This window comes from Bacillus sp. CECT 9360, assembly GCF_918741275.1.
In the GTDB taxonomy this organism is placed as follows: domain Bacteria; phylum Bacillota; class Bacilli; order Bacillales; family DSM-1321; genus Peribacillus.
This window is the reverse complement of sequence record NZ_CAKKNA010000014.1, coordinates 57672-106454: the sequence shown is the minus strand read 5'-3', so window position 1 is coordinate 106454 and position 48783 is coordinate 57672. Positions and strand designations below refer to the sequence as shown.

Genomic DNA, 48783 nt, shown 5'->3' with positions numbered 1-48783 from the left:
AATACAATAACTATCGTTATCAATGGACGCTAAATAAAATGACTCCGGTACAATACCGGAGCCATCTATTAACAGCGTAAATTACTAGGTGCTTTTTTACACTGTCCACTTTATAGGTCACAGTTCAACACAAAACGGAGGGCGTTTCTTCTACAAATTTCTTAAACTTTTTTAAGTTTAAATGGACTGACCATCAAGAATGATAATATAATCATTAAGGATAAGAAAAATACTGGGTGCCAGTACGGTATCGCCAAAAAGCTTAACGTGGTGAGGCAGCCGGCAGCTGTGATTGGCAGTCCCGTAAAGTAACCGTTATTCTCGGTGATATTGAATTTGGCGAGGCGGAATGCGCCGCAGCCAATGTAAAATACAGTGAAGAATGCTCCAGGTGCGCCGAATTCGCCAAGAATTCCCTGATAGATTAGTAGAGCAGGGGCGACGCCAAAAGAGATGATATCGCACATGGAATCAAGCTGTTTGCCAAGTTCTGATTCAATGTTAAACTTTCTCGCAACCATTCCATCGAAGCGGTCGGCAAGCGCCGCCAGGAAGATCAGCAATAAGCTTAGATTTAATTCGGCATTCATTACGGCAATTATAGCAAATCCCCCGAGGGATAGGTTAACGAGCGTAAGGATGTTAGCTGTTTGGGTTTTCAGCTTTTTAATCGTATTGTCCAGAACGTCTGATAATAGTAATTTCAATTTTTTCACTCCTCTCACAACTGGATAAGACAGCTTTTGGAGCAGCTGATCGACAGCAGAGGCAGTGCTGACGAAAGTTACAGTTTATTATATAATAATATTTTATTCCATGCATTATATGCAAGGGCCTTTTAAATTTATTTTATTTCATTACATGGTGGTGTTCACGTTTGCTTCAGCCTTTTTACCGCATATTGATTGAATTAACGAATGGGAAAATTTCCTCAGGCGCCTTGATGCGGTTCAGCCGCTCAAAGTGGAGCCGGCCTTTCATTTCAGGATATGCTAAAGTTTATAACATCAATAAAGAAGAAATAGATGGTGATATCGGGTCTTTTCCGACTCTTCATGATTTATTTACGCGAAGATTAAAGAGTGGGGCCAGGGGGATCAGCGACCTGGAATCGGTCGTTGTCAGTCCGGTGGACGGAGTTTTGGAGGATTACGGGAAGATTACGAGGGATAAGCAGATTACTGTAAAAGGCAAAGTTTATTCCGTCGGGGAAATGCTCGGCGATGGAACGACTGTAACGAAATACATCGATGGAAAGTATATCATTCTATATTTAAGCCCGAGCCATTACCACCGGATCCATGCCCCTGTTGAAGGGGAAGTCACGAACCGCTGGGTCATAGGGAAAAAGTCATTTCCGGTAAACCGGCTGGGTATGAAATACGGGCGGTCCCCGTTATCGAAGAATTATCGAAATATAACAGAAGTGAAGCATGGCAGCGGCCATGTTGCCGTTGTTAAGGTGGGGGCGATGTTCGTCAATTCGATTGTGATCACAGATGAGACGAGCTCTCTTTCAAGGGGCCAGGAATTCGCCTATTTTAGCTTTGGTTCTACGGTTGTTTTGCTTTTCGAAAAGGACACTTTTACAATAGCGGATGGCCTAACTGTCCCCACCGATGTTCGTGTCGGTGAAAGGATTGGCATATTAATGAAGAAAAATGATGGGAAATAAAAAGAGGCTGGTGAAGTAACCAGCCTCGCATATAGAAATTATAGGTTCGTTGTAATTTTGTGTGTCAGTGAACGTCGGTGAATTTCAGTCTCAATGAGACGAATAAAGTCGATGCTTAATTTTAGTTTGCAGGCTTTAGAATGCGACTCGATTAATAAATCATCAGATAGCTTATTCAAAACCGTCTCACCTCCATTATTTTTTTGAAAGGGTCTAATATGGTTTTTTGGAACATAGAATGTTAAGTTATCCTTGATGTATCCTCACTTTATCAGAAATTGGCTTACAGAACAATCGTTCTGTTATCCACATAGCGAAGTGGATAACTTGTGATTAACCTGTTTATAACGGCCAGGTATATACTTAGAACAGCGTGACTAATGTGCATAAACTTATCCACAGAATGGACTTTTAGTGATTTTGTCGAAAAGTTTATCATGAAAAGCGATTATACCAGCTTTTTAGACATATAATTACAGAAATTTGTTAGTGATATTGATTTTTTTGAAAGAAAGCCGGAAATTCGATATGATAGAGACGAAAAATTTGACGGAAAATATAGAGGTGTGGAACTTGATTAAAATATTCTTGCCGAGTGAACATGTGAAAAGCATATTTGATATAACGCCGGAAAGCCTGAAAGCTAAAGGGGTTAAAGGGATTATCACTGATCTGGATAATACGCTAGTGGAGTGGGACCGTCCTACTGCAACGCCAAAGCTGATACAATGGTTTGATAACATGCGAGAGCATGGGATTTTAGTGACGATTGTGTCAAATAATAACGAAAACAGGGTGAGATCTTTTTCCGATCCGCTTCAAATCCCTTTCATTTTCCAAGCTCGTAAACCGATGGGGAAAGCTTTTCGGAAAGCGATAAAAAATATGGGCTTAAAAAGAGAGGAAACCGTTGTGATCGGGGACCAGCTGTTAACGGATGTATTAGGCGGCAATCGCAACGGTTTTCATACGATTTTAGTCGTGCCTGTTGCCCGGACTGACGGGTTTATCACAAAGTTCAACAGAAATATTGAGAGAAGGATTTTAACGTTTTTTAAACGTAAAGGCATGTTGGAATGGGAGGATCCGAATGAGCGTAAATGATATCGTTTGTATCGGCTGCGGTGTAAAAGTCCAGACCGAGGACCCGAAAGAATTGGGCTATGCACCTAAATCAGCGCTTGAAAAGGAAAGCATCATTTGCCAAAGGTGTTTTAAACTGAAACATTATAATGAGGTAAAAGATGTATCCTTAACAGACGATGATTTCTTGAAAATATTACATGAAGTCGGACAGACCGATTCCCTGATTGTTAAAATCGTCGATATTTTCGATTTTAATGGAAGCTGGCTGCCGGGACTGCACCGCTTCGTTGGCAACAATGAAGTGCTGCTGATTGGAAATAAGGCCGATCTGCTGCCTAAGTCAATCAAACCTAATCGAGTTACCCATTGGATGAAAGAATCGGCAAAGGAATTGGGCCTAAAACCGATTGATGTCATGCTCGTCAGTGCGAATAAAGGCAACAATATCGCGGAAGCAGCCGCGGCCATCGACCGTTACCGAAAAGGGAAGGACGTATATGTTGTCGGCTGTACGAATGTCGGAAAGTCGACCTTCATCAACCGTCTGATCAAGGAAGTAACCGGTGAGGGTGATATCATCACGACGTCTCATTTTCCGGGGACAACACTTGATACGATAGAAATCCCGCTCGATGACGGCAAGGCTCTAATCGATACACCAGGGATTATTAATCATCATCAAATGGCGCATTTTGTGGACAAGCGTGATTTGAAGTTCATCACTCCCAAAAAAGAAATCAAACCGAAAGTGTACCAGTTGAATGAGCAGCAAACGCTGTTTTTTGGCGGTCTGGCCCGGTTTGACTATATTTCGGGCGGACGAAGGTCTTTCACATGCTATATTTCCAATGAATTAGACATTCACCGCACCAAGCTTGAAAACGCGGATGAACTGTATCGAAACCATGTTGGCGAGATGCTGACACCTCCGCGCACAGAACAAATGGATGAGTTTCCCGAGATGGTAAGAAGGGAATTTATGATAAAAGAAGAGAAAATCGATGTTGTTTTTTCCGGGCTAGGCTGGGTTACGATCAATGAACCGGGAGCAAAAATAGCGGCCCACGTTCCCAAAGGTGTGAATGTGATGATCCGTAAATCGTTAATCTAATGACAGGGTGATGAAATGAATCAAATATACGGAGTAATCGGTGATCCAATTGAACACTCCATGTCACCTGATATTCATAATGACGCGTTTAACACGCAAAATATAAAAGCGTACTATCACCATTTTCATGTGCGTTCAGATCAACTTCCCGATGCAATAAGAGGGATGAAAGCGATTGGGGTTTCCGGATTTAATGTCACGATTCCCCACAAGCAGGCAATCATCCCGCTGCTTGATGAAGTGGAAGAAGTGGCTCTTGCCATTGGCGCTGTAAATACAGTCGTGAATCAAAATGGGAAGTTCATCGGTTATAACACAGACGGTAAAGGCTTTTTACAAGCACTAACCGAACAATATGGCTCGCCACCCGCCGGGAAAAAGATTATGATTGTCGGTGCGGGTGGTGCGGCAAGGGGCATTTATTTTACCCTTGTTAAAGAAGGCATCCATACGGTTGATATCGCAAATCGGACTCCTGAAAAGGCGGAAAAGCTTGTGGCTGATTGCCCGTATGAGAAGGCTTCACGGGCCCTTTCAATCTCAGAAGCGGAACAGAAGCTGGGAGACTATGATATCATTATCCAGACAACGTCAGTCGGAATGAGTCCAAAGCTGGAAGAAACACCAATTAGGACAGCCAATATAAAAAAGGGAGCTTTCGTCAGCGACATTATTTACAATCCGCTGCAAACAAAGCTTCTAATAGCAGCAGAACAGCAAGGGGCTTCCATTCAAAACGGCCTCGGGATGTTTGCCTATCAGGCGGCATTTGCTTTTGAAATCTGGACAGGGGTTTTCCCCGATAGGGAAAGAATGAAGCAAATTGTCTTGAACAAACTAGGAGGTTAACAGATGTTAACGGGAAAACAGAAAAGATTTTTACGATCAAGTGCGCACCACCTTAATCCGATTTTTCAAGTCGGCAAAGGCGGTGTCAATGACAACCTCATCAAGCAGGTGGGTGAAGCATTGGAAGCGCGCGAGCTATTGAAGGTCAGCGTGCTGCAAAACTGCGAGGAAGACCGGGACACGGTGGCAGAGTCCCTCTCAAAGAGAGCGCGTGCCGAGCTGGTCCAGGTGATCGGAAATACGATTGTATTGTACAAGGAATCAAAGGAAAATAAACAAATCAAGCTCCCATAAGGTGGGGACCCAAACATGAAAAAAATCGGCATTCTTGGCGGCACATTCGATCCGCCTCATATCGGACATTTAGTTGTGGCGAATGAAGTATTGGACGCGTTACAACTTGATCAAATCAGATTTATGCCTAATCACGTTCCTCCCCATAAAGAAAAGACCCAAGACGTCACGGACGAGGCCCGGGTTGAGATGTTGAGCCTATCGATAGAAGGAAATGACTCTTTTTCGATTGAGAAGATAGAGATTGAACGTAAAGGAACCTCCTATACGTATGATACGATCGAGCAGATTCGGCAAAAAGAACCGGACCATGAATTTTATTTTATCATTGGTGCGGATATGATCGAGTACCTGCCTCATTGGCACAAGATTGATGAATTGATGAAGCTCGTCCGGTTCGTCGGCGTGAAGAGGCCCACTTACAGTGAGGTCACCGATTACCCGATTACGATGGTTAATATTCCCGAGATGTTGATCTCGTCCTCTCTTATCAGGGAGAAGATAAAAAAAGGCAAGACGGTGAAATACTTGCTTCCTGAGAAAGTGATCCGTTATATTGAGGAGAATGATTTATATGAATCGTGAGGAAGCACTGCGCCTCGTAAAAGAGCAGATAACCGAACAGCGTTATCAACACACATTAGGCGTTATGGAAACCTCCATTATCCTTGCGGAAAGATACGGAGGGGATCCAAAAAAAGCGGAAATGGCCGCGATTTTTCATGACTATGCGAAATTTAGGCCAAAGGATGAAATGAAGGAAATCATTCTCGCGCAAAAGATGGCCGCGGATTTGCTTATCTATAATTCCGAATTGTGGCATGCTCCGGTCGGCGCGTATCTCGTGGAAAAGGAAGCGGGAATAACCGACCTTGAGATCCTCGATGCGATCCGGTATCATACCTCTGGAAGAGTGAAGATGACACTTCTTGATAAAATTGTTTTTCTCGCGGATTATATCGAACCGGGACGGGCATTCCTCGGGGTGGATGAAGTCAGGGAAACGGCAAAGGAAGACCTTGATCTGGCCGTCATCGAAACGTTGCGGAATACGATCTTTTTTTTAATGAAAAGAAATCAGGCGGTTTATCCTGATACATTTCATACGTATAACGACCTCAGACTAAATTATAAGGAGAAGATGGAATGAATGAACGAGACCTATTAATTACCGCTGCAAAAGCGGCAGACGATAAAAGAGCGGAAGATATCATTGTTTTAAATATGAAAGGCATTTCGCTCGTTGCGGATTATTTCTTGATTTGCCACGGAAATTCAGATAAACAGGTCCAGGCAATTGCCCGTGAAATGAAGGCCAAAGCGCAAGAGCAAGGCTATGAAGTGGAACGTTTGGAAGGATTCGACGAAGCAAAATGGGTGCTGGTTGATCTTGGCGATGTTGTGGCTCACGTTTTCCACCGCGATGAAAGAAGCTACTATAACCTCGAACGTTTATGGGGAGACGCACCGACAGAAGACCTTCATAGTGAATTAAGTCAATGACCTATGAACGTTTTGCCTATGTTTACGATTACTTGATGAGAGATGCTCCTTATGAGCAATGGCTCGATATGCTCATTTCGAGAATGGACCAATACGGAATCGTTGGCAAGGACATTCTTGACCTTGCTTGCGGGACCGGGGAGTTCACCATCGAACTCGCAAAGCACGGTTTTGCCGTGTCTGGAGTAGATTTATCCGAGGAAATGCTTGCCGTGGCAAACGGTAAAGCGATGAATCAGCGATTGAATATCCCGTTCTACCAGCAAAATATGGCGGAGCTTGATGGTCTTGGCGAGTATGATTGTGTCACGATATTTTGTGATTCTCTTAATTATATCCGTGAGGAAAGCGACATTCCGCGCACCTTTAAGCAGGTGCACAGTCACTTAAAGACAGCTGGATTGTTTATGTTTGATGTGCATTCTGTTTTTAAAATGGAACATCTATTCAAAAACAAAACCTTCGCTGTAAATGACGAGGACGTTTCTTACATTTGGGATTGCTACCCTAGTGGAGAGCCGTACAGTGTTGAACATGATTTAAGCTTTTTTGTCTTAGACCATGAAAGCGGCCTTTATGACCGGTTTGAGGAATATCATTATCAACGCACCTATCCGATTGAGCAGTATAAAAAATGGCTTGAGGATGCCGGCTTTGAATTAATGGAGATTCTCTCTGATTTAGAAGAAGAGCCAGTCCATGACAAGACCGAAAGAATATTATTTGTCGCTCGGAAAAAATAACGAACCGTTTGAAAGTGCTAAGGCATCAAACGGTTCTTTTTTTTTGTTTTTTAGAAGGATACTCGCTCTTTACAGCGAATGTTAATAAGGAGTTCCATATTGCTCTTCGATTTTTTCGATTTCTTCCGCGAATTTCTCATGCGTTGCATGGAAAAGCTGCTGAAACATGTCTCCCACTCCAGCATCCAACGCCTTAATCCCTTCACCGGTAATGCCGCCTTTTACACAAACCTTTTCCTGCAGGGTTGGCAATGTGTAAAGTTCCTTTTTTAAAAGCTCTCCAAGACCTACAAGCATTTTCTCTGTTAAAAGTGTTGCCGTCTGTTCATCGATTTTCGTCGTTTTACATGCCCCATCAATGAAAGCCCTCGCCAGGTAACTGAAAAATGCAGGTCCGCAACTGACGATATCAGATGCAACCCTTGTGATGTCATTTTCAATCGTGACCGGTGTCGAGATGCGGGAAGCTAAGTCTATCAAAGCATCCATCCATTCGGAGGAACAGGCTTCACCGAAGCTTAATAGCGATACTCCTGACAAAGCGCGGTTTGTAATGCTTGGTATAAAGCGGGCGCAGCAGCAGTCAAGCTTTGATTCCAATTGCTTCACCGATATCGGACTTGTAATCGAAATGACGCACTGGCTGTTTCTGATATAGGGCTTGATGGCTGTAATGACATGATGAAATTCCAGCGGCTTCACACATATAAAGATAGCGTCAGATTCTTTGACCACTTTTTCGGAAGAATCAACGACTGTTATACCGGCGAACCTATCTTTCAGGGAAAATGATTTCGTGAGTGTCCGATTCGTTATTGTCAGATCTGTTGGTTCGAGCCCCTTTGCTTCAAGGAGCGCTTCAATAAGAATCGTCCCCATATTTCCTGTTCCAATCACACCGATTTTCATTTTCCTCCTCCTCTCTAAGCAGAACTTCTCCTAAAAAACTATGTCACTCAGGATAAACATATGACTGTATACCTTAGAAAATGAACATGGAGGTTTTCAAAGTATGAAAATAGTGCAGAAAAAGAAGCTCGGAATGATCTCGCTGATTATCATCGCCTGTTGTGCCGGTTATTTCTTTTACCAGCAATCGCTTGAGACCAGTAAAAATGAGGCAGATTCATTTTTTCAAGAAGAAAAGCAGCCGACTTTCGCTGCTGAGGAAGAGGGTCCCCAGGCACCTGCCGAAACGAAAACACCAACTGTCGTTAAAGTGGATGTAAAAGGAGCGGTGAAAAGTCCGGGTGTTTTTACGGCAAAATCTGGAGAACGGGTCATTGATTTAGTGGCGAAGGCGGGAAACTTTACGGAAAATGCTGATAAGAACAAGGTCAATCTCGCGCAGCTTGTGGAAGATCAGATGGTCATTTATGTGCCGGAGGTCGGTGAAGATGCCGTGAGTAGCGGTGTGCCGGCAGAGGGGAATGCAGTAGGTTCACAAGGAGCGGAAGGTGATAAAATCAATCTAAATACCGCCGCCGAGGCCGATTTAGATACATTGCCCGGTATCGGTCCCGCCAAGGCAACGGCCATCATTGAATACAGAGAGAAAAGCGGTCCGTTTCAGGCAATTGAGGATCTGAAAAATATTTCTGGAATCGGAGACAAAACATTTGAAAAATTACAGGACTCGATCACAGTTAAATAAGCAGGTCTACCCAAACCAAAAAGAAGAGGGTAAAATGAAGAAAGAAGTCGAATTATGTAAAAAGGGGAGCAACTATGGAACGGATTAGCTGGAATGAGTATTTTATGGCGCAAAGCCAATTGCTCGCGTTAAGGAGCACATGTACAAGGCTGACTGTCGGTGCGACCATTGTGCGCGATAAACGGATCATTGCCGGTGGCTACAATGGCTCGATAGCCGGGGGAGACCATTGTATCGATGATGGCTGTTATGTGATTGATAATCATTGTGTCAGGACGATACATGCCGAAATGAATGCGATTTTGCAATGTGCAAAGTTCGGCGTTCCGACCTCAGAAGCGGATCTATACGTGACGCATTTTCCATGCCTGCAATGCTGCAAGACGATCATCCAGGCAGGGATTAAGACCGTTTTTTACGCGGAAGATTATAAAAACCACCCTTACGCGATAGAACTGTTCAAACAGGCTGGCGTCAAAACGGAACAAGTAGAGATCCAGGAAATATTTGAAATTAAAAAATAGCAGACTGGAGGGTTTATGAATAATCTTCTTTTCTTAGCCGTTTCCGCAACCCTTGGGGTAACGGCTTTTTCTTTTTTTGGCTGGAAGGTCTCTTTTTGTATCATCTTTTTTTTGTCGTTTGTGTATTATAAAAACGGCTATCGCGCCGTCCTTCTTCAAGTGATAACAATCGTTCTCTTCCTTTCGGCAGCATCCGTTGCCGATCACCTTCGCTCCCCCTTCTATACAGGTACAGAAACCTCTTTTCAGATTATCTTTACAGAAATCCCAGACATTGATGGGAACATCCTTCGCGCTGAGGTCCGCTCCGATGCGGATGAAAAACTGCAGCTCAGGTATATCATTCCAACCTTAGATGAAAAACAGCTGCTTGAGCATCAGGCAGCGGTCGGTCTTTCCTGTCCTGTTAAAGGCAGTCTGGAAGAGCCGGAAACAGAGCGGAATGTAAACAGCTTTGATTACCGGAACTATTTAAAGCAGCAGGGAATTTACTGGATACTAAGCGTAGAGAGGTTTTCCTTTCACGATTGTTTCTTCGAAAAAGGAAATATCTTGCATAGCATTAAGAAAATAAGGAGTGCAGGGATCGTTTATGTCGAAAAACATTTTCCGAGAGAAACGAGCGGGTATGTCTCCGCCCTTCTTTTTGGTGAACAAAAGGAAATAAATGAGGATGAGCTTGCCATTTTTCAGCGGCTTGGTCTCGTTCATTTGCTCGCCATTTCCGGACTGCATGTCAGCTTTCTGGCAGGAATCATTTTCTATGCGGGAATCAGGCTTGGAGTCACGAGAGAAATGATGAGTTTATCGATGCTTACTTTTTTGCCTATTTATGTCATTCTTTCGGGAGCCAGCATATCCGTTTGGAGGGCTTGTTTGATGGCAATGATTTTTTTCTTACTGTTGTATCTCAAAAAACATATCCCGATTACAAAATCGATGATCATCGTTTATCTTTCGCTTCTTTTCATACAGCCATATATGCTGTTCAATATCGGCTTTCAGCTTTCATTTGCGGCGGCTTTTTCGATCATTTTGTCTTCGGCGATAGTTCCTCGCTATAAAAGCAGGGCGGTTCAGCTATTCATGGTCAGTTTTGTTTGCCAGATGAGCACGGTACCCATTCTCCTTTTTAATTTCTATGAAGTCACCATTTTGGGCGTATTCCTCAATATTTTGTTTGTGCCGCTTTATTCGATTCTTCTCCCCTTCAGCATACTAGCTTTCCTCATTCACATCGTATATCCTCCCGCAGGTGATTTTTTCATTTATTTTCTCGATTTGATTATTACGGCCAGCAATGAAGTGGCGGGATTTGTTTCAATCATGCCGCTTGCATCCGTCGCTTTTGGAAAGCCGTCATTTTTCCTGATGCTCATGCTCGTATTGGCCATTCTCGTGTTTTTTATAGGCTGGGATTTATCAGCTTTTAAGACCGTTAAATATTTATCGGCTGCGATTGCTCTGTTACTGGTTTTCCAATTATATATTGAAAAGCTCAATCCTTTTGGTGAGGTAATATTCATCGACATCGGGCAGGGCGATGCGATATTAATTAAGCTTCCCTTTGATAAAGGGAACTATTTAATCGATACAGGCGGGCGGCTGATGTTTAAGCAGGAAGCTTGGAAGCAGAGGAGAAGCAGTTTTAATACTGGAAAGGACATTATTGTACCTTTGCTTAAAAGCAAGGGGATCGGCAGGCTGGATAAGCTGATTTTGACCCATCCCGACGCTGACCATATTGGAGGCGTCAAGGAAGTAATCCAAGAAATCGACGTGGAAGAAATCGTCATCGGCAGAGGCTCAGAAAAGGATTATATTCGTGAGGAGTTCATCGATACGGCAAAAGCAAAGAAAATCACCTTTACGGCTGTTAAAAGGGGAGATCGTTGGAAAGCTGGAGAAGCCACGTTTTATATTTTGAACCCTTACCGGGAGGAAGAAGATAAAAATGAATCATCGATTGTGATGTATGCGGAATTTGGCGGTCAGCGCTGGATGTTTACCGGGGATTTAGGCATGGACGGAGAAAAAGAAATTCATAAGGTATTTCCGAATTTGCGGGCAGATGTCCTAAAAGCCGGTCACCATGGCAGCAAAACATCAACATCCGAATCGTTTTTGGATCGACTGCAGCCAAGGATCGCCATTATCTCTGCTGGGAAGGAGAATCGCTATGGCCATCCCCATCCTGAAGTTATGGAAGCTTTGAATGAAAGAAGAATCCATATTTACCGAACAGACAAAGATGGCGCGGTGTCCTACCGTTTCACAAAGCGGAGCGGAACCTTTTCAAGTGTTTTGCCATAGAATGGAGTAAATTAAGATTGGCTACCTGCAAAAAAGAAAAATTTTCTTTCGCAAATTGAAAAAAGACTGCTGTACGCAGCCTTGATACGGTCAACTATGTACCCGATCATTATTGTCCCACGTAATAAATTACGGTAGCGATAATGAACATAGTGGCGAAAAATCCAAAAGCTGCAATAAAGCCAACTGCGGAATCAATAGCGTCATTACGCTTGGATTGCACATTTTTTTCAAATTCGTTCATGTCTACCCCTCCTATTTCCTTTTTAGTATAAGCGATTACAAAAAAAAAATCTACAACTAGCTTATATTCGAAATGTCTCCTTCGCTTTTTCCTTTACTGACAAGAGTTGTCACAAATAGTTTACAACTGAAGGGTGAAAATAAAGATACAAAGCAGCACAGCTTATTTCATTCCTGCAGCTTTCCACTAATACCTACTTTCCATCCTATTACCGCTGGAAAAGGAAGTATCCCGGGCCTTCCTTTCCAGTGTTTATATAGATCGGGAGTTGGCCGGGCAACGGCCAATTCCCATTATATCTTGTCAAATTGTCAAACCACCTATACCATAAAGATAAGAATACATATAAATGAGGCGGTACAGTGGTATTAGATGTTTGGAAAGACCTGAAACGAAAGAAATTTGCACCTGTGTATTTAATTTATGGAACGGAAGCCTTTCTTATTAATGAAACGAAGCAATTATTATTGGAACATGCCCTTACGGAGGAAGAAATCGATTTTAACTTCGCGCAGTTCGATTTGGAGGAAACCCCAATAGAAATAGCGCTCGAAGACGTTGAAACCCTGCCGTTCATGGGGGAAAGACGTCTGGTTTTCATGCACAATCCTTCTTTTTTAACCGCGGAAAAACCAAAACAAAAAGTGGAACACGATATAAAAAAACTGGAGCGATACCTTGCCGATCCTGCATCCTATTCGATTCTCGTATTTACCGCGCCATATGAAAAACTGGATGACCGAAAAAAAATCACCAAGGAATTAAAGCGGAAAGCCGTAACGATCGAAGCGAAAAAGCTTGGGGATAATGAATTGAAAGTCTGGATCAGGGAGCGGGCAGCTGCAAGGACGGTACAAATCGATGAAGACGCCATCGAATTGTTGTTGGATCTTGCCGGGACCAACTTGATGCAACTTTCAAATGAAATAGAAAAAATGGCTTTATACATGGACGAGGAAAAAAGAATCGACGCGGCAACCGTAGAAAAATTGGTCGCAAAATCGCTCGAGCAAAACGTTTTTACCCTGGTTGATAAAGTCCTGCAGAAAAAGGTCGAGGAAGCCATCGCCATCTATCATGAGCTGCTCAGACAGAATGAAGAGCCAATCAAAATTCTCGGCGTTATGGCCAGCCAGGTCAGAATTATGTATCAAGTGAAAGAAATGGCGAAACAAGGATACAGCCAGCAAAAAATCGCCGGTGCGCTCCGGATCCATCCATACCGGGTCAAACTGGCCATGGAAAAAACGGGCCGATTTGACGAAAGAGAACTGCTTTCCATCATAAATGAGCTGGCCGAAGCCGACTACAAAATGAAAACAGGTCAAGCAGAAAAGGAAATCACGCTGGAACTGATGATTTTGAAAATAAGATAAAACCGCAAAACGGAAAATGGACCTTTAGTATTTTTTTGCTGTAAAGTTGGGTGAGCACTCATAAATTGGGGGGCGCTCGTAAATTTGGTTAGACGCTCGTAAATTCAAATCATCGAGCACAAATTCGGATCATCGAGCACAAATTCAAATTATCGAGCAGAAATCTGAATAATCGCTCATAAACATGGTTCCAGGCATGAATTTCGGCTTATAAAGTTTGTAAAGTTAAAAAGGTGAAGCAAAACCAACGGAGCCCCCGTTGCGAGGTGCAAACAATATATTTTAAAGGACAAAATCGTAAAGGTTTTGTCTCTTTTAATTAGGGAGAATTAGTACTTAGAAAAGGAAGATGTTTAATGTCATTATCTTTTAAAGGAGAACGTTATGAAGATAGAGGAATTCTTAAAAGAAATGCCCACTTTTGAAACTGACCATCTTTTATTGCGAAAGATAGAATTAGATGACCTATATAAGTTGAACTAAAGATTACGCATTAATAAATTTTTGGCTCATTTAAGCTCCAGCAGGATAGGCCGGGGAGAAAGCGAGCTTTCTCTCGGCCTATCCTGTTGGAGCAACCTTTCAGCTTTGCTGAAAGGCATGTGAAACTCTGGTTTCACATGAATGAGCCAAAATTAAATCATTAATTCAACTTATATAGATGATGTATTCAAGTTTTCTTCCGACTCAGAAGTGGCACATCATATGACTTGGGAAGTTAATAAATCTAAAGAGGAAACCCTCAATTTTTAGTTGAAGTCGATACTGTGGGTATGCTTGGTAGAAGAGACTCCTTCTAATGAATGCAGAAATCATTCCCAAACTGCGGATTTAAAGATATAATCAATCCAAATAGAATGAACCTGGGGGTAAAGAGTAATGAAATCGTTTTCGGCTGTTGCGAACTATCTAATAGATCATGCCGAACCATTGGCAATTAAAATCGTTGATGATATCATTCAAAGACTTGAAATTGAATTTTCAAAAGAAGAGCTAGAGTATTACTATAAAGTGTATGCTCAGTTTATAATTTTGTCAGCTGAGGGAATCACTTTAGATGGATATGAAGTACCGCAGGGGTTTATAGAAATGAGCAGAAAAAACGGGGAGCGACAAGCGGGAATACAGGGTAGAATCTCAGGTATCATAGGGCGCTATCCTCAAATTCGATTAGGTCTTATCGAACAAATCACTAAAGTATCCATAGAGCATGGACTTTCTACTGAGGAATCGGCCGCAGTAAATAAACGAGTCAACTATATGCTTGACACCACTGTTACTGAGACCATACTTGCCTTTGAACGGCACACAGATAGTGTCATTGATGAAAGAGAAAGAGAGATTAATGAAAAACAAAGAGCGATTAATGAATTATCGGCTCCTATCGTACCTATCCAAGATGGCATTGCTATTCTTCCATTGATCGGTACCTTTGATCCTGAAAGAGTTGAACATATTTTCGATAAGGTCATACCCAGTATTCCGCGCTTACAGGTTGAATGTCTAATTATTGATTTTTCTGGCATCCTGACTATTGATACATATGTTGCAAGTCAGTTATTTAATGTGTATGATGTTCTACGATTGTTGGGAATAAATGTGGTTTTTAGTGGCATTCGCCCTGATTTAGCTACAAAATCTATTAGCTCGGGAATTAATTTTTCAGCTATTAAAACTTATTCAAATGTTAGGCAAGCGATAGAGGACATTAAATAACTATTAAAATCTCATATGGTTATGTGAAAAGGAAGCGATATTTAAGAGATATCGCTTTTAATTTTTTTGTTCAATTTACATACCAATTAAGACAGTACTAGTTAATCAAAATTAATTTGATGTTTACGAACATACATTCTGTTAGTATGCTATACATATATAGAATATGCGGAGGATTTTTTATGAAGACATTAAATGAGGTAGAATTACACGTTTATAAATCTGAATATTCCGAACTCCTTAAGACGTTTAAATTACCGGAAGATCAAGAGCAATTTACTGCATTACCATTAACAATAGAGATGTTGGAAATAACTCACGTGCGGCATCCAATTGTAATATTGAGTGAAAATGTACCAGTGGGCTTTTTTGTATTACATTCAAGTGCGAGGGTAAAAGAGTATACGGATAATCCAAACGCTATGTTGTTAACTGCACTTTCCATAAATCACACCCAGCAAGGTAAAGGATATGCAAAGAAGGGGATGGAACTTCTTAAAAGCTTTGTAAATCAAGAATTTCCTGAATGTAATGAGATCGTTTTAGCTGTTAATAAAAGGAATATCCCGGCACAAAAGCTGTATGAAAGGGTCGGGTACGAGGACACTGGCAGAAGAAAGGTAGGGAAAATTGGAGAGCAATTGATTTTGAGTTTGTCTGTGTAAACAATTGTGGACTCATCAGGGAGGTTGACAAATGATACAGATCTCAATAGCTGAGGCACACGAGTCAGTTGGTATTTTGGAAATTGACAAAGAAGTATTTAGAAACGACAGTAGAAGAAAGTATCTAGAACAAGCGATAGGAGAAAAAAAGTGCTTGGTTGCCAAAAGAGATACTTCAATAACGGGATTCTTAATTTATCATACTGATTTCTTTGATTTCAGCTTTATATCACTTGTCATGGTTCATCCCTTAGAGCGAGGAAAGGGGTATGCCAAATCGATGATGACGTATTTTGAAAAGATCTCTCCCACTAAAAAAATATTTTCGTCAACAAACGAATCAAACGGTAAAATGCAAAAATTATTCTCTTCTATTGGATATATAAGAAGTGGATATATTGAAAACTTGGATGAAGGGGACCCCGAAATAATTTATTTCAAAAAACTGAATGACAACTTTTTATTCAATCCGCGTCAAGAATGTTAATAATAGAGCAGATGTGGAAAATATAATTAGAAAAGAGCTTCGGGAATATTCCCAAAGCTCTTTTCAGTGTTTAACGTTTGTCTACCTTATAACAGAACCCGTTAAAGGCCCATTTTTCCGCATAAAAAAACGATCCGATAGCGGATCGTTCAGCATTCATTATGCGTTTAATGAATTTAGTCTTTTCGTTAAACGAGATTTTTTACGGGCTGCCGCATTTTTGTGGATTAATCCTTTAGATGCAGCCTTGTCTAACTTTTTAGATGCTGTTAAAAGAGCTTCTTTAGCAGCTTCAACTTCATTGTTTGCTAATGCAACTTCAACGTTTTTCAATGAAGAACGCATTGTGGATTTCACAGTTGCGTTTTGAGCACGTGACTCATCGCTTGTTTTCACACGTTTAATAGCAGATTTAATGTTTGGCATTCCGTTCACCTCCTACACAAGAAATCGAGACTATATGAACTCGACTTTTCAAATCGATACTTAAATAGCACAAGTGATATTTTATCAGACTGTGCCTTTTATTGCAATATCGGAATTGAAAAGGAATGATTGTATTCAACAAAAATTTATCCCGGTAAGCGTTATTGTATCACAAAGGCGAATATTAAAAAAGAAAAACAGTCAGAATGATATAGAGGATTTTGGAAAATACTAGAATGAATATGATTGATTTGCAAATTAGGAGGCCGCAATGAAAAGTAACCTTGATTTAAGCAACTATTCTGTCCGTACCGATTTGGCTATAGAAGCCAGGGAAATGAGACTTAATCAAAAAGGCGTTGCCGATGAAAAAAATGTCTCTCAAATCCAGGGCGTTATTATAAAAGAAAAAGAAGTGGACGACTTAAAGATTTCCCTCGTTGAAGTTACCGCAGAAGGTGAAAAAGAGCTAGGGAAGAAACAGGGCAGCTACCTGACGATAGAAGTCCAGGGAATCCGGGAGTCTGATACAGAGCTGCAAAAGAGAGTAGAGAAGGTATTCGCCGATGAACTGGCTCTTTTTTTAAAGCGTATGAATATACCAAGGGACAGCAGCTGTCTCGTGGTGGGGCTCGGGAACTGGAATGTCACACCCGATGCAATCGGGCCAGCGGTAGTGGAAAACCTGGTCATTACGAGGCATTTATTTAAACTGCAGCCTGAATCAGTACAGGAGGGGTTTCGCCCGGTCAGCGGATTTGCGCCGGGGGTTATGGGCATAACCGGAATCGAGACCAGTGATGTCATCCTGGGTGTTATTGAAAAAAGCAAGCCGGATTTCGTGATTGCGATTGATGCACTAGCGGCTCGGTCGATTGAGAGAGTCAACTCTACTATTCAGGTTACTGATTCTGGAATTCATCCGGGCTCAGGGGTAGGAAATAAACGAAAAGAGCTGAGCAAAGAAACGCTTGGGATACCAGTGATTGCGGTCGGGGTTCCGACTGTGGTCGATGCGGTATCGATTACAAGTGACACGATTGATTTTATCCTGAAGCATTTCGGGAATGAATTACGGGAAGGTGACAAGCCTTCACGTTCGCTCGTCCCGGCCGGATTCAGCTTCGGAAAGAAGAAAAAACTGACGCAAGTAGACATGCCCGGCGAAGAACACCGCCAGACTTTTCTTGGAATAGTAGGAACGTTATCGGAGGAGGAAAAACGAGGCTTGATTTCGGAAGTTCTTTCGCCACTCGGGCATAACCTGATGGTGACACCAAAGGAAGTGGATGTGTTTATCGAAGATATGGCTAACTTGCTCGCAAACGGCTTGAACGCAGCGCTTCATCAGTCGATTAATCAGGATAACACAGGCTACTATACCCGGTAACCTATCCTGAAATTCCTGTTCTACTCTTTCTATCAAAGTCATACGTATTAGTAGACAAGCGTTTAGAAAGGGTGGAAGGATGAGGAGAAACCGCAACGCAGGAATAATCGCAGTAGTCAATGGTTCAGTGATTGTGAAGGGTTTTCTATCGATTCTCGCATCGCTACTTTTATTTTTTTCCTTGAGTGGAATATTAACGTCGCTGAGACCTGAATATAGAATTTCTTCTCAATCGGTTCATACGGTTACAAATCAGTTTTCGGGAAAGCTGTTATATACATTGCTCGCCAATGAAAACCATCATTTTTTTCAGGTGGTGCCTGAAGGGAAAACCTCCACCGGATTTACTCGGCAAATATTAAAGATGTCAGCCAATATATCATTAGACGACCCGCGAAGCCTTCTTGGCAGGGAGCTGCCGGGATTCTCGATTTTTGACAGTGAAATAATCGTCGCGGGCGAAGGCACGAATTATACGAATATGCCGATAGAATCAGCTCCACCCGATCATTTGTTACAAAAGGAGAAAGATGCGGCCTTGCAAAATGTTGAAAAGCTTGAAGAAGATGAGAAACAGGATAATGATTCTCCAGCGGTCTCAACAAATGGCAAGAAGGTCGTCCATATTTATCATTCGCATAACCGGGAGTCTTTTTTGCCGTATTTAAAGGGTGTGAAAAACCCTAATCATGCTCAGCATTCGAAAATTAACATTACCAAGCTTGGAGAACGAATGTCGCAGGATCTATTGGATAAGGGCATTGGCTCATCGGTTGATCAAAGTGATATCATGGCCAGATTAACTGAAAAAGGATTAAAATATCCGAGGTCATACCAGGAATCAAGAGGGTTAGTCGAAGCAGTTATGGCTTCGAATAAGGATCTTGAATACTTCATTGATATTCACCGGGATTCAAGACGAAAAAAAGATACGATCATTTCGATAAAAGGAAAGAGTTATGCAAAAATGGCTTTCGTCATTGGTGGCAAAAATCCTAATTCCGAAAAGAATCTCGCGCTTGCCAATAAACTGCACAAGACATTAGAAAAAAAATATCCGGGTCTGTCAAGGGGAATTATTCAACATAATAAATCCGGGTATAATAGCGTCTATAATCAGGATTTATCCGGAAATGCGATGTTGCTTGAGATAGGCGGAGTCGATAACACATTTGAAGAAATGTACTTGACCACTGCCGCTTTTGCAGATGTGTTTAGTGAGTTTTATTGGGATGCTGAGGAAGTCAGCAATTCAACGGGAAAATCAGAGGCTCAGTAAAAGATCGGGAAGGAGTACCCCATAATGGTTCGATTTTCACTTAAATGCTTAGGCATTGTACTGATTTTATTTTTCGGGATTTTGGTTGGGATGCAGCATGCAAATCAAGGTATGAAGAACATGAAAGGCTATGATGACCCAGCAATGAGCAGTGCCTTTGCCGTAAAGGAATCGAATCAGGGGGACATGGAAGCCGCGATTCTTGGCCAAAAGGTAACGAGCCATGATTTGGAGAAAAAGAAAGAGAAGCTTGAAGAAATGAAGGCCTTCAACTTTTTCTCCTCCATCGGCAAAAAGCTGTCAGAAGTTATTTCAGCGGGGTTTCAAGCATTAGTTCAGAAGCTTACTTCGTTGATATGATTGTTTTGCTGTGAATAGGATGTTTCCGATGTTTTGGAGATGTCACATCTATCGGTGAATTCCGAGATATGTTACTGAATTTTAGGTAGGCCTGAAATCTGAGAATACTTTGGGAAATTGAGATATGCTCGAAATCTGAGATATATGACCGGAATATTAGATATATGCCCTAAATCTGAGATATATGCCCGGAATCCGAGATATATGCCGAAATGTGAGATATGACCGAAACTTGAATATCACCGAAATTCGGGATATCACCGAAATCTGATATAAATCACCGGAATCCGAGATATCACCGAAATTCAAAATATATCACCGAAATCAGAGATATATCACCGAACCCAAAATATCACCGATACCTCCATTTTAAAAGCAAGCATCCAATGCTTGCTTTTACTTATGATTGAATCTTGCGTATCGTACTGCTATAATCAAAAATAGTGCATTGTAGGAGTGAACGGTATGAATAGAGAAGAAAAAATAAAGAGGCAATCAAGAATTCGTAACTTTTCCATTATCGCTCACATTGACCATGGGAAATCCACTCTGGCCGATCGTATTTTAGAAAAGACGAACGCCCTGGCTCAACGCGAAATGAAGAGCCAGTTGTTGGATTCTATGGATCTGGAGCGCGAACGTGGGATTACGATTAAATTAAATGCGGTTCAATTGAAATATAAAGCGAAGGATGGGGAAGAGTATACTTTCCATCTCATTGACACACCGGGACACGTGGATTTCACGTACGAGGTATCCCGAAGCTTGGCTGCCTGTGAAGGTGCGATTCTGGTCGTTGATGCGGCCCAGGGAATTGAAGCCCAAACGCTTGCAAACGTGTATCTTGCTCTCGATAATAATTTGGAGATCCTTCCAATCATTAACAAAATCGATTTACCGAGCGCGGATCCTGAGCGGGTTCGGGCTGAAATTGAAGATGTAATTGGTCTTGATGCATCCGAAGCCGTACTGGCATCCGCGAAAGCGGGGATCGGAATCGAAGAAATTCTCGAACAGATAGTCGAAAAAGTTCCACCTCCTGAAGGAGATCCGGAAGCACCTTTAAAAGCGCTGATTTTCGATTCTTTTTATGATGCCTACCGGGGAGTTGTCGCGTATATCCGTGTAATGGAAGGCTCCGTGAAGGCGGGCGATAAAATCAGGATGATGGCTACTGGCAAGGAATTTGAAGTCCTTGAAGTTGGCGTGCATACACCAAAGGAAATGAGCGTTGATGAACTCACTGTCGGGGATGTAGGATTTTTGACAGCTGCCATTAAAAACGTCGGAGATACACGCGTCGGTGATACGATCACAAACGCCAAGGGTGGGGCTGTAGAAGCGCTGCCGGGTTACCGAAAACTTAACCCAATGGTATACTGCGGTTTGTATCCAATCGATGCTTCCAAATTTAACGATTTGCGTGAAGCGCTCGAAAAGCTTGAACTCAATGACGCCGCGCTTCAATTTGAACCGGAATCATCCCAGGCGCTTGGTTTCGGTTTCCGCTGCGGTTTCCTTGGTCTTCTTCATATGGAAATTATTCAGGAACGTATCGAGCGGGAATTCAATATCGATTTGATTACGACTGCACCGAGCGTTATCTACGATGTCATCATGACTGATGGAACTCAGCTGAAGGTGGATAATCCGGCTAATATGCCGAATCAACAAAAAATAGATCGAGTTGAAGAGCCATACGTAAAGGCGACGATGATGGCGCCGAATGACTATGTCGGCTCAATCATGGAGCTTTGTCAGGATAAACGGGGAATCTTCATTGATATGCAGTATATGGATGAAACACGGGTTAGCATTGTTTATGAAATCCCGCTATCAGAAGTTGTCTATGATTTCTTCGACCAGTTGAAGTCCAATACAAAGGGATATGCCTCCTTTGACTATGAACTAATTGGCTACAAGCCTTCCAAGCTTGTTAAAATGGAAATCCTTTTAAATGCTGAAACAGTGGATGCTTTAAGCTTTATTGTTCATAATGACTTTGCTTATGAACGCGGAAAGATCATTGTTGAGAAGCTTAAGAAATTAATCCCAAAACAGCATTTCGAAGTGCCGATTCAGGCGGCAATTGGGCAAAAAATCGTCGCCCGTTCCACAATCAGCGCGATGCGTAAGAACGTGCTTGCTAAATGTTACGGTGGAGATATTTCCCGTAAACGAAAGCTTCTTGAAAAGCAAAAAGCAGGTAAAAAGCGCATGAAGCAAGTGGGTTCTGTAGAAGTGCCACAGGAAGCCTTCATGGCTGTTTTGAAAATGGACGATACAACACCGAAAAAATAAATGCGACAGGGAGGTTAGAATTATCGTTATCCGATAGCTAGCCTCTTTTTCTGTCTGCTAACTATAAGGTTGTGTGATAAATGATACAAAGTGCGTACATTCATATCCCGTTTTGTGAGCATATTTGCCACTATTGCGATTTTAATAAAGTATTTTTGCAAGGACAGCCCGTTGATCAGTATTTGACGATGATGAAAAAAGAAATGCAGCTATCCCTTGGAAAATATCCGCAGCAGGAGCTGAAAACGATTTTTGTCGGAGGCGGAACACCGACCTCATTGAATGAGCAACAGTTGGAATTTCTTTGTCAATCAATAAGCGATACCTTGCCATTTGGCGAGTCTACCGAATATACCTTTGAAGCGAATCCGGGAGATCTGTCAGAAGAGAAACTCTCGATACTGTACAACGCGGGAGTAAACCGATTGAGCTTCGGAGTCCAGAGTTTTAACGATGAGCTGTTGAAGAGAATCGGGAGAACCCACCGGGCAGCAGATGTATATGAAACCATTGAAAAAGCACAAAAAATCGGCTTTACGAACATTAGCATTGATTTGATCTACGGTCTGCCGGGCCAAACAATGGCTGATTTTACGGACACGCTTGACAAGGCGCTTGAACTGGATTTGCCGCATTTTTCGGGGTATTCCTTAATCGTCGAACCGAAAACCGTCTTTTATAATCTGATGCAAAAAGGGAAATTGCAATTGCCGCCACAGGAACTTGAAGCCAGCATGTACGAAACGTTAATGGAACGGATGGAGAGTGGCGGGTGGCATCAATATGAAATCTCAAATTTTGCGAAACCAGGCTTTGAAAGCCGCCATAACCTGACCTACTGGAACAATGAGGAATATTTCGGCTTTGGTGCCGGTGCTCATGGCTATGTTTCGGAAAGAAGAGTCGCCAATCATGGGCCGTTAAAAAAATATATGACACCTCTTATGGAAGGGGAGTTGCCTCTTCTTGAAGATCATCTGGTCCCGAAGGCAGAAAAAATGGAGGAAGAAATGTTCCTCGGGTTAAGGAAAACCGATGGGGTGTCTTTTTCTGGATTTAAAAAGAAGTTTTCTGTTGAAATGAACGAGATTTTTGCGAAAGCACTCGAAGAGCAATTAAAAAATGAATTAATTGAAATGACAAACGGTTCTGTACGCCTAACGAAGCGGGGCCGGTTGCTCGGAAACGAAGTGTTTCAATCCTTTTTAGGAATAATCTAAACCGTTGACATCACTATCGTCATTTGATAATTTATTAATAGTATTAGCACTCGCTTAAATAGAGTGCTAACAGAGGTGATGAAATATGTTGAGTGAACGACAGTTGTTAATACTTCAGGTCATTATCGATGAGTTTATAAAAGATGCCCAGCCTGTTGGATCAAGAAGTCTGTCGAAAAAGGATGAAATCACCTTTAGCTCGGCAACAATCCGCAATGAAATGTCAGATCTTGAAGAGCTTGGGTTCATTGTCAAGACCCATACATCTTCCGGTCGAGTTCCTTCAGAACAGGGATATAGATATTATGTGGACCATTTGCTGTCACCGCAACGATTAAAGTTTAATGATATGCAGATGTTAAAATCCGTTTTTGCGGAACGCATTTACGAGCTTGAGAAAATCGTCCAGAAATCAGCGAAAATTCTTTCTGAATTAACGAACTATACAGCGATTGCCCTGGGGCCAAAAGTTAATGACAACAAACTCAGGAAAATCCAAATCGTTCCGATAAGCAAGGAAGCAGCGATCGCGATCATTGTTACAGATAGCGGGCATGTTGAAAATAAAATGTTTTCACTACCGCCTTCTTTTGATGTGAATGAAATTGAAAAGATGGCGAATATTTTGAATGAACGCCTTGCCGGTGTACCGCTGGTGGAACTGAAGGACAAGATATATAAAGAAGTTATTGTGCTCCTGCGGCAGCATGTTCAAAACTATGACGCAATCATCGCTTCGTTTTCTGATACGTTGAATATTTCGATGCATGAGAAACTGTTCTTTGGCGGTAAGACGAATATGCTGAGCCAACCTGAATTCCATGATATTGATAAAGTGAAAACACTGTTATCGATGATTGAACAGGAAGATGGTATATATGATTTAATCAAGCACAATCCTGCCGGAATACATGTTAAAATTGGCCGTGAAAATAACAATACGGCCCTTGAAGACTGCAGTTTGATTACGGCAACATATTCCGTTGGTTCAGAGCAGGTTGGCACGATCGCGCTCCTTGGGCCTACCAGGATGGAGTATTCCCGGGTAATCAGCCTATTGGAATATTTTACAAACGATCTAACGGAGTTGCTTACAAGGCTGTATCAAAAACAGTAGCAAAGGCAATATTGTTATTATTTGATGAGCGCTTTTCTTTTAGGGAGGTGATAGTAGTGACTGAAGATAAGAAGACAGAAGACTTAGTTGAAAACGAAGCTGCCGAAGCGGAGGAGATTTTTGCTGAGGACGATGCAACTGAAGAAGAATCCTCAGAATCGAGAATTAAAGAACTTGAAGCAAAAATTGAAGAAATGGACAACCGTTACCTTCGATTACAGGCAGATTTTGATAATTCTAGACGCCGTTCCAATATGGAAATGGAGGCGGCGCGAAAATATAGATCTCAAAGCTTGGCGACAGACTTATTACAGGCTCTGGATAATTTCGAGAGAGCGATTCAAGTTGAGGCTGACAACGAGCAAACCAAATCGTTGCTTCAGGGAATGGATATGGTTTATAAAGGATTAGTAGATGCATTGAAAAAAGAAGGCATTGAAGCGATTGAAGCTGTTGGGAAAGAGTTCGATCCACATTTACACCAAGCAGTTATGCAGGTGAAGGACGAGAGTTTTGGTTCCAATATCGTCGTTGAAGAGTTCCAAAAAGGATACATGCTTCACGACCGTGTCATCCGTCCTGCCATGGTGAAAGTGAACGAATAATTTTCTACATAAAATATATTGGAGGTAAGGAATTAGATGAGTAAGATTATCGGTATTGACTTAGGTACAACTAACTCCTGTGTAGCTGTATTAGAAGGCGGAGAGCCAAAAGTAATTCCAAATCCGGAAGGAAACCGCACCACTCCTTCTGTCGTTGCATTCAAGAATGGCGAAAGACAAGTTGGGGAAGTTGCGAAGCGTCAGGCCATCACAAATCCAAATACGATCATTTCAATCAAACGTCATATGGGTACAAACCATAAAGAAACGATTGAAGGTAAAGATTATTCTCCACAAGAAGTCTCTGCCATCATTCTTCAGTATTTAAAATCGTATGCTGAGGAATACCTTGGCGAAGAAGTGACAAAAGCAGTTATCACTGTACCTGCATACTTTAATGATGCTGAACGTCAGGCAACTAAGGATGCTGGCCAAATTGCCGGTTTAGAAGTAGAGCGTATCATTAACGAACCGACGGCTGCAGCACTTGCGTATGGCTTGGATAAAACCGATGAAGACCAGACTATTCTTGTATTCGACCTTGGCGGCGGAACATTTGACGTTTCCATAATGGAGCTTGGCGACGGGGTATTCGAAGTAAAAGCTACAGCCGGTGATAACAAGCTTGGCGGTGACGATTTTGACCAGGTCATCATTGATTATCTGATTGCTGAATTTAAGAAAGAAAACGGCATTGATCTTGCAAAAGACAAAATGGCCTTGCAGCGTTTGAAAGATGCTGCTGAAAAAGCGAAAAAAGATCTTTCCGGTGTAGCTTCCACTCAGATTTCCTTACCGTTCATCACTGCTGGTGAAGCAGGTCCATTGCATATGGACATTACTTTATCAAGAGCGAAATTCGATGAAATTTCTGCAGGATTGGTAGAACGCACAATGGGGCCAACTCGCCAGGCGTTAAAAGATGCTGGCATTTCACCTTCCGAACTCGATAAAATTATCCTTGTCGGTGGTTCTACTCGTATTCCGGCCGTTCAGGAAGCGATCCGCAAAGAAACTGGAAAAGAGCCGCATAAAGGCGTAAACCCTGATGAAGTAGTTGCAATGGGTGCTTCCATCCAGGGCGGTGTGTTAACTGGAGACGTTAAAGATGTAGTCCTTCTTGACGTCACACCTCTGTCACTCGGAATTGAAACAATGGGTCAGGTTTTCACAAAGCTGATCGATCGCAATACAACAATACCTACAAGCAAATCACAGGTATTCTCTACCGCGGCTGATAACCAGACAGCAGTTGATATCCATGTGCTTCAAGGGGAACGCCCGATGGCAACGGATAACAAAACACTTGGCCGCTTCCAGTTGAGCGACATTCCGCCAGCTCCGCGCGGTGTCCCACAAGTTGAAGTAACCTTTGATATCGACAAAAACGGTATCGTAAATGTTCGTGCTAAAGATCTTGGCACAAACAAAGAGCAGACAATCACCATCAAATCTTCATCAGGCCTTTCGGATGACGAGATCGACCGCATGGTTCGTGAAGCGGAAGAAAATGCTGAAGCAGATAAGTCGCGTAAAGAAGAAGTGGAACTCCGCAACGAAGCAGATCAGCTAGTCTTTACAACTGAAAAGACTTTGAAGGATCTTGAAGGCAAAGTGGATGAAGCCGAAGTAACGAAAGCAAACGAAGCGAAGGAAGCGCTGAAAACTGCAATCGAATCAAATGATATCAATGAGATTCGCGAAAAGAAAGACGCGCTTAACGAAATCGTTCAAAACCTGACTGTCAAGCTTTATGAAGAAGCTGCCAAAGCTCAAGCTGGCGACGAGGCTGGCCAGGATAACGATGACAATGTCGTTGATGCTGAATATACTGAAGTAAATGATGATGATAAGAAATAAAGTTCAGCTGTTTTAGGAAAAGTCAAAGTCAGGAATTCTTGGCTTTGGCTTTTTTCTTTAAGTTTATACTGAGACTGGGCGGGGCTCCCCCCTGCGTGGTAAGAGTTCGATTGCGGTATCTTTGATTTTTAGTGTAATTTTCCGTTCGGGATTTCTGCTCGATGATCAGGATTTCTGCTCGATAATCAGGATTTGTGCTCGATGATCAGAATTTGTGCTCGATGATCAGGATTTCTGCTCGATAATCAGGATTTCTGCTCGATAATCGGGATTTGTGCTCGATGATCAGAATTTGTGCTCGATAATCAGGATTTCTGCTCGATAATCAGAATTTGTGCTCGATAATCAGGATTTGTGCTCGATGATCAGGATTTCTGCTCGATAATCGGGATTTGTGCTCGATGATCAGATTTTGTGCTCGATAATCAGGATTTCTGCTCGATGATCAGAATTCGTGCTCAATAATTAGGATTTGTGCTCGATATTCAGAATTTGTGCTCGATGATCAGATTTTGTGCTCGATAATCAGAATTTGTGCTCGATAATCAGGATTTGTGCTCGATGATCAGGATTTCTGCTCGATAATCAGAATTTGTGCTCGATGATCAGGATTTGTGCTCGATAATCGGGATTTGTGCTCGATGATCAGAATTTGTGCTCGATAATCAGGATTTGTGCTCGATGATCAGAATTTGTGCTCGATAATCGGGATTTGTGCTCGATGATCAGAATTTGTGCTCGATGATCAGAATTTGTGTTCGATAAGCAGGATTTGTGCTCGATGATCAGAATTTGTGCTCGATAATCAGGATTTCTGCTCGATAATCAGAATTTGTGCTCGATAATTAGGATTTGTGCTCGATGATCAGAATTTGTGCTCGATAATCAGGATTTCTGCTCGATGATCAGAATTTCTGCTCGATAAGCAGGATTTATGCTCGATAATCAGAATTTGTGCTCGATAAGCAGGATTTGTGCTCGATGATCAGAATTTGTGCTCGATAATCAGGATTTGTGCTCGATAATCAAAATTTACGAGCGATGCTCAGGATTTAGCGAGCGATAATCAAAATGTCTGCAGCGGGAGTTACCCCCTTTTTTAGGAAAAATCTGATTTCGCTGTAAATTTGATTTTTCATCACTGAAATGAATGTTTGAATGTGACGTTCCATTATTTATTGCGTTTTAACTTTAAAAAATGATAGAATTATCTTTATGTGAAAAGGATCGGGAGTGGATTTAGCAATGAGTAAACGCGATTATTATGAAGTGCTGGGTGTGTCAAAGAGCGCTTCAAAAGACGAAGTGAAAAAGGCGTATCGTAAGCTTTCCAAACAGTATCATCCTGACATCAACAAGGCAGCTGATGCAGATGAGAAATTCAAAGAAATATCCGAAGCGTATGAAGTATTAAGCGATGATCAAAAGAAAGCCCATTTTGATCAATTTGGCCATACCGATCCGAATCAAGGATTTGGAGGCGGCCAGGATTTCGGCGGCGGGTTTGGTGGCTTTGAGGATATCTTCAGTACGTTCTTTGGCGGAGGCGGGGGAAGAAGAAGGGATCCAAATGCCCCTCGTCAGGGTTCGGATTTGCAGTATACGATGTCTGTTTCTTTTGAGGAAGCATTCTCTGGTAAACAGACTGAAATTGAAATACCTCGTGAGGAGAACTGTGATACTTGTAAAGGAACAGGCGCTAAGCCGGGTACGAAAGTAAACACATGCTCACATTGTCACGGAACCGGTCAGTTGAGCGTGGAACAAAATACACCGCTTGGGCGCATTGTTAACAGAAGACCGTGTCATCATTGTCAAGGAACAGGGAAAATCATCCCTGAAAAATGTTCAACATGCCGTGGATCCGGAAAAGTTCAAAAGCGCAAAAAAATTCAGGTCACTGTACCGGCCGGAATCGATGATGGCCAACAGCTGCGGGTATCCGGGCAAGGGGAAGCGGGTATCAACGGCGGACCGTCAGGGGATTTATATGTGGTGTTCCATGTTCGTCCACATGAGTTCTTCGAACGAGATGGCGACGACATATACTGTGAAATGCCGCTTACGTTTGTCCAGTCCGCTCTTGGCGATGAGATTGAAGTGCCGACGCTCCATGGCAAAGTCAAACTGAAGATCCCGGCAGGCACTCAGACAGGAACGAGATTCCGTCTGAGAGGAAAAGGTATGCCGAATGTGAGAGGCTATGGCCAGGGGGATCAACATGTCGTCATTCTATTGTTGACGCCAAAGAAACTGACGGAAAGACAAAAAGAGCTGCTTCGGGAATTCACGGAAATAAGCGGTCAAGAAGCTCCCGATGAGCATGAAGAAAGCTTCTTCGCTAAAGTGAAACGGGCGATTAAAGGTGATTAATAGAAACAGGAGTGGTAGAGATGAAATGGTCTGAAATTGCGATCCATACGACGAACGAAGCGGTTGAGCCCGTCTCCAATATATTGCACGAGGCGGGTGCAAGCGGAGTTGTCATTGAAGACCCCCAAGAATTGCTTAAAGAACGTGAAGACGTTTTTGGAGAAATCTATCAGCTTAATCCTGCAGACTACCCGGAAGAAGGAGTTATCGTTAAGGCCTATTTGTCCGTAAATAGCTTTCTTGGAGAAACGGTGGACGCCATCAAGGAAGCGATCAATAATCTGCTTTTATTTGATATCGACCTTGGAAGGAATTCCGTTTCGATTAGCGAAGTGAATGAAGAGGAATGGGCGACAGCCTGGAAAAAATACTATAATCCCGTGAAAATCTCTGAGCGGTTCACCATCGTGCCGACATGGGAAAACTATGAGCCGGTTTCTAGTGATGAGCTGATTATTGAGCTGGACCCTGGAATGGCTTTCGGTACTGGTACGCATCCGACTACCGTTATGTGCATTCAGGCTTTGGAGCGAACCGTAAAACCAGGTGATACCGTAGTCGATGTCGGGACCGGATCCGGGGTGCTTAGCATTGCGGCCGCACTGCTCCAGGCACAGCGTGTCACAGCTCTAGATCTTGATGAGGTAGCTGTGGCCTCTGCTAAGATAAATGTGAAGCTGAATAAAGTACAGGACCTAGTTTCAGTTTCGCAGAACAACTTATTGGACGGGGTGAGTGCTGCGGCTGATGTTGTCGTTGCCAATATTCTAGCCGAGGTGATTGTCCGTTTTACGGATGATGTCGCGAAGGTTGTGAAGCCGGGCGGATATTTCATTGCTTCAGGCATTATCCAGCCAAAAAAACAGGAAGTGAAGGATGCGCTTATTGCATCGGGATTTGTGATTGAGGAGACGATGCATATGGAAGACTGGGTTGCTTTGATTGCAAGAAGGAAGTAATAATGCTGTTAATCCAGGATTGCCATCCATACTGTTTAAATCACCAGATCTTTCGTTCAAATGACGGGACTTTTCGTTCAAATTACCTTTTTCGTTTGAATCCCGTCCGTTTAAATCATTGTTTCTATCACTCGAATTGTATTGTCAAGGGCCCCATTTAAAACGAGGGAAACAAGCAAATATTCCAAAAAGTGGGTGTCGACGTGCAGCGTTATTTTTTGCCGGAAGGTGATTTTCAGGATAACTCGATAAGAATTTCAGGTGAGGATTACCATCATATTACAAGGGTAATGCGGATGGAGCCTGGCGAACGAATGATCTGTGTGACAAATAATGGACAGGCTGCGCTCTGCGAGATAACAGAAATTGCTAGTGATTCCGTAATAGGAACCGTTATAGAATGGAAGAATGATGATAAGGAGTTGCCGGTAAAGGTAACGATTGTGAGCGGTCTGCCTAAAGGGGATAAGTTAGAATATATCATTCAAAAAGGGACGGAATTAGGCGCATCCCAATTTATCCCTTTTATTGCGGCTCGTTCAGTGGTCAAATGGGATCAGAAAAAATCAGCCAAAAAACAAGAACGTCTTCAGAAAATCGCCAAAGAGGCGGCCGAACAATCGCATCGGAATGTTATGCCTGACGTTACCGAGCCAAAAACATTGGAAAGTCTGCTTCAACTCGCAGGCGGCTTTGACTATAAGCTGATAGCTTTTGAGGAAGAAGCGAAAAAAGGGGAAACAGCAGTCCTTGCATCCGTCTTGCAGAAGATTAAACCGGGCCAATCACTTATGTTTGTTTTCGGACCAGAAGGCGGACTAGCGCAAAATGAAATTGATAAGCTCATGGAAGCGGGCTTTAAAGCCTGCGGACTTGGACCTAGAATATTACGGACGGAAACAGCTCCGCTTTATGCATTGAGCGCTGTTTCCTACCAATTAGAACTACTGAGGTGATCACAATGGCAAATGTAGCTTTCCATACGCTAGGCTGTAAAGTAAACCATTATGAAACAGAAGCTATCTGGCAGCTATTCAAAAATCAAGGATATGACCGAGTTGAGTATGAATCCGTTGCGGATGTTTATGTAATCAATACGTGTACCGTAACAAATACCGGGGATAAGAAGAGCCGCCAGGTTATCCGCCGAGCGATCCGCAAAAACCCGGATGCTGTTATTGCGGTCACCGGTTGTTATGCTCAAACGTCCCCTGCCGAAATCATGGCGATTCCCGGGGTGGATATTGTTGTCGGTACCCAGGACCGGACGAAAATGCTAGAGTATATTGAGCAATATAAAGAAGAGCGCCAGCCAATCAACGGTGTAGGCAATATTATGAAGACCCGTGTCTATGAAGAGCTGGATGTTCCGGTCTTCACTGACCGTACACGTGCTTCATTAAAGATTCAGGAAGGCTGTAATAACTTTTGCACGTTTTGTATTATCCCATGGGCGCGCGGATTAATGAGATCACGCGACCCGAAGGAAGTCATCCGCCAGGCTCAGCAGCTTGTCGATGCAGGCTACAAAGAAATTGTTTTGACTGGAATTCATACGGGCGGTTATGGCGAGGATATAAAAGACTATAATCTGGCTATGCTTTTACGTGATCTGGAAGAACAGGTTGACGGATTGAAGCGCATCCGGATTTCCTCCATCGAAGCGAGCCAGATTTCAGACGAAGTCATTGAAGTACTGGCTCATTCTGAAAAGGTTGTCCGCCACCTTCATATCCCGATTCAATCCGGATCGGATACCGTCTTAAAACGGATGAGAAGAAAGTATACGATGGAATTCTTCGCGGACCGGATAAACAAGCTTAAAGCGGCTCTGCCTGGTCTAGCGATTACATCTGATGTGATTGTCGGCTTCCCTGGCGAAACAGAAGAAGAATTCATGGAAACGTTTAATTTCATCAATGAGCATAAGTTTTCCGAGCTTCATGTTTTTCCATATTCGAAGCGCACCGGAACGCCTGCGGCCAGAATGGATGATCAGGTTGATGAAGAAGTGAAGAACGAACGTGTACACCGTTTAATCGCTCTTTCCGATCAGCTCGCAAAAGAATATTCATCCAAGTTTGACGGGGAAGTCCTTGAAGTGATTCCGGAAGAACGTTTTAGTGAGGCTCCTCCGGAAAGCGACCTATACGTTGGTTATACCGACAACTACTTAAAGGTCGTATTCCCGGCCAATGAAGCAATGATTGGCGAAATCGTCAAGGTGAAAATTACTAAAGCAGGTTACCCTTATAATCAGGGGCAATTCGTAACAATCGTCAAAGATTTGCAGACGGCTGTCAACGTATAAAAAGCTTTGCATAGGCAACGGTCAAATAAAATGCACCCAAAGTATTAGGGCATTTTAAAAGCCGGTTGCCTTTTTATAGACATAAACTTCCTCAAAAAGGTAAATAACTAATTTTATTACCAAAAACATGTTATGATAAAGAGGTACGTACAACTGAAAGGGGAAATGAAAATGGTTCAAAATGTAGCTGGTATTATCGACCACACTTTATTGAAAGCGGATGCCACAAAAGATCAAATTAAAGTTCTTTGTGAAGAAGCGAGAGAGTATAAATTTGCCTCAGTATGCGTGAACCCGACGTGGGTGAAGTATGCGAGCGAGTTGCTTCAAGGATCAGATGTGAAAGTCTGTACCGTAATCGGGTTCCCTTTAGGAGCTAACACGCCAGAGACCAAAGCGTTCGAAGTAAAAAATGCGATTGAAAACGGTGCCGAGGAAGTAGATATGGTCATCAATATCGGTGCGCTTAAAGATAAAGATGATGCGCTTGTCGAAAGAGATATCCGCGCTGTCGTTGAAGCGGCAAAAGGAAAAGCACTGACAAAAGTAATCATTGAAACTTCCCTACTAACGGAAGAAGAAAAAGTCCGTGCCTGCAGTCTTTCTGTAAAAGCGGGTTCTGACTATGTGAAAACGTCAACAGGTTTTTCAACAGGCGGTGCGACACCTGAAGACGTCACGCTTATGAGAAAGACTGTCGGCCCTGAAATTGGCGTTAAAGCTTCAGGGGGAGTCCGAAACACAGAAGATGCCAATAAAATCATCGAAGCAGGAGCATCAAGGATCGGCGCGAGTGCTGGTGTTTCGATTGTAAAAGGATTAACGGCTAATTCAGATTATTAAGATTAACGCCGGCTCTTGCTGCCGGCGTTTTTTCATGCTTTTAAACGCTTGTGAACGATAAGGATAAATCTCGCAAACTGCCTGGAAAAAGGCAGGACAATGATAGACGTGATAACATTGAACAAAACACTGGCGTGTGCCAATTGTTTCGCTTTATCTTCGGTAAAGTAAGCTGCCGAACCTTCCAGCTGATGGATGAGCGGAAAAAATAAGAAAACGCCAAGAACATTGAGCCAAATATGGGCGTATGCGGTGAATTTGGCTTCCTCACCCGAACCGAGGCTTGCCATATATCCGGTGATGCACGTGCCGATATTGGAACCAAGCATGATTGCAATCGCCGCGTACACGGACAATTCATCACTTGATAGGAAACTCATCGAAATTCCAATCGTAGCGGAACTCGAATGAATAATCGCAGTAACGGCTATACCCGTTAATACAGCGAGCAGTGTATATTGTTCCATACTATGTAACAGGTTTTGGATGAAAGGAAAAGCGGAAATCGGCCCTGCCATCTGCTTGAATCCATTCATGGCCGCAAAAATAGCACTAAGACCGATTATCGATGTCCCGATGCTTTTGCAGACAACCTTTGGGACGAGCCACAATAGAGCCCCTCCGACTACTCCGGGAACGATCCATCTTTCAACGGAAAACGTCATGAATTCGGTAGTTAAGGTAGAACCGACGTTAGAGCCCAGTATGATCCCGATGGTTTGCGGAAACGTCAGGCTCCCCGCTGAAACAAGGCCGACTGTCATCACCATAACGGCTGAGCTGCTTTGGAGGAGCCCTGTGATCAATGCTCCGAAGATAAAGCCTTTCATAGGCGTGTTTGTGACCTTGGAGAGGAACGCAGTCATTGATTTCCCGGATAAATTAAATAAACCTATGCGCAGAACGGCCATGCCAGCTAAAAACACACATATATATATAACAAAGAGAATAAGCTCAATCATCAACATTCCCCCTGTCTTATCATATGGACACGGAGACGGGGACATGTCTGATTTAAAATGATAATATAGTTGACCTGTATTAATGCTTATATTATAATTGCTAGGTACATGTGACAGCATGTTGTAAACTTTGAGTAAGTGTGTTGTTTTCGGAGGGAGGGAAAGAGATGTCTAAAACCGTCGTTCGTAAAAACGAATCGATTGAAGATGCTCTTCGTCGTTTCAAACGTACCGTATCTAAAGCTGGATCGCTTCAAGAAGCAAGGAAGCGCGAGTTTTATGAAAAACCAAGTGTAAAGCGCAAGAAAAAGTCTGAGGCAGCAAGAAAACGTAAATTCTAAGAGAGGGTTGAATTCATGAGTCTTCTCGAGCGTTTAAATAATGATATGAAGCAAGCGATGAAGAACAAGGAAAAGGATAAACTCTCTGTGATCCGTATGGTGAAGGCTGCTCTCCAAAACGAAGGCATTAAAGCCGGAAAACAGGATTTAACTGAAGAGGAAGAATTGACAGTGCTCTCTCGCGAAGTAAAACAACGCAAAGATTCCCTCCAAGAGTTTGAAAATGCAGGAAGAGTCGATCTCGTTGATAAAATCCGTACCGAATTAGGCTACGTTGAGGCATATATGCCGGAACAGCTTTCAGAAGAGGAACTTACCACCATCGTTAAGCAAACGATTGAAGAAGTGAATGCATCCTCGAAAGCTGATATAGGAAGAGTTATGGGAGCCTTAATGCCTAAAGTAAAGGGCAAGGCTGATGGTACCGTCGTCAACAAATTAGTACAACAACATCTATCATAAGCTCGAAACCTAAACCGTAGGCAAGTTACATTGCTTGCGGTTTTTTACTTAATCAATTTCACTTGTAATCTTTTTACAAGGGACTGAAACCTTTTTGTAATACATACGTATTAAGAATATAGAATGGTAAAATTGAGAAAGGAGGAATCTCCTTGCGCATTTGGCAATCAACAGCAGTATTTATCCTGCTCATGCTCGCCGTCATGATTATGCCTGATCACTCATCAGCTAAAAATGAACTCGTGTATGTCGTGCCAATAGAAGAAACAGTGGAAAAGGGACTGCATGCTTTTTTAACCAGGGCGCTTGAAACCGCTGAGGAAAATAATGCGGATCTTGTCGTATTTGATATTAATACCCCTGGCGGAGCGGTTGATGCAGCCGGTGAAATTGGTAAGCTTCTCAGTGATACTCCCGTTAAAACAGTGGCCTTTGTGAATAATCGTGCCCTTTCCGCAGGGGCTTATATTTCTTTGAATGCCGATGAGATTTATATGGTTCCAAACGCGACGATGGGTTCAGCTGCGGTCATTGATGGAGCGGGGAACATGGCGGATAAGAAAGCGCAATCGTATTGGGTAGCTGCCATGGAGACGGCGGCCGAGCAAAATGGACGTGATCCATTGTATGCCCGGGCTATGACCGAGGAGGGTGTTAATCTACCTGAATATGAGGCAGAAGATGGCAAGCTATTGACATTAACCGCTACGTCCGCTGAAAAGGTAGGCTATAGCGAAGGAACGGTCTCGTCGATATCAGCCCTGGTTACAGAGATGGGAATGGAAGACGCTGAAATCAGATCCGTTGATGAAACCTTTTCCGAAAAATTGGCGCGTTTTTTAACCAATCCATTCGTGGTACCGCTGCTGTTGACAATTGCGAGTATTGCCATCATCATTGAATTGTTCACACCCGGATTCGGGATTGCAGGCATCATAGGGATAACCGCTTTTGTATTGTTCTTTTATGGACATCTCGTCGCAGGGCTTGCAGGTTATGAAGCAATTGGATTGTTTGTTATCGGTATCATATTGATTATGCTGGAATTTATTGTTCCCGGTGGTATTATCGGGGCACTCGGGTTGCTGGCTGTGGTAGGAAGCTTGTTTATGGCAACAGGAGACCCTGTTAACATGACGATATCACTATTGATTGCTCTAATAGCATCCATTCTGGTTTCTATCCTATTCGTAAAGGTGTTTGGTAGGAAAATGAAATTTTTTAAAAAGATGATATTAACTGACTCGACGAATACTGAAAATGGCTATGTTTCCAATCATAATCGATTGGAGCTGGTTGGGAAGCAAGGTGAGACCTTGACGGATTTAAGGCCGTCGGGGACAGTATTAATTGATGATGAACGTGTGGATGTAGTGACGGAAGGAAGCTTTATCCATAAAGGTGCTTTGGTAAAGATTATTAAGACTGAAGGAGCACGCATCGTCGTTAGAGAATTGAAATAACTTTTGTAATTGGAGGAAAGAAAATGGAATTAACTTCAGCAACTGTACTCTTAATTTTAGCAATTATCGCGGGTATTATCGTACTGGCCGTATTTTTGACTTTTGTGCCGATCGCGCTTTGGATTTCGGCGTTGGCAGCAGGCGTAAAAGTCAGCATCTTTACATTAGTGGGGATGAGGTTAAGGCGCGTCATCCCGAGCCGTGTCGTGAATCCGTTGATTAAAGCTCATAAAGCGGGACTCGATGTTACAACGAACCAGCTTGAAAGCCATTACTTGGCTGGAGGTAATGTCGACCGCGTCGTGAATGCCTTGATTGCCGCCCAGCGCGCCAATATTGAGTTGACATTTGAAAGAAGTGCTGCAATTGATCTGGCTGGACGTGATGTGCTTCAAGCGGTGCAAATGAGTGTAAATCCAAAAGTAATCGAAACACCTTTTATATCCGGTGTAGCGATGGACGGTATCGAAGTGAAAGCTAAGGCGAGGATTACAGTCCGCGCCAACATCGATCGCTTAGTAGGTGGAGCAGGAGAGGAAACGATTATTGCCCGTGTCGGTGAAGGTATCGTATCCACGATCGGATCCGCTGAGAATCATAAAAAAGTACTCGAAAACCCAGATATGATTTCCAGAACTGTCTTATCTAAAGGGCTGGATGCGGGAACTGCCTTTGAAATTCTCTCGATTGATATTGCGGACGTTGATATCGGCAAGAACATTGGAGCGATCCTGCAGACTGACCAGGCAGAAGCCGATAAAAAGATCGCCCAAGCGAAAGCTGAAGAACGTCGTGCGATGGCTGTTGCCCAGGAACAGGAAATGGTAGCCAAGGTTCAGGAAATGAGAGCGAAGGTTGTTCAAGCTGAAGCAGAGGTTCCATTAGCGATGGCAGACGCTTTGAAATCAGGAAATATGGGTGTCATGGATTATATGAATTTACAAAACATATCTGCGGATACAGGTATGCGTGATTCCATTAGCAAGATGTCTAATGATCCAAAAGACAAAAAATAATTTATGGTTGGATCTCCGAAAGGAGGACTTGAATGGATGCTTTATATGAATTAATAGGATGGCTATTTAGCAACCCAATCATTGCGGTTGTCGTAATTGGGATCATTACTTCTCTTTTTGGAAAAAGAAAGACTGAACAATCCGGTGGCGAAGCAAAAAGAAAGAGAATCCCGGAAGTCATTAAAGAAACGCTCGGCGAATATTTCTCGGAAGAGGAGAAACCCAGTCCTCGGAAAACGATTCAAGAAAAAAACGTACCGAATGAGATAGAAACCAAACTCCAACAAGCGCGGGAGATTACCGAACAGAACCATTCTGAAGTCAGGAAAAGCCCTGTTTTTCACTATGATTCTATTGATGATAGCCAAAGCCCTATTTACAAGCCGGATCTTAAGTTTGACCGGAAAAAACTAGTCGACGGCATTATCATGGCTGAAGTGCTTGGCCCGCCCAAATCGAGGGTGAATAAGAGAAGATAGTAAGGTAGGCCCAGCTCCAGCGCCCGGTCGCATTTCAGTTCTACAACCCCCTTTCATTTCATACATTTGAGATGAAGGGGGGTTCTTTTTTTATGGCATCAAAGTGGGGACAAAACATAAAAAAACTGTTTGTGAAGACGATGGACCTTCCGCAGGATGTCATGATGGACCTGCCAAGAATCACGTTGATTGGTCAATTACATATTTACATTGAAAACCACAGAGGCTTGCTTGCCTTTACAGATACAGAAGTAAGGCTGATGCTGAAAAAGGGCCAGCTCTTGATAAGGGGAAATGAATTTGTCATCAAAACGATTTTGCCTGAAGAAATCATGCTACAAGGAAAAATCGATCAAGTCTATTTTATAAAAGAGTGATGAACGGGAGGAGGGGGGACCCATGAAGAACCAATGGACCAGCTTTTATACGGGCTATGTAAAAGTGAAGGCAAATGGGAAGGGTGCGGAAAGGCTAATTAATTCCCTTACGAGAAGAGGCGTCCACGTTTGGGATGTGAAGCGTGCCGGCTCGGAGTCGATTGTTTTCTGCATTGATTTTAGAGAGATACCCAAGCTGCGTGAGACCGTTAGGGAAAGTCATTGCAAGGTGACGTTCATCCATGGGAAAGGAGGGCCTTTCCTGATCAAAAGACTGTTGAAAAACAGCGGTTTTTTGGCTGGCAGCCTGGCCTTTTTGCTATGCATATTTGTCTTGTCAAATATGGTGTGGGGGATTCAGGTACATGATGCAGACCCGGAGACCGAATATGCTATACGTAAAGAACTGGATAACCTTGGTGTTAAAATCGGAAAAGTCCAGTTCTTACTGGATGATGTCGACACCATCCAGCGGAAGCTCACCGATAATATCGGTGCTGTAACGTGGATTGGTGTGGAGTTAAAAGGGACAACCTATCATTTAAAGGTAGTCGAAAAAAAACAACCGAAAGCAGTAAAACAGACATCGCCACGGCATCTTGTGGCCAAGAAAAAAGCCGTTGTCGCTGATATGTTTGTTGAAAAAGGACAACCTATTATCAAAGTGAATGATTATGTAAAGAAAGGGCAGTTGCTCGTATCCGGCGTCATCGGTAACGAGGACAGTCAGAAGATTGTATCCGCTAAAGGTGTAATTAAGGGTGAAACGTGGTATGAATCAACCGTAGAGGTTCCTTTGGATTCCACTTTTTCGGTATTTAACGGAGATGAGAAGACCAAGCATTATCTTGCATTCGGAAAAGCTTCGATTCCGATTTGGGGTTTTAAAGATCCTGGATACAAACAATATGAGAATGATATTACGGTAAGACCGTTACGCTTTCTGCAATGGGAGCTGCCGATTGCCTATAAAACCGCTACGAAAAGAAGCAAGGATGAAATCATGCGCATGTATTCTGAACAGGAAGCATACGATGAAGCAAAGAAAATGGGAAAAGCGAGCCTGAAAAAACAATTACCGGATGATGCTGAAATAATAAGAGGAAAAGTTTTGCGCGTAAGCAATCAGAATGGTAAAGTTAGATTATTAATTCATTATACAGTTATAGAAGATATCGCAGCAGGACAACCAATCATTCAAGGAGACTAACGAATGCCAGAAGACCTTAAAGTAATAGAACTAGAAATTGAATCACCTAACGAAGCACTGGCTTTACTCGGGAATGCCGATTCTAATGTGAAAGTGCTCGAGGATGAGCTTCATGTATCCGTTATCACCCGCGGGGAAGGGATCTCCATAGCGGGTGAACTTGAAAATGCCATCCATGCTGAAAATATTCTGAAAGAGTTACTGGCTGTGGTCCGCAAAGGGATTCATATCAGTTCCCGGGATGTCATATACGCGATCGAGCTTTCAAAAAAAGGCACATTAGAATATTTCCATGAATTATATGAAGAAGAAATCGCGAAGACGGCAAAGGGAAAAACCATACGCGTTAAGACACTGGGACAGCGTCAATATATTTCGGCCATTAAAAAAAGCGATCTTGTTTTTGGCATCGGTCCTGCCGGGACAGGGAAAACGTATCTTGCCGTAGTCATGGCTGTTAATGCTTTGAAAAATGGCCAAGTGAAGCGGATTATCTTAACGAGGCCAGCTGTGGAAGCCGGTGAAAGCCTTGGATTTTTACCGGGCGACTTGAAGGAAAAAGTAGACCCTTACCTAAGGCCGCTTTATGATGCTCTCCATGACCTTTTAGGCATGGAGCATACCCAGAGGCTGATAGAGAGAGGTGTGATCGAAATTGCACCGCTTGCTTATATGAGGGGAAGGACTCTTGATGACGCTTTTGTCATTTTGGATGAAGCGCAAAATACGACACAGGCGCAAATGAAGATGTTCTTAACCCGGCTTGGCTTTGGCTCGAAAATGGTCATTACGGGGGATCGCACCCAAATCGACCTGCCTAAAGGGGTGAAGTCGGGGCTTATTGCTGCGGCAGACATTTTGAATGACGTATCAGGTCTTTCTTTTATCTATTTGGAACAAAGTGATGTTGTCAGACACCATCTCGTTGCCAGAATCATTACGGCTTATGAAAATTCAAATGAATAATTTAGTACCGGATTCCGCCTTTTTCTTGGGCGGTTTTCTTTATTTATTGGCTAACAGGATGACAAGTCGGTTGATAAACTGTTATATTTTACATAATTAGAATATGGATTCATGTATCGCATATGGACGACTCGTGTTCAGGTGCTTCCGCTTTTCGGATAATTAAAGAAAGTATAACTTTTTTTAACTTTGACAAGTGTCTAGCTACAGCGCCCAGCCCCTCGGACTTGCACAGGATGTGCTGACCTCGACGTAAGACATAAGAACGTGGCAGTTTTTAGTCGAGGACCGCTATTGCCAAACCACTGTGGTGGCTGAAGAACTGCCTCCTCGCGGTCGTCTTATGCCTGTCGGGGCTGACCCTGACCAGGGCGCTTACGCTTTTCAGAGAGGAGGGGGAATTTTGAATTTTTTACAAACTAATCTAACGAGACTGAAGAATTTGCTCAATAATCGTTTTTTTCAAGTTTTGCTTTTTGTGATTCTCGGCATTTTTGCTTATTTGATGATGTATTCCAATGTTAAGCCCGAGGAAGTGAAAGTAGAGCTTTTGAAGCCCGCGGAACAGACAATCAGGGCGACGAAAACGGTTGAGGATACATATAAAACAGAGCAGGAAAAAGAAGAGATTATTAGTCAAGTCGCGGATGTTTATACATTAAAAGAAGAATATGCCCAAAACAAAGTCGATTTGATAGCTTCGATTTTCGATTCTGCAATGGAAGTTAAACGTGAAACGAGTCCGGAAAAAGATGGGGACAACGAAGCGAAAAGCACGGATGAAATGGTTACCATGCTAAAAGAAAAGCTGACAGATGAGGTAAATAGCGACATTCCAGAATCTGTTTTTCCTGCGCTTGTAAAAGCCAATGAGAACAATCTCCGGATCTCAAAGGATTTGACAATCACAGCCGTCAACAATGTAATGACAGAGAGGATAACGGCCGCTGATGTAGAAAACGCAAAAAAACAGGCAGAAGAAGAATTGAAGTATACAAGCCTTGAGAACGAATTGAAAAATGCTTCGATTGCACTGGCCCGGTATGCGATCATTCAGAACGTATTTTTTGATAAGGATCAAACAGAAGAACAGCGGACAAAGGCTGTGGAATCTGTTGAACCGGTCAAAATGCTTCAGGGGCAAATCATTGTCGAACAAGGACAGCTGATCGATCGAGAAGTATACCGTCAGCTGGAACTTGCTGGATTTCTGGATAATGATAATACCGTCATTCCTTTTCTTGGTTTATTTTTGTTTATCACGCTTATCATGAGTGCGCTGTTCTATTATTTTTATCTGAGTCATAATTCGGATGAGAGAAAGGTCACCCAGATGCTCGTGTTCAGTATCGTGCTGGTGCTTTCCCTTCTGGTCATGAAGATATTCAGTGTTTTCTCCAGTCTTCAATACAATGATCTTGGATTTTACTTTCCTGCAGCACTGGCAGCCATGCTAGTCAAAAACTTGCTCAATGAACGTTTTGCAGCCGCAATCACGATCATTTTAGGAGCATTCGGGGCGATTATTTTTAATGGGGATGTCTCGGGGAACCTTGATTTCTCGATTGGGCTTTACATCATGTTCAGCGGGCTGGCGGCCATCGTTATTCTTTCGAAGAAAAATTCTAAGACAAAAATTCTCCAGGCCGGGCTGCTGTTATCCCTGATCAATATCGTTCTATTGTTGTCCATCTTGTTTATCACGGATGGAAACTATTCTAGAATAGAGTATCTCTTTTACATGGTAGCCGCTATTGTTTCCGGCGTAGCTTCTTCCGTGCTGACAATCGGGTTGCTGCCATTTTTCGAAGCCGGTTTTGGGATTCTTTCCTCGATAAAGCTTTTAGAACTTTCAAATCCGAATCATCCGTTGCTCAGGAGGATCCTTACGGAGGCACCTGGTACCTATCATCACAGTGTCATGGTTGCGAACCTAGCGGATTCTGCCTGTGAAGCAATTGGTGGAAATGGGCTGCTGGCAAGAGTTGGCTGTTATTATCATGATATAGGCAAGACGAAGCGGCCGCAGTTTTTTATCGAAAACCAAATCAATATCGAGAATCCGCATGACCGGCTACCACCGGCAACCAGTAAGGATATCATTATTGCTCATAGCGTGGATGGTGCTGAAATGCTGCTGAAACACAAGATGCCGCAAGAGATTGTCGATATCGCTGAACAGCATCATGGCACAACGCTGCTTAAATTTTTCTATCATAAAGCTTTAAAGCAAGGAGAAGATGTTAAAGAGGAAGAGTATCGCTATCCGGGTCCGAAAGCACAAACGAAGGAAATTGCGGTGATCGGAATTGCTGACAGCGTCGAGGCGGCTGTCAGGTCAATGGTCCGCCCTACTTCGGAGAAAATAGTGGAAATCGTTGAGAAAATTATCAATGAGCGACTGAATGATCATCAATTTGACGAGTGTGATATAACGATGAAAGAATTAGGAATTGTCAAGCAATCACTTTGCGAAACATTGAATGGCATATTCCACTCAAGGATCGAATATCCGGAGCTCCCTAAATCAGAATAGAAGGTGATACAATGAATTTGACCATCGATTTTATGGACGAAACGGAAAAAGTAAGCGAAGAGGCTGAAAAACTCGTAGAAGGCGTTCTTCAATTTGCGGCTAAAAGTGAAGGGATTGAGAATACAAGTGAGCTTTCTGTTACCTTTGTGGACAACGCGAGGATCAGGGAAATCAATAAGGAATATCGCAGCAAGGATGCACCGACTGATGTGATTTCTTTTGCGATGGAAGAGTTGGGTGAAGATGAAATAGAGGTGATAGGTACGGAGATCCCGCGGATGCTCGGTGATATTATCATATCCATCGAGAGGACAGAGGAACAGGCTGAGGAATACGGCCATACCTTTGACCGCGAATTGGGCTTTCTGGCGCTTCACGGTTTTCTACATCTGCTAGGATACGACCATCTGAATGAGGCAGATGAAAAAAAGATGTTTACTAAACAAAAGGAAATATTGAACCAATATGGGCTCACAAGGGAAGTATAAAAAAAGGAAGGCTCCTCTGTATAAGAGTTTTATTTATGCGTTTCAAGGGATTAAGGGAGTCGTGAAATCGGAAAGAAATCTAAAAATCCACCTATTCGTGGCAGTGGTGGTGATAGGTGCAGGCTGGTATTTTTCGGTTTCACGACTGGAATGGCTGCTTATCATGGTCGCGATATTCGGGACGATCACTCTTGAAATGATCAATTCGGCGATTGAACGAACCGTGGATCTCATTACCGGGGATGTTCATCCGCTTGCTAAACAGGCAAAGGATATTGCCGCCGGCGCAGTTCTTATGTATGCTATATTTGCTGTCTTGGTCGGCCTAATTATCTTTTTGCCAAAACTGTTTTAAACAGCTGATATTTCATTCTCTACAGTAAGACTAACGGAATATCAGCTATTCAAGACAAGTGGAGATGCGTTACAATATAAGTGCATCCCCTTTTCTGAAAGGATGATGATAAATTGGAACTGAAGAATTTAATCGAAGAAGCTAAACAAGCCAGGGAGAAAGCGTATGTCCCCTATTCCAAATTTGCGGTTGGGGCGGCTTTATTGACTGCCGATGGCAAAGTGTACCATGGCTGCAATATTGAAAACGCTGCCTACAGCATGTGCAATTGCGCTGAACGGACGGCACTTTTTAAGGCCATTTCTGAAGGTGACAAGCAATTTCAGGCTATGGCTGTTGTTGCAGATACAAATCGGCCCGTCCCGCCATGTGGCGCATGCCGCCAAGTTATATCAGAGTTTTGTAAAAGTGATATGAAAATTGTTTTGACAAACCTGAATGGGGATATTAACGAATTAACAGTAGAGGAATTGCTACCAGGAGCTTTTTCACCGGAGGATTTGAATGACTAAACTATTTGACGATACACAATCGAAAAACCACAAATCGGGTTTCATCTCTATTATCGGCAGACCAAACGTCGGGAAAAGCACCTTCTTGAACCGGGTGATCGGACAAAAAATCGCTATCATGAGTGATAAGCCGCAAACGACGCGCAATAAAGTGCAGGGTGTGCTGACGCTTGATGATGCGCAAATGATTTTCATCGATACACCTGGCATCCATAAGCCGAAGCATAAGCTTGGCGACTTCATGATGAAGGTGGCCACGAATACACTTAAAGAAGTGGATTTGATTTTGTTTATGATCAATGCACAAGAAGGTTTTGGGCGCGGTGACGAATTTATCATTGAAAAGCTAAAGACGGTCAAAACACCTGTTTTTCTCGTCGTAAATAAAATCGACCAGCTCCATCCCGATGAGCTGCTTCCTATCATTGAGAAGTACCGGAATTTATACCCATTCACTTCGGTTGTGCCGATTTCAGCACTGGAAGGAAATAACGTGGAAACCCTGCTTGGACAAATTAAGAAACACCTGCCTGAGGGACCGCAGTTTTACCCTGCCGATCAGGTGACGGATCATCCGGAACGTTTTATCATTTCCGAGTTAATCCGTGAAAAAGTCTTGCATCTCACACGGGAGGAAATTCCGCATTCCGTCGCAGTCGTGATCGATTCGATTAAGAAAATGGATAACAGTGAAACGATTAATGTGATGGCGACCATCATCGTTGAGAGAGATTCACAAAAGGGGATTGTCATCGGTAAGCAAGGGAAAATGCTGAAGGAAGTCGGGCAGAGGGCCAGACTTGATATCGAGAACTTGCTGGGTTCTAAGGTTTTTCTCGAGCTATGGGTGAAGGTTCAAAAGGATTGGCGCAATAAAATGTCCCAGCTGCGGGATTATGGATTTAATGAGGATGAATATTAAAACAGTGAATCACAACCAGTCTAAAAGTTATAAAAAATATTCCTAACATTTTTTGTTTCTTATGATTTGAGTTGAGATGGGTCAAGATAATCTTAGGTCGGAAATTTAATATGCTAGTTAAATGAAAGGTGGGCTTTATTATGTTGGATTTTACATGGAAAGTGTTCAGTCAGACAGGTAATGTTGACACCTATCTTCTTTTTAAAGAGTTAGAGGTGGAAAGACAGGAAAGACCAGAAAGTCAGAAAGAAGTACTAGCAGATATTGATTTTCCCATCTCCTAGATTGCTCTTGTCCCTCTAGATTGGATGGTGGCTGGTCTTGCTGCAAAAGTGTGAGGGCATCGTCATACGGCGGACAGATTATGGAGAAAGCAATAAAATTATCACGATATATACCCGTGAGTGGGGGAAAATCGGTGCGATGGCGAGAGGCGCCAGTAAACCAAAAAGCCGCCTCTCTGCCGTCACCCAGCTTTTTTATTACGGATATTTTCTTGTTCAAACCTCAAGCGGATTAGGCACCCTGCAGCAGGGAGATACAGTGAACTCAATGCGATTCATCCGGGAGGATATTTTTTCTACCGCCTATGCATCTTATATCGTTGAGCTCCTTGATAAAAGCGTAGAAGATAAAAAGTCGAATCCTTATCTTTTCGAGCTGCTTTATCAAACATTGAATTACATAAACGAAGGATACGATGCAGAGATCCTCAAATTTATTTTTGAGATGAAGATGCTTCAGGTCAACGGCTTAAGCCCAACACTTGACCAGTGCTCGATTTCCGGCCATACGGAAGGTGAGTTTGCCTTTTCTTTAAGTGAAGGAGGCTTCATTTGCCACAGGTGTTACGGGAAAGACCCATATCATATTAAAATGTCCCCTGGTGCAGTCAAGTTGCTACGGCTCTTTTATTATTTTGATTTATCGCGGCTCGGTAATATATCGATCAAGCCCGAAACAAAAAAAGAGCTACAGCGCGTAATCGATGCTTATTATGAGGAATATTCCGGCCTGCAATTGAAATCAAAAAAATTCCTTAACCAGATGGATCAGATGAAGGACAAGTTTTAGCATGCTGTCCTTTTATAATCAAGTTTCCGGATTGGTATTATTCTTGACATTTGTATGTGTCTTCGCTAAAATCTATCTCAAATGAAAAAAGAATGTGGAAAGGTGTCTAGCTCCAACGCCTAGCCCCGACGCGCAGGACGTGTTATGACGACGACATACAGACGTGGCGTTGTTAGTCGTCCTCGAGGTCATAAGTCAATCACAGCAAGAAGAAAAGAACGTCTTCTTTCTGTGCTCGCCTTATGCTTGTCGGGGCTGAGCAAGGCGCTTGCGCTTTTCTAAGTTGCACTGACGGAAAGTAGTACCTGCAATTCTCCATACAAGCGAACCTGGGATAGTGCGAGCCGGGATATGGACTGGCAGGGAAGGCGTTCCTGAGCAATCGGACAGCTAAAGAGGCCGATTTTTCGGCAAATAGGGTGGAACCGCGGGTAAACTCTCGTCCCTATGCGTTAGGCATAGTGGCGGGAGTTTTTTGGCGTTTTCAAACGTTTTTCACTTCTTCGCTCTAAGCCAAATAATTTTGGAGGTGCTTGATGAACATTCAAGATATGATTTTAACTTTGCAAAAGCATTGGGCCGATCATGGTTGTATTCTTATGAATGCGTATGATACGGAAAAAGGAGCTGGGACGATGAGCCCGTACACATTCCTGCGCGCTATTGGGCCTGAACCCTGGAATGTCGCGTATGTGGAACCGTCAAGGCGTCCGGCAGACGGCCGTTATGGGGAAAATCCAAACCGGCTTTATCAGCATCATCAGTTTCAGGTGATCATGAAGCCGTCACCTGATAACATTCAGGAAATCTATTTGGATTCCTTGCGGGCGCTGGGAATCAATCCGCTTGAACATGATATCCGTTTTGTTGAGGATAACTGGGAAAACCCTTCGCTAGGCTGTGCAGGACTTGGCTGGGAGGTTTGGCTTGATGGCATGGAGATTACGCAATTCACCTACTTCCAACAGGTTGGCGGACTCGAGTGCAAGCCGGTTTCCGCGGAAATTACGTACGGTATTGAGCGACTCGCTTCCTACATTCAGGAAAAAGAAAATGTCTTTGACCTGGAATGGACGAATGGCTTCACAGTACGGGATATTTTTGGACAGCCGGAATATGAACATTCCAAATATACGTTTGAAACTTCGGATTTAGATATGCTGTTCCAGCTTTTCACGATGTATGAAAAAGAAGCTCACCGCCAAATGGATGAAGGGCTTGTTCACCCGGCGTATGACTATGTTTTGAAATGTTCCCATACGTTCAATTTGCTTGACGCAAAAGGAGCGATATCGGTTACCGAACGCACAGGATATATTGCCCGCTGCCGTAATCTAGCGCGAAAAGTTGCGAAGACTTTCTATGAAGAAAGAGAAAAGCTCGGATTCCCAATGCTTAAGCAGAAAGGGGAGGAAGTCAATGGTCAAGCATGATTTGTTACTTGAAATTGGACTTGAGGAATTGCCGGCCCGTTATGTTACTGCTTCGATGAATCAGTTGGCAGAAAAAATGGAGAAATGGCTGAATCAAAAGTCCATAGAGTACGGGAATATTAAAATGTTTTCGACTCCCCGAAGGCTTGCCGTGCTCATTGCTGATGTCTCAGAGTCACAAAAGGATATCCACGAGGAAGCTAAAGGACCGGCTAAGAAAATTGCCCGAGATGAAAGCGGCGATTGGACAAAAGCAGCCATCGGGTTTGCAAAAGGGCAGGGCGCAACCCTTGAGGATATTTATTTTAAAGAAGTGGGCGGCGTTGAATATGTCCATGTGAACAAATTCATTGAAGGTCGGCCAACGATAAGCCTGCTGCCAGAATTAAAAGATATCATTACGGGCATGTCGTTCCCTAAGAATATGCGGTGGGGAGATCAGGAGCTGCGTTACATCCGCCCGATTAAATGGATGATCGCACTTTTGGGCAATGAAGTCATTCCTTTTGGGATCACGCACGTAACCACAGGCAACGAAACAAGAGGGCACCGTTTTCTTGGCAGCAGTGCTGTCATTGAGTCCCCAAACCAATATGAGACGGCGCTATCCAAGCAGTTTGTTGTCGCCGATCCGATAAAAAGAAGGAATATGATCCTGGATGGAATCAAGGCGCTTGAAAAAGAACAGAATTGGGTCATTCCTATTGATGAAGACCTCCTGGAAGAAGTCAATAATCTCGTTGAGTATCCGACTGTTCTGTCCGGCGGGTTCCAGGAAGAGTTTCTCGATTTGCCTCAGGAGGTTTTGATCACCTCCATGAAGGAACATCAGCGCTATTTCCCTGTTAAAAATAACAAGGGAGATTTGCTCCCTTTCTTCGTGACCGTAAGAAACGGTGACGA

The 48783-nt window shown here is 42.9% G+C and carries 53 protein-coding genes (1 of these 53 cut by a window edge); 47 read left to right on the top strand and 6 right to left on the bottom strand.

Translation table 11 applies throughout. The features are described from left to right. A partial coding sequence (locus tag LQ216_RS20535; protein WP_354958877.1) for an IS3 family transposase occupies window positions 1–80 on the top strand: 80 nt, incomplete at its 5' end. 81 nt (window positions 81–161) lie between these two features. Here the strand turns inward: LQ216_RS20535 and pssA are convergent. Next, window positions 162–707 carry a CDP-diacylglycerol--serine O-phosphatidyltransferase gene (gene pssA, locus LQ216_RS16630; protein WP_230130584.1) on the bottom strand — a complete coding sequence of 182 codons (546 nt, stop codon included), beginning with the start codon at window positions 705–707 and terminating at the stop codon, window positions 162–164. 170 nt (window positions 708–877) lie between these two features. On the opposite strand from pssA, the gene LQ216_RS16625 reads away from it, so the two are divergent. Next, a complete protein-coding gene (locus LQ216_RS16625; protein ID WP_230130583.1) occupies window positions 878–1675 on the top strand; it encodes a phosphatidylserine decarboxylase in 798 nt (265 codons plus the stop codon). A gap of 38 nt (window positions 1676–1713) precedes the next feature. Here LQ216_RS16625 and LQ216_RS16620 read toward each other — a convergent pair whose 3' ends face one another. Then, the gene (locus LQ216_RS16620) at window positions 1714–1854 is read right to left on the bottom strand and encodes a sporulation histidine kinase inhibitor Sda (RefSeq protein ID WP_117307177.1); all 141 of its coding nucleotides are present in this window, start codon (window positions 1852–1854) and stop codon (window positions 1714–1716) included. A gap of 349 nt (window positions 1855–2203) precedes the next feature. On the opposite strand from LQ216_RS16620, the gene LQ216_RS16615 reads away from it, so the two are divergent. From LQ216_RS16615 to LQ216_RS16580, 8 genes are read left to right on the top strand one after another with little or no spacing between them, the layout of a single operon-like run. Then, a complete protein-coding gene (locus tag LQ216_RS16615) occupies window positions 2204–2779 on the top strand; it encodes a YqeG family HAD IIIA-type phosphatase (RefSeq protein ID WP_230130582.1) in 576 nt (191 codons plus the stop codon). Beyond that, window positions 2766–3872 carry a ribosome biogenesis GTPase YqeH gene (gene yqeH / locus LQ216_RS16610; protein WP_230130581.1) on the top strand — a complete coding sequence of 369 codons (1107 nt, stop codon included), beginning with the start codon at window positions 2766–2768 and terminating at the stop codon, window positions 3870–3872. Before LQ216_RS16615 ends, yqeH begins: the two co-directional genes overlap by 14 nt. Window positions 3873–3887: 15 nt before the next feature. Next, a complete protein-coding gene (gene aroE / locus LQ216_RS16605) occupies window positions 3888–4721 on the top strand; it encodes a shikimate dehydrogenase (protein WP_230130580.1) in 834 nt (277 codons plus the stop codon). Between the two features lie 3 nt (window positions 4722–4724). Continuing rightward, the gene (gene yhbY, locus LQ216_RS16600) at window positions 4725–5015 is read left to right on the top strand and encodes a ribosome assembly RNA-binding protein YhbY (RefSeq protein WP_230130579.1); all 291 of its coding nucleotides are present in this window, start codon (window positions 4725–4727) and stop codon (window positions 5013–5015) included. Between the two features lie 15 nt (window positions 5016–5030). Beyond that, window positions 5031–5600, top strand: a complete 570-nt coding sequence (locus LQ216_RS16595) for a nicotinate-nucleotide adenylyltransferase (RefSeq protein WP_230130578.1) — start codon at window positions 5031–5033, stop codon at window positions 5598–5600. After that, window positions 5590–6165: a bis(5'-nucleosyl)-tetraphosphatase (symmetrical) YqeK gene (gene yqeK, locus LQ216_RS16590; RefSeq protein ID WP_230130577.1), complete on the top strand. Its 576-nt coding sequence runs from the start codon at window positions 5590–5592 to the stop codon at window positions 6163–6165. The genes LQ216_RS16595 and yqeK overlap by 11 nt, the downstream gene beginning before the upstream one ends. Beyond that, window positions 6162–6518 (top strand): ribosome silencing factor, encoded by a 357-nt coding sequence (rsfS, locus tag LQ216_RS16585; protein ID WP_230130576.1) that lies wholly within the window; start codon window positions 6162–6164, stop codon window positions 6516–6518. Before yqeK ends, rsfS begins: the two co-directional genes overlap by 4 nt. Then, on the top strand, window positions 6515–7261 hold the full coding sequence (locus LQ216_RS16580) for a class I SAM-dependent methyltransferase (RefSeq protein WP_230130575.1): 747 nt from the start codon (window positions 6515–6517) through the stop codon (window positions 7259–7261). Before rsfS ends, LQ216_RS16580 begins: the two co-directional genes overlap by 4 nt. 81 nt (window positions 7262–7342) lie before the next feature. Here the strand turns inward: LQ216_RS16580 and comER are convergent, their stop codons facing one another. Next, window positions 7343–8170 (bottom strand): late competence protein ComER, encoded by an 828-nt coding sequence (comER, locus tag LQ216_RS16575; RefSeq protein WP_230130574.1) that lies wholly within the window; start codon window positions 8168–8170, stop codon window positions 7343–7345. 103 nt (window positions 8171–8273) lie between these two features. On the opposite strand from comER, the gene LQ216_RS16570 reads away from it, so the two are divergent. The 3 genes from LQ216_RS16570 to LQ216_RS16560 all read left to right on the top strand — a co-directional run bounded on the left by LQ216_RS16570 (window position 8274) and on the right by LQ216_RS16560 (window position 11752). After that, window positions 8274–8915 carry a helix-hairpin-helix domain-containing protein gene (locus LQ216_RS16570; protein WP_230130573.1) on the top strand — a complete coding sequence of 214 codons (642 nt, stop codon included), beginning with the start codon at window positions 8274–8276 and terminating at the stop codon, window positions 8913–8915. Window positions 8916–8989: 74 nt separating this feature from the next. Next, window positions 8990–9439 carry a ComE operon protein 2 gene (locus tag LQ216_RS16565; protein ID WP_230130572.1) on the top strand — a complete coding sequence of 150 codons (450 nt, stop codon included), beginning with the start codon at window positions 8990–8992 and terminating at the stop codon, window positions 9437–9439. A gap of 15 nt (window positions 9440–9454) precedes the next feature. Further along, a complete protein-coding gene (locus LQ216_RS16560) occupies window positions 9455–11752 on the top strand; it encodes a DNA internalization-related competence protein ComEC/Rec2 (RefSeq protein ID WP_230130571.1) in 2298 nt (765 codons plus the stop codon). Window positions 11753–11861: 109 nt separating this feature from the next. Here the strand turns inward: LQ216_RS16560 and LQ216_RS16555 are convergent, their stop codons facing one another. Further along, on the bottom strand, window positions 11862–11996 hold the full coding sequence (locus LQ216_RS16555) for a YqzM family protein (protein WP_230130570.1): 135 nt from the start codon (window positions 11994–11996) through the stop codon (window positions 11862–11864). Between the two features lie 362 nt (window positions 11997–12358). Here LQ216_RS16555 and holA point away from each other — a divergent pair, with 362 nt between their 5' ends. From holA to LQ216_RS16535, 4 genes are all read left to right on the top strand, one after another. Further along, window positions 12359–13372 (top strand): DNA polymerase III subunit delta, encoded by a 1014-nt coding sequence (holA, locus tag LQ216_RS16550; RefSeq protein WP_230130569.1) that lies wholly within the window; start codon window positions 12359–12361, stop codon window positions 13370–13372. An 879-nt stretch (window positions 13373–14251) separates the two neighbouring features. Continuing rightward, complete coding sequence (locus tag LQ216_RS16545; RefSeq protein ID WP_230130568.1) at window positions 14252–15088, top strand: STAS domain-containing protein; 837 nt, start codon at window positions 14252–14254, stop codon at window positions 15086–15088. 182 nt (window positions 15089–15270) lie between these two features. Further along, complete coding sequence (locus LQ216_RS16540; protein ID WP_230130567.1) at window positions 15271–15753, top strand: GNAT family N-acetyltransferase; 483 nt, start codon at window positions 15271–15273, stop codon at window positions 15751–15753. Between the two features lie 31 nt (window positions 15754–15784). Next, the gene (locus tag LQ216_RS16535; RefSeq protein WP_230130566.1) at window positions 15785–16240 is read left to right on the top strand and encodes a GNAT family N-acetyltransferase; all 456 of its coding nucleotides are present in this window, start codon (window positions 15785–15787) and stop codon (window positions 16238–16240) included. Between the two features lie 159 nt (window positions 16241–16399). On the opposite strand, the gene rpsT is transcribed toward LQ216_RS16535, so the two are convergent. Beyond that, window positions 16400–16666, bottom strand: a complete 267-nt coding sequence (gene rpsT, locus LQ216_RS16530; RefSeq protein ID WP_230130565.1) for a 30S ribosomal protein S20 — start codon at window positions 16664–16666, stop codon at window positions 16400–16402. 271 nt (window positions 16667–16937) lie between these two features. Here rpsT and gpr point away from each other — a divergent pair, with 271 nt between their 5' ends. The 13 genes from gpr (at window position 16938) to deoC (ending at window position 33284) form a co-directional block, all read left to right on the top strand. Further along, a complete protein-coding gene (gene gpr, locus LQ216_RS16525; protein WP_230130564.1) occupies window positions 16938–18056 on the top strand; it encodes a GPR endopeptidase in 1119 nt (372 codons plus the stop codon). Window positions 18057–18135: 79 nt separating this feature from the next. Continuing rightward, window positions 18136–19335, top strand: a complete 1200-nt coding sequence (locus LQ216_RS16520) for a stage II sporulation protein P (RefSeq protein ID WP_230130563.1) — start codon at window positions 18136–18138, stop codon at window positions 19333–19335. Between the two features lie 24 nt (window positions 19336–19359). After that, window positions 19360–19695: a YqxA family protein gene (locus LQ216_RS16515; protein WP_230130562.1), complete on the top strand. Its 336-nt coding sequence runs from the start codon at window positions 19360–19362 to the stop codon at window positions 19693–19695. A 465-nt stretch (window positions 19696–20160) separates the two neighbouring features. Then, window positions 20161–21996, top strand: a complete 1836-nt coding sequence (gene lepA, locus LQ216_RS16510; RefSeq protein WP_230130561.1) for a translation elongation factor 4 — start codon at window positions 20161–20163, stop codon at window positions 21994–21996. A gap of 80 nt (window positions 21997–22076) precedes the next feature. Continuing rightward, window positions 22077–23216, top strand: coding sequence for a radical SAM family heme chaperone HemW (gene hemW, locus LQ216_RS16505; RefSeq protein WP_230130560.1), 1140 nt, complete (start codon window positions 22077–22079; stop codon window positions 23214–23216). Between the two features lie 85 nt (window positions 23217–23301). After that, window positions 23302–24333 carry a heat-inducible transcriptional repressor HrcA gene (gene hrcA, locus LQ216_RS16500; protein ID WP_230130559.1) on the top strand — a complete coding sequence of 344 codons (1032 nt, stop codon included), beginning with the start codon at window positions 23302–23304 and terminating at the stop codon, window positions 24331–24333. Between the two features lie 56 nt (window positions 24334–24389). Next, complete coding sequence (gene grpE / locus LQ216_RS16495) at window positions 24390–24938, top strand: nucleotide exchange factor GrpE (RefSeq protein ID WP_230130558.1); 549 nt, start codon at window positions 24390–24392, stop codon at window positions 24936–24938. Between the two features lie 36 nt (window positions 24939–24974). Then, window positions 24975–26798, top strand: coding sequence for a molecular chaperone DnaK (gene dnaK, locus LQ216_RS16490; protein WP_230130557.1), 1824 nt, complete (start codon window positions 24975–24977; stop codon window positions 26796–26798). A 1245-nt stretch (window positions 26799–28043) separates the two neighbouring features. Then, window positions 28044–29171, top strand: a complete 1128-nt coding sequence (dnaJ, locus tag LQ216_RS16485) for a molecular chaperone DnaJ (protein WP_230130556.1) — start codon at window positions 28044–28046, stop codon at window positions 29169–29171. Window positions 29172–29191: 20 nt separating this feature from the next. After that, a complete protein-coding gene (gene prmA / locus LQ216_RS16480) occupies window positions 29192–30130 on the top strand; it encodes a 50S ribosomal protein L11 methyltransferase (protein ID WP_230130555.1) in 939 nt (312 codons plus the stop codon). A 203-nt stretch (window positions 30131–30333) separates the two neighbouring features. Beyond that, window positions 30334–31086 (top strand): 16S rRNA (uracil(1498)-N(3))-methyltransferase, encoded by a 753-nt coding sequence (locus LQ216_RS16475; RefSeq protein ID WP_230130554.1) that lies wholly within the window; start codon window positions 30334–30336, stop codon window positions 31084–31086. 5 nt (window positions 31087–31091) lie between these two features. Continuing rightward, window positions 31092–32441 (top strand): tRNA (N(6)-L-threonylcarbamoyladenosine(37)-C(2))-methylthiotransferase MtaB, encoded by a 1350-nt coding sequence (mtaB, locus tag LQ216_RS16470; protein WP_230130553.1) that lies wholly within the window; start codon window positions 31092–31094, stop codon window positions 32439–32441. A gap of 171 nt (window positions 32442–32612) precedes the next feature. After that, on the top strand, window positions 32613–33284 hold the full coding sequence (gene deoC, locus LQ216_RS16465) for a deoxyribose-phosphate aldolase (protein ID WP_230130552.1): 672 nt from the start codon (window positions 32613–32615) through the stop codon (window positions 33282–33284). Window positions 33285–33316: 32 nt separating this feature from the next. Here deoC and LQ216_RS16460 read toward each other — a convergent pair whose 3' ends face one another. After that, complete coding sequence (locus LQ216_RS16460) at window positions 33317–34246, bottom strand: Na/Pi symporter (RefSeq protein ID WP_230130551.1); 930 nt, start codon at window positions 34244–34246, stop codon at window positions 33317–33319. Between the two features lie 167 nt (window positions 34247–34413). On the opposite strand from LQ216_RS16460, the gene rpsU reads away from it, so the two are divergent. The 17 genes from rpsU to glyS form a co-directional block, all read left to right on the top strand. Then, window positions 34414–34587 carry a 30S ribosomal protein S21 gene (gene rpsU / locus LQ216_RS16455; RefSeq protein WP_230130550.1) on the top strand — a complete coding sequence of 58 codons (174 nt, stop codon included), beginning with the start codon at window positions 34414–34416 and terminating at the stop codon, window positions 34585–34587. A gap of 15 nt (window positions 34588–34602) precedes the next feature. Continuing rightward, on the top strand, window positions 34603–35049 hold the full coding sequence (locus tag LQ216_RS16450) for a GatB/YqeY domain-containing protein (RefSeq protein ID WP_230130549.1): 447 nt from the start codon (window positions 34603–34605) through the stop codon (window positions 35047–35049). Window positions 35050–35201: 152 nt separating this feature from the next. After that, a complete protein-coding gene (locus LQ216_RS16445) occupies window positions 35202–36512 on the top strand; it encodes a nodulation protein NfeD (protein ID WP_354959211.1) in 1311 nt (436 codons plus the stop codon). Window positions 36513–36535: 23 nt separating this feature from the next. Then, the gene (gene floA, locus LQ216_RS16440) at window positions 36536–37528 is read left to right on the top strand and encodes a flotillin-like protein FloA (RefSeq protein ID WP_230130548.1); all 993 of its coding nucleotides are present in this window, start codon (window positions 36536–36538) and stop codon (window positions 37526–37528) included. Window positions 37529–37560: 32 nt separating this feature from the next. Beyond that, window positions 37561–38007 carry a hypothetical protein gene (locus LQ216_RS16435; protein ID WP_230130547.1) on the top strand — a complete coding sequence of 149 codons (447 nt, stop codon included), beginning with the start codon at window positions 37561–37563 and terminating at the stop codon, window positions 38005–38007. 92 nt (window positions 38008–38099) lie between these two features. Beyond that, window positions 38100–38384: a sporulation protein YqfC gene (gene yqfC, locus LQ216_RS16430; RefSeq protein ID WP_230130546.1), complete on the top strand. Its 285-nt coding sequence runs from the start codon at window positions 38100–38102 to the stop codon at window positions 38382–38384. A gap of 22 nt (window positions 38385–38406) precedes the next feature. After that, entirely contained in the window at window positions 38407–39594 is a 1188-nt protein-coding gene (gene yqfD / locus LQ216_RS16425) for a sporulation protein YqfD (RefSeq protein WP_230130545.1), read from the top strand. Window positions 39595–39597: 3 nt separating this feature from the next. Continuing rightward, entirely contained in the window at window positions 39598–40560 is a 963-nt protein-coding gene (locus tag LQ216_RS16420) for a PhoH family protein (RefSeq protein WP_230130544.1), read from the top strand. Between the two features lie 403 nt (window positions 40561–40963). Then, window positions 40964–43096, top strand: coding sequence for an HD family phosphohydrolase (locus tag LQ216_RS16415; RefSeq protein ID WP_230130543.1), 2133 nt, complete (start codon window positions 40964–40966; stop codon window positions 43094–43096). Window positions 43097–43107: 11 nt separating this feature from the next. Continuing rightward, window positions 43108–43584, top strand: coding sequence for an rRNA maturation RNase YbeY (gene ybeY / locus LQ216_RS16410; protein WP_230130542.1), 477 nt, complete (start codon window positions 43108–43110; stop codon window positions 43582–43584). Then, window positions 43562–43939: a diacylglycerol kinase family protein gene (locus LQ216_RS16405; RefSeq protein WP_230130541.1), complete on the top strand. Its 378-nt coding sequence runs from the start codon at window positions 43562–43564 to the stop codon at window positions 43937–43939. Before ybeY ends, LQ216_RS16405 begins: the two co-directional genes overlap by 23 nt. A gap of 113 nt (window positions 43940–44052) precedes the next feature. Continuing rightward, complete coding sequence (locus LQ216_RS16400) at window positions 44053–44451, top strand: cytidine deaminase (RefSeq protein ID WP_230130540.1); 399 nt, start codon at window positions 44053–44055, stop codon at window positions 44449–44451. Next, window positions 44444–45373, top strand: a complete 930-nt coding sequence (era, locus tag LQ216_RS16395; RefSeq protein WP_230130539.1) for a GTPase Era — start codon at window positions 44444–44446, stop codon at window positions 45371–45373. The genes LQ216_RS16400 and era overlap by 8 nt, the downstream gene beginning before the upstream one ends. 140 nt (window positions 45374–45513) lie before the next feature. After that, window positions 45514–45657 carry a YqzL family protein gene (locus LQ216_RS16390; protein WP_230130538.1) on the top strand — a complete coding sequence of 48 codons (144 nt, stop codon included), beginning with the start codon at window positions 45514–45516 and terminating at the stop codon, window positions 45655–45657. A gap of 37 nt (window positions 45658–45694) precedes the next feature. Beyond that, entirely contained in the window at window positions 45695–46447 is a 753-nt protein-coding gene (gene recO, locus LQ216_RS16385; protein WP_230130537.1) for a DNA repair protein RecO, read from the top strand. Between the two features lie 536 nt (window positions 46448–46983). Further along, window positions 46984–47880 carry a glycine--tRNA ligase subunit alpha gene (glyQ, locus tag LQ216_RS16380; RefSeq protein ID WP_230130536.1) on the top strand — a complete coding sequence of 299 codons (897 nt, stop codon included), beginning with the start codon at window positions 46984–46986 and terminating at the stop codon, window positions 47878–47880. After that, on the top strand, window positions 47867–48783 hold the 5' portion of the coding sequence (glyS, locus tag LQ216_RS16375; RefSeq protein ID WP_230130535.1) for a glycine--tRNA ligase subunit beta. The gene runs 1156 nt beyond the window's last position; the window shows 917 of its 2073 coding nt (coding positions 1–917); it begins with the start codon at window positions 47867–47869; its stop codon lies off the right edge, out of view. The genes glyQ and glyS overlap by 14 nt, the downstream gene beginning before the upstream one ends.

Excerpts from the sequence above, each read along its gene's own strand:
- LQ216_RS16420 (WP_230130544.1), top strand. The coding sequence starts at position 39,598 with ATGCCAGAAGACCTTAAAGTAATAGAACTAGAAATTGAATCACCTAAC.
- era (WP_230130539.1), top strand. The coding sequence starts at position 44,444 with ATGACTAAACTATTTGACGATACACAATCGAAAAACCACAAATCGGGT.
- LQ216_RS16515 (WP_230130562.1), top strand. The coding sequence starts at position 19,360 with ATGGTTCGATTTTCACTTAAATGCTTAGGCATTGTACTGATTTTATTT.
- aroE (WP_230130580.1), top strand. The coding sequence starts at position 3,888 with ATGAATCAAATATACGGAGTAATCGGTGATCCAATTGAACACTCCATG.
- glyQ (WP_230130536.1), top strand. The coding sequence starts at position 46,984 with ATGAACATTCAAGATATGATTTTAACTTTGCAAAAGCATTGGGCCGAT.
- LQ216_RS16595 (WP_230130578.1), top strand. The coding sequence starts at position 5,031 with ATGAAAAAAATCGGCATTCTTGGCGGCACATTCGATCCGCCTCATATC.
- floA (WP_230130548.1), top strand. The coding sequence starts at position 36,536 with ATGGAATTAACTTCAGCAACTGTACTCTTAATTTTAGCAATTATCGCG.
- LQ216_RS16560 (WP_230130571.1), top strand. The coding sequence starts at position 9,455 with ATGAATAATCTTCTTTTCTTAGCCGTTTCCGCAACCCTTGGGGTAACG.
- LQ216_RS16555 (WP_230130570.1), bottom strand. The coding sequence starts at position 11,996 with ATGAACGAATTTGAAAAAAATGTGCAATCCAAGCGTAATGACGCTATT.
- yqfC (WP_230130546.1), top strand. The coding sequence starts at position 38,100 with ATGGCATCAAAGTGGGGACAAAACATAAAAAAACTGTTTGTGAAGACG.
- LQ216_RS16545 (WP_230130568.1), top strand. The coding sequence starts at position 14,252 with ATGAAATCGTTTTCGGCTGTTGCGAACTATCTAATAGATCATGCCGAA.
- hrcA (WP_230130559.1), top strand. The coding sequence starts at position 23,302 with ATGTTGAGTGAACGACAGTTGTTAATACTTCAGGTCATTATCGATGAG.
- dnaK (WP_230130557.1), top strand. The coding sequence starts at position 24,975 with ATGAGTAAGATTATCGGTATTGACTTAGGTACAACTAACTCCTGTGTA.
- LQ216_RS16570 (WP_230130573.1), top strand. The coding sequence starts at position 8,274 with ATGAAAATAGTGCAGAAAAAGAAGCTCGGAATGATCTCGCTGATTATC.
- yqeK (WP_230130577.1), top strand. The coding sequence starts at position 5,590 with ATGAATCGTGAGGAAGCACTGCGCCTCGTAAAAGAGCAGATAACCGAA.
- dnaJ (WP_230130556.1), top strand. The coding sequence starts at position 28,044 with ATGAGTAAACGCGATTATTATGAAGTGCTGGGTGTGTCAAAGAGCGCT.
- deoC (WP_230130552.1), top strand. The coding sequence starts at position 32,613 with ATGGTTCAAAATGTAGCTGGTATTATCGACCACACTTTATTGAAAGCG.
- LQ216_RS16435 (WP_230130547.1), top strand. The coding sequence starts at position 37,561 with ATGGATGCTTTATATGAATTAATAGGATGGCTATTTAGCAACCCAATC.
- comER (WP_230130574.1), bottom strand. The coding sequence starts at position 8,170 with ATGAAAATCGGTGTGATTGGAACAGGAAATATGGGGACGATTCTTATT.
- LQ216_RS16520 (WP_230130563.1), top strand. The coding sequence starts at position 18,136 with ATGAGGAGAAACCGCAACGCAGGAATAATCGCAGTAGTCAATGGTTCA.
- yqeH (WP_230130581.1), top strand. The coding sequence starts at position 2,766 with ATGAGCGTAAATGATATCGTTTGTATCGGCTGCGGTGTAAAAGTCCAG.
- LQ216_RS16565 (WP_230130572.1), top strand. The coding sequence starts at position 8,990 with ATGGAACGGATTAGCTGGAATGAGTATTTTATGGCGCAAAGCCAATTG.
- LQ216_RS16390 (WP_230130538.1), top strand. The coding sequence starts at position 45,514 with ATGTTGGATTTTACATGGAAAGTGTTCAGTCAGACAGGTAATGTTGAC.
- rpsU (WP_230130550.1), top strand. The coding sequence starts at position 34,414 with ATGTCTAAAACCGTCGTTCGTAAAAACGAATCGATTGAAGATGCTCTT.
- LQ216_RS16450 (WP_230130549.1), top strand. The coding sequence starts at position 34,603 with ATGAGTCTTCTCGAGCGTTTAAATAATGATATGAAGCAAGCGATGAAG.
- rpsT (WP_230130565.1), bottom strand. The coding sequence starts at position 16,666 with ATGCCAAACATTAAATCTGCTATTAAACGTGTGAAAACAAGCGATGAG.
- yhbY (WP_230130579.1), top strand. The coding sequence starts at position 4,725 with ATGTTAACGGGAAAACAGAAAAGATTTTTACGATCAAGTGCGCACCAC.
- LQ216_RS16615 (WP_230130582.1), top strand. The coding sequence starts at position 2,204 with ATGATAGAGACGAAAAATTTGACGGAAAATATAGAGGTGTGGAACTTG.
- LQ216_RS16460 (WP_230130551.1), bottom strand. The coding sequence starts at position 34,246 with ATGATTGAGCTTATTCTCTTTGTTATATATATATGTGTGTTTTTAGCT.
- prmA (WP_230130555.1), top strand. The coding sequence starts at position 29,192 with ATGAAATGGTCTGAAATTGCGATCCATACGACGAACGAAGCGGTTGAG.
- LQ216_RS16580 (WP_230130575.1), top strand. The coding sequence starts at position 6,515 with ATGACCTATGAACGTTTTGCCTATGTTTACGATTACTTGATGAGAGAT.
- yqfD (WP_230130545.1), top strand. The coding sequence starts at position 38,407 with ATGAAGAACCAATGGACCAGCTTTTATACGGGCTATGTAAAAGTGAAG.
- mtaB (WP_230130553.1), top strand. The coding sequence starts at position 31,092 with ATGGCAAATGTAGCTTTCCATACGCTAGGCTGTAAAGTAAACCATTAT.
- LQ216_RS16540 (WP_230130567.1), top strand. The coding sequence starts at position 15,271 with ATGAAGACATTAAATGAGGTAGAATTACACGTTTATAAATCTGAATAT.
- lepA (WP_230130561.1), top strand. The coding sequence starts at position 20,161 with ATGAATAGAGAAGAAAAAATAAAGAGGCAATCAAGAATTCGTAACTTT.
- LQ216_RS16405 (WP_230130541.1), top strand. The coding sequence starts at position 43,562 with ATGGGCTCACAAGGGAAGTATAAAAAAAGGAAGGCTCCTCTGTATAAG.
- ybeY (WP_230130542.1), top strand. The coding sequence starts at position 43,108 with ATGAATTTGACCATCGATTTTATGGACGAAACGGAAAAAGTAAGCGAA.
- hemW (WP_230130560.1), top strand. The coding sequence starts at position 22,077 with ATGATACAAAGTGCGTACATTCATATCCCGTTTTGTGAGCATATTTGC.
- LQ216_RS16535 (WP_230130566.1), top strand. The coding sequence starts at position 15,785 with ATGATACAGATCTCAATAGCTGAGGCACACGAGTCAGTTGGTATTTTG.
- gpr (WP_230130564.1), top strand. The coding sequence starts at position 16,938 with ATGAAAAGTAACCTTGATTTAAGCAACTATTCTGTCCGTACCGATTTG.
- rsfS (WP_230130576.1), top strand. The coding sequence starts at position 6,162 with ATGAATGAACGAGACCTATTAATTACCGCTGCAAAAGCGGCAGACGAT.